The organism is Roseovarius sp. W115, assembly GCF_032842945.2.
GTDB lineage: Bacteria > Pseudomonadota > Alphaproteobacteria > Rhodobacterales > Rhodobacteraceae > Roseovarius > Roseovarius rhodophyticola.
In genome coordinates, this window is record NZ_CP146606.1 from 3,218,065 (window position 1) to 3,275,161 (window position 57,097).

The window sequence follows — 57,097 nt, forward strand, 5'->3', positions numbered from 1 at the left end:
CTTCGGCGACACGTTTACCACCACCATTGGCGGTGACTTCCAAGACAACGATGCCATTGCGGTGGGCATGCAGCTTGGCATTAAATTCTGATTGAAAAGAACAGCCGAATTCAAAACCCCGCCTCACCGGCGGGGTTTTTTGTTTGTCCCAAAGGCTTTGCATTTGACCCACGCGATTGCGCTGGCTACCACATCCGCCAAGGAGACGCGTGATGATCTACAACTCAGTACAAGATTGGCACAACGCCCCGCAGAAGCGGGTGTTGTTCTATGGCATGTCGGGATTGGGCAAAACGCATCTGTCGAACATGCTGCGGGCCAGCGGCGACTGGTTTCATTACTCCATCGATTACCGCATCGGCACCCGCTACATGGGCGAGTGGATTGCCGACAATGCCAAAACCCACGCCATGCAGGTGCCGTTTCTGCGTGACCTGCTGATGACCGACTCAATCTACATCGGTTCCAATATCACTTTTGATAATCTCTCTCCGGTCTCGACTTATCTGGGCAAACCGGGGGATCCGGCCAAGGGCGGGTTGCCGATTGATGAATACCGCGTGCGCCAGGATCAGTTCCGCCGCGCCGAAATTAATGCGCTGGAGGACACAAGTTACTTCATCGAACGCGCCGGGCGGCTTTATGGATACCCTAACTTTGTCTGCGATACCGGCGGGTCCATCTGTGAGTGGGTGGATGGGGACAACCCGGATGATCCTTTGTTAACAGAGCTTTCAAAGCACTGTCTGCTTGTGCGTATCCAGGGTGATGATCGCCACACGCAAGAACTCATCCGTCGCTTTGACCGTGCTCCCAAGCCAATGTGTTACCAGCCTGAATTTCTTGAGGCTTGCTGGAGAGAATATTTGAACGAAAACAACGTCTCAGAAGACGCTGTTGATCCCGATAGTTTCATCCGCTGGACATACGCGCGCGCCTTGGCGCACCGTGCGCCAAGGTATGAGGTCATGGCAAAATGGGGTGTGACCGTCACAGCCGACGAAGTTGCGGCTGTTACAGACGTTAACGCTTTCGAGAGCCTGATCGCGCAAGCCCTTGAGCGCGCTGGCTGATCGTCTATGTAAGCCAGACCGCGATAAAGGTCGATCCAATGCCGATTAAGCTTCCTGCCACTCTGCCCGCCTTCGACGTTCTCAGCAATGAGGGCGTGATGGTTATGGACGAAGATCAGGCGTCGCGGCAGGATATTCGCCCTTTGCGCATCGGGCTTTTGAACCTAATGCCCAAGAAAATCCAGACCGAGAACCAGTTTGCCCGGCTCATCGGCGCCACGCCTTTGCAAATTGACCTCTCGCTCATCCGCATGTCCGAGCACCGCACCAAAAACACAGCGGCGGAACATATGCAGAGCTTTTACCGCCCCTTCACCGAAGTGGAAGCCACGGGCGAAAAATTTGACGGGCTGATCATCACCGGCGCGCCGATTGAACATCTGGAGTTTGACGAGGTGACCTATTGGGATGAATTGCGTCGTCTGTTCGACTGGGCGCAAACCCATGTGCATTCCACCTTTGGTGTCTGCTGGGGCGGCATGGCGATGATCAACCATGTGCATGGTGTGAAAAAACATATGCTTGATGCCAAGGCTTTTGGCTGTTTCCGGCATCGCAATATGGCGCCGGCCTCACCCTATCTGCGCGGATTTTCGGACGACTGCGTCATCCCGGTCAGCCGCTGGACCGAAATGCGCCGGGATGAGATCATGGCCGTCGACGGGTTGAACATCCTGCTCGACAGTGATGAAGTCGGCCCCTGTCTGGTTGAAGACACCACCAATCAGTCGCTCTATATCTTTAACCATCTGGAATATGACAGCGGCACCCTGAAACAGGAATATGATCGCGACGTTGACAACGGCACGCCGATCAATGTGCCCTGCAATTACTACCCCGAGGATGACCCGGCCCGTGAGCCGCAGAACCGCTGGCGCAGCCACGCGCATCTGCTCTACGGCAATTGGATCAACGAGATTTACCAGTCCACGCCATTTGACAGCGCTCAGATTGGCCTAGCTTCTAAGTAAGCATGTAAGAGGCAGAGCAATGCGAAGTAAGGTTATTTGGGCAGCATTGGGCGCCGCCGCGCTATTGGCGGGCTGTGCGGGGCTGGCCAGCAAACGCGAGCAAACGGCAGAGCAATCCCATCCGCCCATCGGACAATTCGTTGATGTCGATGGCACACGCGTGCACGCCTGGGTGGCGGGTTCGGGCCCAGATCTTGTCTTGATCCACGGCGCAGGTGGCAATCTGCGCGACTTCACCTTTGATCTGGCGGAGAAACTGACCGACCGGTACCGCGTGATTGCTTTTGACCGTCCTGGTTTGGGCTACACCGAGCGCCTGCCGGGTTTTGGTGGCCTAAACACTGTCGAAGGTGAAAGCCCTCTGCAACAAGCCGCTCTTTTGCAAAAAGCCGCCGCGCAGCTCGGCGTCAAACGCCCCATCGTTCTGGGCCATAGTTTTGGCGGCGCAGTCGCGCTTGCCTGGGGCCTTAACGCACCTGACGACACAGCGGCACTGGTCCTGTTGGGAAGTGTCTCCAACCCCTGGCCCGGAGAACTGGGACGGTTCTATGACGTGACCGGCTCTGCCCTTGGCGGCGCCACCGCGGTGCCCCTTATCACGGTACTGGCGTCGCAATCCCGCATTGAACAAAGCGTGACCGATGTCTTCACGCCGCAAAAGCCCCCCAAAGGCTACGTGGATTATATCGGCGCGCCTCTCACCCTTCGCCGAGAAAGCCTGCGCGCCAATGGACAGCAGGTTGTCACGCTTCGCCCGCATATTGTCGAGATGTCTCAGCGGTATGCATCAGAACTCACCATGCCGGTGGAGATCATCCATGGCGATGCGGATACAACCGTGCCTCTCGACATTCACTCCAAGCCGCTTTCGGAACAGCTCAAGAACGGCAAACTGACGGTTCTTTCGGGCATCGGTCACATGCCGCATCATGCTGATCCAAAAACGACAATTGCCGCTATAGACCGCGCCGCAGCGCGCGCTGGATTGCGTTAAGCGGATTCACATTCCATAGTGGCGGCAAACCCGAAGGAGGGGCGCATGGAGCTTCCATTTGACGGCGCGATCAGTGCTTTTTTCAAGGACGACGCCCCGGATGATATTCGCAACGCGATAAAACGCGGCGAAAAGGGTGAAATCCTGTCTTCCAGCTATCCGCACTCCGATCGCATGCCGCGCAAGGCCTATGAGCAGGATCTGCTGAAGCTCCAGACCGAACTGGTGAAGCTACAGGCTTGGGTCAAAGAAAGCGGCGCGCGCGTTGTGTGCGTTTTTGAAGGGCGCGATGCCGCTGGAAAAGGCGGCACAATCAAACGCTTCCGTGAATACCTTAACCCTCGCGGCGCACGCGTTGTGGCCCTGTCCAAACCCACCGACAAGGAAGCCACCCAATGGTATTTCCAACGCTATATTGATCACCTGCCCGCCGCCGGTGAGATCATCTTTTTTGACCGATCCTGGTACAATCGCGGGGTGGTAGAAAAGGTCTTTGGGTTTTGCACGGATACGCAGCGGGAACATTTTTTTGCTCAGGTCAGCGACGTAGAGAAGATGCTGGTGGATGAGGGCATTCATCTCTTCAAGTTCTGGCTCAACGTGGGACGCGCCGAACAGTTGCGGCGCTTTCTGGGACGTGAAGGTGATCCGCTGAAGCAATGGAAGCTCAGCTGGATTGATGTTGAAGGGCTGAAGAAATGGGATGACTACTCAGCCGCCATTTCTGAGACCCTGAACCGCTCTGACAGCGCGCATGCGCCCTGGACGATCATTCGCTCGGATGACAAGCGCCGCGCCCGTTTAGAAGCCATCAGGCATGTTCTTCTCAACATCGACTACGACCGCAAGATCCCAAAATCAGTAGGCCGGCCCGACCAGTCCATTTGCGCCGGCCCAGAGATCTGGGATGCCTAAGCGCGGCTATCATCACGGCAATCTGCGCCAGGCTCTGGTTGAGGCTGCCCTGACGCTGATTGAGGCGAAGGGCCCCACGGGTTTCACCCTTTCGGAAGCGGCCAAGCAGGCGGGCGTTACCCCCGCGGCAGTCTACCGTCATTTCGCCGGTCGTGAGGACCTCATCGCCGAGGCCGCGCGTCAAGGCTATGTGATCTTTGCCGAAGCCATGGAACAGGCCTACGAAAGCGGACAACCCTCCGCGCTCACCTCGCTGGAGGCCGCCGGGCGCGCCTATCTCACTTTTGCAAATACGCACGCGGGATACTATATCGCCATGTTTGAGAGTGGCATATCGGTCAACCGCACCCCGGAACTGGCCGCCGTCTCCGGGCGTGCCCGCGCTGTTCTGGAACGCGCCGCTGATGCGCTGTCACGCCATATCCCAGCAGGCAAGCGCCCACCTCCCTCTATGGTATCCGCTCATATCTGGGCGCTCAGTCACGGCGTGGTGGAACTCTTCGCGCGCAACTCGCCAGGAACACAAAGCCCTTTTCCCGCAGAAGACCTTCTGGAATCCGGTATTGGCGTCTACCTGCGTGGATTGGGATTGTTGCCGAAAGACAGCTAGACGCCTCTGGCTTCTTTCTTGTCACAAATACCCAAAAGAAAAAGGCCACCCAAAGGCGGCCCTCTCCAAATTCTTGGTAAGACTGCTTAACGCTTGGAGAACTGGAAGCTCCGGCGCGCTTTGCGCTTACCGTATTTCTTCCGTTCCACCACACGGCTGTCACGTGTGAGGAAACCTGCCGCCTTGAGCGCGCCGCGCAAGGACGGATCATAAAGCTGCAGCGCCTTGGAAATGCCGTGCTTGACCGCACCGGCCTGACCAGAGAGGCCACCGCCCTTGACTGTGGCCATGACGTCAAACTGATCGGTGACCCCGGCCACTTCAAAAGGCTGACGCAGGATCATTTGCAGCACGGGACGTGCAAAATACTTGGTGTAGTCGATATAATTGCCCTTGGCATCGCGCACCATGACCTTGCCAGAGCCCGGTTTGATCCAGACACGGGCCACGGCGTCTTTCCGTTTGCCGGTGGCATAGGACCGCCCCAATTCATCACGCACTGGTTCGCGTGGGGTTTCTGCTTCGGCCACCGGGGCCTCTGCAGCGCCGTCGACAACGGCTTCGAGATCGTCGAGAGTTTTGATTTCGTCAGCCATCTCTTACACCCGCGTATTTTTCTTGTTCATGGATTTCACATCCAGCACTTCCGGGCTTTGCGCCTCATGCGGATGCTCTGTGCCTGCGTAGACACGCAGGTTGGTCATCTGACGACGCGCCAGCCGGTTCGAGGGCAGCATGCGCTTGACCGCTTGCATGACCACGCGCTCGGGATGTTCGCCTTCGAGGATCTGACCCGTGGTGCGGGATTTGATCCCACCCGGATAGCCGGTGTGCCAGTAGTTGGGCTTTTCGCGCTTGTTGCCTGTGACCTGCACCTTGTCGGCGTTGATCACGATGACATTGTCGCCCATGTCCTGGCTGGGCGTAAAACTTGGCTTGTGTTTGCCGCGCAGACGCATGGCAATGATCGAGGCAAGACGGCCCAGAACGACGCCTTCGGCATCGATCACGATCCATTTCTTGTCGATATCTGCTGGTGTGGCAGAGTACGTTTTCATGTCGGAAACCTTTGTCGTTCCTGATTGATCCTGTGCATTGTAAGGCGCGCGTGCGCCCGTGGATGCGATGGATGGGTTATATAGGTTGGAAATGTATGGTCAAGCAGCAGAATGTTAAAATAAACTTTGTAATACAATGCCTTGAAAATATGGTAATATAATACCTCATTATTTCGGCTCACAAATCCACATTCAGCGGTGGGGCTTCCAGCAGACAGGACATTCTCTTCAAAGCGCCTTCAAACTCTGTCGCATCGCTATTGGGATCAAGGCTGATGCGCACGGCATTGGGGGCCTGACCATCTGGCAGGGCGAATTCATCAGCGGGCTTGACCCGGATGCCTTCCGCCTCACAGGCACGGGCAAAGGTCGAGCCGCGCCAGCCTTGCGGCAGTTTCAGCCATAAAAACGGCAGTGTCTTGCGCCAGGCAATATCCCATTGCCCGAGCACATTCACCGCCACTCGGACCCGATCACAGATGATGTCTTCGACCTGAGACCGGAATGTCTCGGCCTGTCCGGAGCGGATGAGAACGGCGGCGATATCGAGAATGGGTTGAGATATGCCATAGAAAGATGACTGCGCCACCTGCCGCGCTTGCGCCGAGAGCCCACGTGGCGCGACAGCATAGCCAAACCGAAGCGAGGCTGACACGGATTTGCTCAGCGATGAGACAAACCAGGCCCGCTCCGGACAGAGCGCGCGGTAGGCCGGGGTTTCACTGCGGGTTACGCAATGACAATCATCCTCGATGATCTGAAGCTGATACTTCCGCGCCAGATTTGCGATCTGCTGTTTGCGCTCTAACGGGGTATGCGTCGTTGTCGGGCTATGGGCTTCGGGCGCAGTCAAAAGCACCTGCCCGCCATGACGGCGCAGCACCTCTTCCAGCCGGTCCGGGCGTAGCCCGTGTTCATCCATCTCAACCCCGATCAATTGTGCCCTGAGAAGTCGTGCTGCATGGCGGACGCCGGGATAGGCGAGCGACTCGGTCACAATGACCGGAGTGGCGCCATGCAAAATGGTTTGAAGCGCCATCATCACGGAATTCTGCGCGCCCAGACCCAGGACCACCTCATCCGCGCCAAAGCGCCCTGCCCGGTCCACGCCAATCCACTGCGCCACAGCGGCACGTGCGGCATAGTCGGTCTGTACCGTGGGATAGTCGAGATAGCGATGCGCCCCACCACGGCCCAGTTCCATCATGACTTGGCGAATGTATGTGTCCTGGCCGATGTCCGGGACACGCACGGCGCGGAAATCGAGGTAATCCGGCGTCGTCAAGTTGAGCAGGGGATCATCCGGCAGTTCGGTAACCAAGTTTCCAGTGACAAAGGTGCCCCGGCCCACAGTGGTTTCCACCAGCCCCTCTTCGGCCGCCATCTTGTAGGCGCGGGCCACCGTGCCGGGTGTGATGCCTAGTTTCCATGCCAGGTCCCGCACTGGTGGTAGTCGTGTGCCGGTTTCCAGCGTACCGGACCGTATGGCATCACGCATTGATTGTATCAATACAATATACTTTGATTCGCCTTTCGTTCCGAGATCTGGCATCCATATTGTATCAGTCACAATGTTTTCCTCGCAGATTACAGGCGAGATCTCTTACCTAATACACATCACAATCTGGGAATTGTATCAATACAATTCCCCCAAGCGAAAGGGCAAGGACCATGACAGCCCTCACTCGATCCGACCGCGCAGCGCTAGAGCACCTGCGTGCCCATAGTTCTCTGCCAGTGGTGTCGCGCATCGCGGTGCAGGTGGCGTGGTGCGTCCTGCTGTGGAGCCAGAGACGCAAGTCACGCCGTGATCTGTCGCAACTCGACGATCATATGCTCAATGATATCGGCCTCTCCCCCGTCAGGCCGAGCAAGAATACAGCAAGTGGTTCTGGAGGCCCTGATCGTCCCCGACAGGCCCCTCTTCCACCTGGGCCGGAGTTTCTCCGGCCCTTTTTTTTATTTTGGCGGGATGGAGTAAGTCAGGCTGGCGCGCGCCACGGGTTTATCACTGCCTTCTGAGAAAAGAAGAACATCACCAACCGCCAGGGCGCGCCCGAGTTTCAGCAGTTTGCATTTGGCAATCAGGTCAGCATTCGCCACCGGCTTGCGCATGAAATCGATTGAGCAATTTGTCGTCACGGTGAGTGCCTCTGGTCCGATCATGCCAAGCACAGCCACATACACAGCGACATCAGCCAGGCCGAACATGGAAGGCCCCGAAACGGTCCCGCCAGGGCGCAGATGGCGTTCAGACACGTTAAGGCGCATGGTCACCCCCATCTCTTCCAGCGCCTCGACGGTGAAATCTCCCTTAACCTGAGGAAAGACCTCATCAAGAAAGGTGGTCATCTCCTCGATGGTCATTTTGAGCGCCATGCTTTCCTCCCTGCCCGTCTCGCAGTAGAAGAATCACAGACGCAGCGGAGACACAAGATGACAATCCTCATTCGCGAAGATCAAAGCGCGGTAGCGCGACTGACGATGAACCGGCCCGAGGCGCTCAATGCGCTGTCTGACGCCATGTTGGCTGCGCTGCATGAAGAGTTGGAGCGCATCTCAGAAGACCGCAGCATTCGTGCGGTCATCATTGGGGGCGCGGGCAAGGCATTCTGCGCAGGTCATGACCTCAAGGAAATGACTCAGGGACGACAAGCCGAGGATGGCGGAAAAGCCTATTTTGCCGACCTTTTCAACCGCTGCGCCAACGTGATGCGCGCCATTCGTGACTTGCCTCAGCCCGTAATCGCCCAACCCCACGGTATTGCCACAGCCGCCGGGTGCCAGCTTGTCGCTGCCTGTGATCTGGCCATTGCCGCTGAAGGCACTCGCTTTGGCGTTAATGGCGTCAATATCGGCCTTTTCTGTTCCACCCCGATGGTGGCTTTATCCCGTAACATTCCCCGCAAACAGGCGTTTGAGATGCTGACCACAGGCCAATTCATCAACACCGAGCGTGCCACAGCGATGGGCCTGATCAATAAGGCTGTCCCCGAGCAAGATCTTAACGCCGCCACACAAGAGTTGGCAGAGACCATCGCCGCGAAACTCGGATCAGCCGTTAAGATTGGTAAAGAAGCGTTCTATCGCCAGCTCGAAATGGGTCTGGATGACGCCTATGACTACACCCGCGATGTGATGGTCGAAAACATGCTTTGGCGCGACACCGAGGAAGGCATCGCTGCCTTTATCGAAAAACGCCCGCCCGAATGGACCCAATAGACCTTTTCAAACCAAGGCGGACAGCCTAGGTCCAAACCCATGGACAAAACTCTACATATTGTTGGCGGCGGCATGGCCGGATCCGAGGCCGCCTGGCAAGCGGCCAATATGGGCGTGCAGGTGATCCTCCACGAGATGCGCCCAGAGGTCGAAACCTTTGCCCACCAGACCGGCGATCTGGCCGAAATGGTGTGCTCCAACTCATTCCGCTCTGATGATGACGAGCAAAACGCCGTGGGCCTTCTGCATTGGGAAATGCGCGCGGCAAACGGGCTCATTATGGACATGGCCGACCGCCATCGCCTGCCCGCCGGGGGTGCCCTTGCGGTCGACCGGGAGGCATTTGCCCAATCTGTCACCGCCCGCCTGCGCGCGCACCCCAAGATTCGCATCGAGAACAGCGAGATCACCACCCTGCCCGAGGACGGACATTGGATTTTCGCCACCGGGCCGCTCACATCTGAAAAACTTGGTGCCGCCATCGCCGCCGAAACAGGCACAGACCGCCTCGCCTTTTTCGACGCCATCGCGCCAATTGTCTATTTTGACAGCATCGACATGTCCCGCGCCTGGATGCAATCACGTTATGACAAGGGCGAGACCGAGGAAGAGCGCACCGCCTATCTCAACTGCCCGATGGATCGTGACCAGTACGAAGCCTTCATAGATGCGCTTCTGGCAGCAGACAAAACCGAGTTTCACGAGGGCGAAACCGCAACCTATTTCGACGGCTGTCTGCCCATTGAGGTGATGGCCGAGCGCGGGCGTGAAACCCTGCGGCATGGCCCGATGAAGCCTGTGGGCCTGACAAATCCGCACGCGCCCGATGAGAAACCGCATGCCGTCGTGCAGCTCAGGCGCGACAACGCGCTTGGCACGCTCTATAACATCGTGGGCTTTCAAACCAAGATGAAGTATGGCGCGCAAACTGATGTTTTCAAAATGATTCCGGGACTTGAGAATGCATCCTTCGCCCGCCTTGGTGGCATCCACCGCAATACATTCTTGAATGCTCCGACGCTTTTGGACAACCAGATGCGTCTGCGCTCCCGCCCCAATATCCGCTTTGCGGGACAAATAACGGGAGTCGAAGGCTATGTGGAGTCAGCTGCCATGGGCCTTTTGGCTGGGCGTTTGGCGGCGGTAGAAATGCGCGGGCATCCCTTGCCCGACATCCCGCAAGACAGCGCCATGGGCGCGCTCATTCACCACATTACCGGCGGCGCAGAGGCCAAGACCTTCCAGCCTATGAACGTCAATTTTGGCCTATTCCGCCCTGTGGACGGCCTCAAAGCCGGGCGTCGCGGTCGCCGTGATCGCTACAAGGCCTACACGGACCGCGCCAAGCAGGCCTGGACGGACTGGCTCACGAAATCGAAACTGGACGCACCTGCGCCGGTGTGATTTTCTACGCCCATGGCAAAGCAATTTCTCGACGAGGCATATCACCTCGACAGCCCCGAAGACACGCAAGCGCTCTATAAGGATTGGGCGGCGAGCTACGATGCCGAAGTTGGCGAAAACGGCTACGCCACGCCGGGCCGCCTTGCCGAGGCACTGGCCCAGCATGTTGACACCTCTGCCCCCATCCTTGATTTCGGATGTGGAACGGGCCTGTCGGGCCTCGCTCTGAAGCTTGCTGGGTTCAAGGTGATCGACGGGATGGATCCCAACCCCGAAATGCTGGTTCTGGCCAAACCCAAGGGTGTTTACCGCACACTCACAGAAATTGATGTCGCAGATCCCAATCCGATTTCGCAAGGCAGTTATGCCACGATCGCCGCGATTGGGGTGATCGGCACCGGTGCGGCCCCCCGGAAACCTTTGATCTATTGATGAACGCGCTCAATCCGGGTGGGATCATGAGCTTTAGCTTCAACGATCATGCCATGGCGGATGCGTCCTACACCGCGCGGCTGGAGGATTGGGTTGATGGCGGTAGGGCGCGTCTTGTGCATAGCGCTTATGGCCCGCATCTGCCTAAGCGCAACGTGAATTCCACCATATATATTATTGAAAAAGCGTGATATTTCGCACTCGCTTTGCGCCATCGCCAACTGGACCACTGCATCTGGGGCACGCGTATTCAGCGCTTTTGGCGCATGACATGGCGACGGCAGAGGGAGGCGCCTTTCATCTGCGCATCGATGACATTGACCAAAGCCGCGCGCGCACCGAATGGGAGGCATTGATTTTCGAAGACTTAAACTGGCTTGGCCTGTCCTGGCCAGAGCCGGCATGGCGACAGTCCAGCCGTGTGCCCCGGTATCGAGAAGCCCTGGAAACGCTCTGGGATCAGGGGCTTCTCTATCCTTGCACCTGCAGTCGCGCTGACATTCGCGCCGCCTCCTCCGCCCCACAGGAAGGCGCGCCTCTGCACGGGCCTGACGGCATCGTCTACCCCGGCACGTGCCGCCCGCACACGCCTCCAAACGGCCCCATGCCAGACACAGCCCTGCGTCTCGACATGTCGCAGGCACTGGCCAGACTAAGCGCGCCCTTAACTTTCGATGAAACTGGCGCGGGTCCAGGCGGTGAGTCAGGCAATATCACGCCAGAAGGTATGCCGCATCTTGTTGGCGATGTTGCCCTTGCCCGCCCCGGCATGGGCGCATCTTATCATTTGTCCATTGTCATCGACGACTCCGACCAGGACATCACCCATGTGATCCGAGGTCAGGATCTCTTTGCCGCCACGCAAATCCATGTCCTGCTGCAACGCCTGTTGGGCTTACCCACACCGATTTACCACCACCACCGCCTGATCCGGGACGACACAGGCAAACGCCTGGCCAAACGCGACGACGCCCGAAGCCTTGCCACCTATCGGGACGCAGGCAAAACACCGTCTGACATCAGAGCCATGGTTGGGCTCTGATCCGCTCGTTCACTTTTCGCCAAATACTCCCGCCGGAGGCGGCGCTACGCTTTCAAAGGCGCCATGATCTCCACTTCCACACCATCCTGCACAGATGTGTAGAAACAACTGCGCCTGTAGGTGTGGCACGCCGCCCCGGTTTGGTTGATCCGCAACAACACACAATCGCGGTCACAATCCACGCGGAACTCCACCAGCGCCTGTACGTGACCCGAGGTTTCGCCCTTGATCCAAAACGCCTGCCGTGAGCGACTCCAATAGGTGACCCGGCCTGTGGCGAGCGTTTTCGCGACAGCCTCGGCATTCATCCAGGCCATCATGAGCACATCGCCGGTTTCCGCATCCTGCGCGATGGCCGGGACCAGACCCTGATCATTGTAACGAAGTGTCGCGGGATCAAACTCCATGGCGAAAAACCTTTTGCAAGCCGGTGTGATGGCCTTATCTATGGGGTGAAACACAAAAGGGAAAGCCATGAGCGGCGAAACCGACCTGATCAAACTTTATTCAGCGCGCATTCTTGAGCTGGCGGCGGATATTCCGCATCACGGACGGCTTGATGCGCCAGATGCAACGGTCAAACGCCGGGCGCCGCTTTGCGGCTCCACCGTGACAGTTGATCTGACGACAGATGGCAACATGATCAAAGACTATGCCGCCGAGGTCAAAGCCTGCGCTTTGGGTCAGGCCGCAGCAAGTGTTGTGGGTGGCGCGATCGTTGGCTGCACGCTGGATCAGGTCATCGAGGCGCGTGATGCGCTCAAAACCATGCTGAAATCGGATGGTCCCACGCCACCGGCCCCCTTCGACGGGCTAGAGGTTCTGCGTCCTGCGCGGGACTACAAGAACCGCCATGCTTCGATCCTGTTGACTTTGGAAGCGACGGTTGAGGCCATGCAAGACGCACGCGCCTCCGCTTGCAGTTAAGCGCAAATTTTTTCAAAAAAATTTCCTCCGCATAAAAAAACCGCCGCGCGCTGTAATAGCGGCGGCGGAAGGAATGCGGGTGTCCGGTGCGGGCTCAGTGGAAGAGGCAAGCAACTCTGAGCAACGAGGCAGTATCACGCAGGCGTCGATAAGGGGACAGGAGACGCGGGCGTTTGACGGGCACGGGACGGTCGCAGGCAGATACGGTTTACAATAGACCAGGCAGATAGAGACCACCCACCAGTGTGACCATCAGCGCGGCAGCGCCGATGAAATCCCCCAACAGGGTTTCGCGAGACTCTTTGGCAGCGAGTTTGATCTGGTTCAGCATGGCGGTCACTCTCGATGTTTTGTTCTTTTTGTTGCTTATTTGTTCTCATTTTGAGGTGGTGTTGTAAAGAACTTTTTAAGAACATTTGTGAACTTAGCGAGAATAAATCTATTAACCAATTGTTAATGAATAGAACTTTTTGGAACATCGTTATGGACCGAGCTGGTCTTTAACCCACGCCAATCAACCGGATCGCCTCATCCTGCCCCATCAGCCACAGAAGCGTGCGCGCAGCCTTGCCTCGCGGGCTTTCCAATGCTTCATCATCGGCCAGCAACTTGCGCGCATCAGATTGCGCCACATCCATCAGAGCCGTTTGTGTTTCCATATCCGCCACGCGAAACCGTGGCAGCCCGGATTGTGCCGTGCCAATCAGTTCGCCGACACCGCGCATCTCAAGATCCACTTCAGAGATACGAAACCCGTCCTCGGTCTCGCGCATCGTCTCCAGCCGCTTCTGACCGCTTTCGCTCAGTGGTGGTTGGTACATCAACAGGCAGGTCGATTGCGCCGCGCCACGCCCCACCCTGCCCCGCAATTGGTGCAACTGCGCCAGACCAAAGCTCTCGGCGCGCTCAATCACCATGATGGACGCATTGGGCACATCTACGCCCACTTCGATCACCGTTGTGGACACCAGAACGCTTGTCGCGCCGTTTTGAAACGCGGCCATGGCGGCGTCCTTGTCGTCATTGGGCATTTGCCCATGCACCAATCCGACCTTTCTTTCACCCAAAGCCGCGCGCAGGGATTTGAACCGTTCCTCGGCACTCGACAGATCAAGCGTTTCGCTCTCCTCAACCAGCGGACACACCCAATAGGCCTGCCGGCCCTCGGCAATGGCTTTGCGCAAATGATCCACCACCTCGTCCATGCGCGCCATGCTGCTGAGCGCGGTGGTCACGGGTTTGCGCCCGGGCGGTTTTTCATCCAGCACACTGACATCCATGTCGCCATATTGCGCCAGCGCCAGACTGCGCGGGATCGGCGTAGCGGTCATCACCAGCACATCCGCCGCTGCGCCTTTGCGCCCAAGCTCCAGCCTTTGACGCACGCCAAAGCGGTGTTGTTCATCAACAATGGCCAGCCGCAGATCGGCAAATTCAACATCTTTCTGAAACACCGCATGGGTGCCCACGAGGATCTGGATGTCGCCACGCTTCAGCGCCTCCAGCTTGGCGCGCCGTTCCGCGCCCTTGTCGCGGCCTGTCAGGATCTCCAGCACCACGCCTGCCGCTTCGGCCAGGGGTTGCAACCCGGCCAGATGCTGACGTGCGAGGATCTCTGTCGGGGCCATCATCACCCCCTGCCCGCCACCTTCCACCGCCGTGAGAAGCGCCATCAGCGCCACAAGCGTTTTGCCCGCGCCCACATCGCCCTGCAACAGCCGGTTCATCCGCTGGGCTGCCGCCATGTCCGCCGCGATATCCGCAATGGCGCGGCTCTGTGCGCCTGTGGGCGTATAGGGCAACGCCGCCCGCACCTTGGCCTGCAACACGCCGGAGCCCTGGGTCACACGCCCTTTGCCACGCCGCATCTTGGCCCGTGCCAGGGCCAGGGTCAGCTGGTGTGCCATGAACTCATCATAGGCCAGGCGCACACGGGCCGGATGCGCAGGCGATAGGTCGGCACCCGTCGTGGGATGGTGTGCTGTCTCAATCGCGGTGTGCCAATCGGGCCAACCTTCACGCGCCTTTTGCGCCGCGTCGATCCATTCCGGCAGTTCCGGGGTGCGTGTCAAAGCCGACCGAGTGGCTTTTGTCATCGTCTTGAGCGTGATCCCTGCGGTCAGGTGGTACACCGGCTCATAGTCAGGTATTTCCCCTGCCTCTTCCAGCGGCAGAATATGATCCGGATGCACGATTTGTGCCATCCCATCAAACAGCTCGGCCCGCCCCGACACAACGCGACGCGCGCCGGTGGGGAGAATGCGGGTCAGGTAATCAGGGCGCGCATTGAAGAAGACCAGTTGGAACGCCACTTGCGCATCTTCCACATGCACGCGGTATGGCCCGCCCTTGCGGCTTGGGGCTTGATGACGACCGACGGTGACTTCGACAGTGACCACGCCAGGCAATTCTGCGCCCTGCACGCTATCGCGTTTGCGTCGGTTGAGCCCCGAATGCGGAAGGTTCAGCAAGAGATCGCGCGGCACATGCACATCCATCGCGTCCAGCGTCTTTGCAATTTTCGGTCCGACGCCGTCCAGCGTTTCGAGTTCCGCAAAAAGCGGGAACAGGATTTCGGGCCGTGTGCTCATGCCTCTCCGATCAGATCGAGCCAGCCATCTTCGTCGATCATTTCAATACCCAGACTTTCGGCCTTTTTGGCCTTGCTGCCTGCCCCCGGTCCTGCGACCACCAAATCCGTCTTGGCGCTAACAGAACCAGACACTTTGGCACCCAGAGCCTCGGCGCGCGCCTTGGCCTCGGCGCGGGTCATTTTTTCTAGCGTGCCAGTGAAAACAACCGTTTTCCCTGCCACAGGGCTATCCTCGGCGCTCGGAGCTGTCGCTTCCTCGACCCTGAGATGCGCGGTCAAACGATCGATGCTGGCACGTTCTTCACCTTGCGCAAAAGCGGTCACCAGACTGCGCGCCATAACCTCTCCGACGCCATCAATGCCCAAAAGACGCTCCCATTCCGGGCCGTCCTGACCCGCGGCGGCGTCCATCGCGGCGGTGAAATCTGCCCAATCGCCATAGGTGCGCGCAATCAGGTTGCTCGCCTGTTCCCCCACATGCCGGATGCCGAGCGCAAAAAGCAGACGACCGAAGGGAATGGTGCGTTTGTCTTCAATGGCCTCAAACAAGTTCTCGGTACTCTTAGCGCCCCAGCCTTCGCGATTGGCCAGGTTTGACAGGTTGGCCGTGTTGCGGTCTGCGAGTGTGAAGATATCGGCGGGCTCCCTTATGGCCAGCTGATCATCGCGATAGAACATCTCGACCTGCTTGGCGCCCAGCCCCTCAATGTCAAACGCCGCACGAGAGACGAAATGCTTGAGCTTTTCCACCGCTTGCGCGGGGCAAATGAGCCCGCCGGTACAGCGGCGCACCGCGTCGCCTTCTTCCCGGACCGCGTCAGAGCCGCATTCAGGGCAAAGCTTTGGAAACTCGTAGGGCGCGGCATCCTTGGGGCGTTTAGACAGGTCCACATCGGCCACTTTCGGGATCACGTCACCTGCGCGATAAACCTGTACCCAGTCGCCCACGCGGATGTCCTTACCGTCGCGAATGGTCTGCCCTTTGCTGTCGAGGCCAGCGATGTAATCCTCATTGTGAAGCGTCGCATTGCTGACCACGACGCCGCCCACCGTCACGGGCTGTAATCGCGCCACCGGGCTGAGTGCGCCGGTGCGGCCCACCTGAATGTCGATGGCCTCAAGCCGGGTCCAGGCCAGTTCGGCGGGAAATTTATGCGCCGTGGCCCAGCGGGGCGTGGTGGACCGAAAGCCAAGGCGGCGCTGTAGGTCAAGGTCGTTCACCTTGTAGACCACACCGTCAATATCATAGCCGAGGCTGGCGCGCTGTTGTTCGATGGTGGCGTAATGCGCGAGCATATCAGATGTGCCATCGCAGAGCTGCGTTAGCGGGTTGGTGGTAAAGCCGAGCTGACCCAACCGCTCAATCGCACGCATTTGCGTGTCGGCCAGCGGCGCGGAAATCTCGCCCCAGGCATAGGCAAAGAACCGTAGAGGCCGGGTTTTGGTGATGTTGGAATCCAACTGCCGCAGGGATCCAGCCGCAGCGTTGCGCGGATTGGCGAAGGTCTTGCTCCCCGCTTCTGCCTGCCGCGCATTGAGCGCCTCGAAATCGGCATGGCTCATGTAAACCTCGCCGCGTACCTCAAGAATATCAGGCGCGCCGGTGATCTCCTCGGGGATATCCGCGGTTGTGCGAGCATTGGCAGTAACGTTTTCGCCCACAGCACCATCCCCGCGCGTCGCCGCCTGTACCAGCCGCCCTTCCTCATAGCGCAGCGACAGGCTCAGCCCGTCGATTTTTGGCTCGGCGGTGTAGGCAAGTGGCGCGTCCGCGCCAAGCCCCAGATAGCGCCGGATACGATCATCGAAATCAGCGATATCTTCGGCATCAAAGGCGTTTGAGAGGCTGAGCATCCGCACCGCATGGGTGACCTTGGCAAATCCTTCGGCCGGGGCCGCGCCGACTTGTTCGCTCGGGCTGTCGGCGCGTTTGAGGTGAGGAAAGCGCTCTTCGATCTCAAGGTTGCGCGCTTTTAGCGCGTCATAGGCGGCATCGGTGATGTCCGGTGCATCGTTTTGGTGGTAAGCCGCGTTGGCTTTGGCGATTTCATCAGCGAGACGCGCCAGTTCTGCGCGGGCCTCCGCCTCGCTCAGTTGATCCATCGCACCATCTTGCGTCATGCGCCCCTCCGAATGACAAAAGGCCGGAGGCCCGGCCCATTGCTCAGAGTGTTATGACGCGATGCGCCGGACGTCCAGTCCGCCGCGCCCTGCGCCGTGCTTCAGGCGCCGATGGCGACCCGCGGCTGACCGGCCTCTTTCGGCTCAGGATCGCGTAGGACATAGCCGCGCCCCCAGACCGTTTCGATGTAGTTTTCACCATCCGTGGCCTCGGCCAGCTTTTTGCGAAGCTTGCAGATGAACACGTCGATGATCTTCAACTCCGGCTCATCCATGCCGCCGTAAAGATGATTGAGGAACATTTCCTTGGTCAGCGTCGTGCCCTTGCGCAGGCTCAGAAGCTCAAGCATCTGATACTCCTTGCCCGTCAGATGCACAGTCTTGCCATCAGCCTCAACTGTTTTGGCATCAAGATTCACGCTGACCTTGCCGGTTTTGATGATAGATTGTGAGTGGCCCTTTGAGCGGCGAATGATGGCGTGAATGCGCGCAACAAGTTCTTCGCGGTGAAACGGCTTGGTCAGATAATCATCGGCCCCGAACCCAAAGCCCTTAATCTTGTTCTCGGTGTCATCTGCCCCCGAAAGAATCAGGATCGGTGTGTCGACACGCGCCAGCCGTAGCTGACGCAGCACATCATGCCCGTTCATATCCGGCAATCCGAGATCAAGAAGAATCAAATCGTAATCATATAACTTGGCCAGATCGATGCCTTCTTCACCAAGATCGGTTGTGTACACATTGAGATTGGCGTGTGTCAGCATCAGCTCGATGCTCTTGGAGGTATTCGGATCGTCTTCAACCAGAAGAACGCGCATGTTTCAGTCTCCATTATAGAATTTGCTGGTGGCAGCTTGGCTAAAATTGGTTAACTGGCGGTTACCCGAATAGAACAAATACTGTACACTACCTTAGGTTGTTTTTGCTCTTTTGTCTAGTGACTTTCAAGTTTTCGAAATCATCATCACAAATTGCCTTTTTCCATTCATTAAGCTCTTCTTCACTCAACGCATACCTGGTCAGCGCCTCGGCCTCTGCAATTAGGCCGTGTGCAACAGCATGCACAACTTTAAGTTTCCGAGATGCAACCCACCTCACCGTATCCGCAGGCGGCAAATCGGCATGTGTTAAAACATCGCCGCTTGGCAGGGTCACAGTTCGCGGCCCTTCTGTTTTCTTTAAATACATGATTTTCACCCCATGAAGTTCCGGGGCACATCATGCTGAATGCAGCTTAACGCCGACTGAAAGTCGCACGAAAGAGTGCTTCAGATTTTCGTAAATCGCGAAGCGTCTTCGCCACGAACCACAGGGTTAACTTCACCACAAAATCTCTTATATAAGCCGTTCAGGTTTCCGGAGATGCTTCATGCCGCTTGATCCAGCGCTCAATTCGCTTGGCTTTGCCAAGCCGCCCAGCCAGACACGTGTTGTCGTGGCCATGTCCGGCGGCGTGGACAGCTCGGTTGTGGCGGCACAACTGGCTGAGGAAGGCTATGACGTCGTAGGTGTGACGCTGCAGCTTTATGATCATGGCGCGGCATTGGCCAAGAAAGGGGCCTGTTGTGCGGGCATCGACATTCACGACGCGCGCCGCGTGTCCGAAGAAATGGACTTTCCGCATTACGTGCTGGACTATGAGAATATCTTCAAGGACGCAGTGATCGACGAGTTTGCCGACAGCTATCTTGCCGGAGCGACGCCCGTGCCCTGTATCCGCTGCAACGAGCGGGTGAAGTTCAAGGACTTGCTTGAAACCGCCAAGGATCTTGAAGCCGATTGCATGGCCACTGGTCACTATATTCAGCGTAAGCTGGGAGAACACGGACCAGAGCTTCACTGCGCGGCAGATGCCGCACGGGACCAGTCGTATTTCCTGTTCTCCACAACACCGCAACAGCTTGAGTTTCTGCGCTTCCCCTTGGGCCACCTGCCCAGCAAGGCCGAAACCCGCGCCCTGGCCGTCAAATACGGCCTGCCAGTTGCGGATAAGCCTGACAGTCAGGACATCTGCTTTGTGCCAAATGGTGATTATGCGTCGGTGATTGAGAAACTGCGCCCTGGCGCGGCCGATCCCGGAGAGATTGTGCATGCCGATGGACGGGTTTTAGGCACGCATGAAGGTGTCATCCACTATACAATCGGCCAACGCCGTGGCCTTGGTATCGGCGGGCTGAGTGAGCCGCTTTATGTGGTGAAGCTCGATGTGGACGCCAAACAGGTGATTGTCGGGCCAAAAGAGATGCTCGCCACGCGGCAAGTGCCCGTGCGCGAGATCAACTGGCTGGGCGATACTGCGTTCGATGCCCAGCCCGAGTGGCATGTTTCGGTCAAAGTCCGCTCGACCCGCCCGCCGCGCGAAGCCGTGATCCGGCCTTTGTCCGCCACCACGGCCCAGATCGAGTTGCTGAACCCCGAAGAAGGTGTTTCTCCGGGGCAAGCTTGCGTGTTCTACGAGACCGGTGGCACACGTATTCTGGGTGGCGGGTGGATCTGGAAGGGCTAGGCTTGTTTTCCCATCGGCGGGCTGGTTAGCTGCCTCACATGACCACACCTGCCGACACACCACCCGTTTACATCGACTATCTCAACCGCTTCGATATCGAGAAACTTGGTTTCACCGATGACGACGTCCTGCGCGCTGTCGAAGACGCGCTGCGCATGCAGGGGCTGGGTGAGACCGAAATAGAGCCACGCACACATATCCGGCCCCGCGCCGGTGTTGAGGGGCATTTCAATGTGCTGCGCGGCTGGATCGGTGGCGAGATTGACAGTGCGGGCACAAAGGTCGTCGGCGATTTCGTTGACAACTACCGCGACGGACGGCCCTCGGAATATGGGCTGCTGACACTGTTTGATCCGCGCATGGGCGCGCCCAAGGCGCTGATTGATGCCACCGGGATCACCGAGATGCGCACTGGGGCGATGACAGCCCTTGGTGCCAAATATCTCGGTCCTGAGAAGCCCAAGGTTCTGGGGCATATTGGTGCACGAGGCACAGCCTACTGGAATGTGCGGCTGTTGTGCCACTTCTTCGATTTTGAAGAGGTGCGCATTCATTCCCGCCGCCCTGAAAGCCGCGAGAGCTTTGCCGAGACCCTGCGCCGCGATCTGGGGCGTGAGATCATCGTGACCGAGGACTGGCAAAGCTGTCTTGAGGGCGCGGACATCATGGTCGAAGCATCAAGGCTGACCGAGCCTACGCCGCTCTTTAAGACCAACTGGATTAAACCGGGCTCTTTGGTTGTCCCTTACGGCACCATGTCGACGGTTGAACTAAACCTGACGGACATCATGGACAAGGTCGTGATGGATGACTGGGGACAAGCGCATGGGGTCTTTGGCGCGCTGCGGGACCATGTGGATCAGGGCAAACTGACGGCTGAGACGCTGCATGCGGAGCTGGGTCAGATTGTTGCGGGCGTGAAACCGGGGCGGGAAAGCGCAGACGAGACAATCCTTTTCTGGCACCGGGGTCTGTCGCTGTCCGACATTGCTTTGGGGCACGCGATGTTAACGCGGGCCAAGGAGCGCGGTTTGGGACAGAGGTTGCGGTTTTACTGAGGCGTCGTTGGTTTTGAGTTCACGAGGAAGATCAAGGTTACTTGGTAAGATGGATTTTACGACCGCGGAAGGCGGCTCTGAGCCCACAATGACTCCCCTCGCGCGGAATCAAGGCGCGCAGCGCCGCCGCGCGATCGCCAGACCGCCCCCGGGCTGGCGATTGGTCAACGTAAGCTCGTCAGTCAAAGGATTTGCGGATTAGGTTGACATAAACCGCATGGAAAACCTGTAGGTCGCCATCCCGCGGTCTGGCGATCGCGCGGCTCATCGCGGAGATTCCGGAACGGCAGCTTCGTCCACAGAGCAGACACCCTGAGCGCCTATCCCGGCCACATATATTGCAGACGTCACTCCATCCGCGCCAGAACCGCCTTGGCTGCTCTCAGCCCTGGGGCCTCGCCCCCTCCCCAAGCCGTTCCATCGTCACGACCATAGCGTCCAGTTGCGCGTCCGGGGCATCCATCATCTCCAATACACCTTTGGCAATCAGGTCCGGTTTGCAGAACTCGCCGTTAAACTCCGGCACGGCACGGGTCTCCGAGACCAGGTTCACCAGTGTCAGTGTGTCAATCTTCAGCATACGCTTGATGATCTCACGGCTGACGCGGTTGACGTCATAAGCGATGACCATAGGCGTGCGCGCTGCCGCCAATTCCAAAGAGACCGTGCCAGAAGCCGCCAATGCAAAATCTGCTGCTGCAAAGGCTGCGCGTTTGCGCTGTGCGTCCGACTCTACATCTCCCTCCGGCGCGACAACAACAGGCCTGCCCGGCCAGTCCGCGACAAGGCGCATCACCTGTGCCTCACGCGCCGCTGTCGTGGGCACCACAAGCCGCAGATCGGGTTTCTTCCTGACGATCTGCTGTAGCGCGGCACCGAAAATCGGCCCCAGCCGGTTGACCTCGCCCCCCGCGATCCGGGCAGAACCAGCAGCACCGGCATGTCGATCAATCCATGCTCTGTGCGAAAGGCGGCAATCTCGGCGTCACTGGCGCGTGGCTCATTCACCACAGGGTGCCCGACAAAGTCACAGGCCATGCCCGTCGCCTCCATGTAAGGCGGCTCAAAGGGCAAGAGCGCGAGCACGTGGTCAATGACTTTGGCCATCTTTTCTGCCCGTCCCGGACGCCAGGCCCAGACCGAGGGGGCCACGTAATGCACGGTGCGAATGCCGCTGTTTTCCTTAACGATTTTGGCCACGCGCAGGCAGAAATCTGGGCTGTCAATCGAGATGATGACATCGGGTTCTGCCGTCAACGCCGCTTCGGCGGTTTCGCGTATTCGGCGTTTGAGGTGAAAATACTTTGGCAGGACCTCAACCAGCCCCATCACGCTCAGCTCTTCCATCGGGAAAAGCGAGGTCATGCCCTCGGCCTGCATCATGGGGCCGCCCACGCCTGAAAACTCGACCTCAGTGAGCGTCTTTAACCCCGCCATAAGCGCCGCGCCCAGCTTGTCACCAGACGCCTCACCCGCGATGAAAAAAACCTTCACGGCATGGCTCCGGCTGGGCGCACCCAGAGGAACATGCCGTGCCCCTCAAGCACCTGCCTGACGCCATCGGGGTTCAGAAGCATCACGCCACCGGCCTCAATCACGATACCGCGCAGGCCCAATTCTGCTGCTCCCATTGCGGTTTTCAACCCGATAAGCGGCATGTCCACGCGCAACTCCTGCCCCGGCTTCGGCGCTTTGAAGAGCAGTCCGCCTTCGGCATTTGGGCTAACGCGCGGTTTCTCGGCCTCCGGCCCGCTCAGCCAATCGGCCACGCTGTCCAGAACATCCGCGGCAAGGTCAAAGGGATCCTCCGCCAACCATGGGGGATCATAGTCTGGAGCAAGATCATTCAACATCGCGTCCGTGCCGCGCTGATCTTCGCGCGCGATCACGTGGCCTGCCTTGACCACAACGGCCTGTCCCTCATCCGCAGCACCCATTTCTGCCAGAGCGGCTTCCGCCGCGGCCAGGTCAGGCACGAGGTCACGTGGCAAGCTGCCAACCAAAACACCGGGTTTCGGCAGCACCTCGGGCGCGATCTCAGCTGCACCGATGACGTCAAACCCGGCCTCTTCAAAAAGGTCTATAAAGACCCGCAAGGTGCCGTCATCCCCTTTGGTCAGTGCCGCCTGAACACGGGGGACCAGCGGCATGGTGGCCGCGTCGATCAGTGACGGATCAATCGGTGGACGTTGCATCGCGCCGGCCATGCAGATCTTCGTCACACCGGTTTCTTTCAGGATCTGAAGGAACGTGCCCAGCGTCTCAAGCCGGAATCCGATGCGCGGAAGCTCTCCTTTTACTTCGGAGGGAAACTGCTCTACTTCGCAAATCACCGGAACCTCGCCTCGCTCCAGCATCGCCTTGGTCAAAAAGGGCGGCAACCCGCCCTGCCCGGCTATGAGCGCAAGGGTCACGGCGGCTTAGCTCGCGCCAGGGGTCAGGAAGGACCGGTCGCTTGCCGCTGTCACGAAGTCAACAATCTGACGGACATAGTCGCTCTCGGTTTCTTCGCCCAAACGCCGCGCGCGGTCCTGAAAGGTACCTTCCCCTTGGGCCAGCATCTGAATGGCCGCCCGAAGGGCGGTGATGTCCGAGCGCGCCACGCCGCGCCGCTTGAGGCCCACAAGGTTCAAGCCATCGAGATGACCGCGCGGGGCTTGGACAAGGCCGTAGGGGATCACATCATTGGTCACCATTGTGACAGCGCCAATGATAGCGCCTTGCCCGATGCGCACCCATTGGTGCACGCCCGACAGCCCTCCGATGATCACGTCGTCCTCGATCACACAATGTCCCGCCAAAGCGGCGTTGTTCACAATGATTACCCGGTCCCCGACCTGCGCATCATGCGCCACGTGGCAGCCCGCCATGAAGAGGCCATCATCGCCAACGCGCGTTACACCCCCACCGCCTTGGGTGCCGGTGTTCATCGTGACATGTTCGCGGATGCGGTTGCGCGCACCGATTTCAAGCTCGGTTTCTTCGCCCTTGAATTTCAAATCCTGCGGGATTTCCCCGATGCAAGCGAAAGGGAAAACCACTGTCTCTTCGCCAACGCGTGTCTTGCCCGACACCACAACATGGCTTTTCAATTGAACGCCGTCAGCCAGACTTGCGTTTGCACCAATATGGCAAAACGGCCCGATCTCGACGCCCTGGCCAATCTGCGCGCCCTCTTCAATCACCGCACTGGGATGAATTTTTGTCTCCGAAGCTCGGCTCATTGCGCTCACTCCTTCGGCAAGTCCATCATCGCCGCAAATTCTGCCTCGGCCGCCATCTCATCGCCCACCTGCGCCACACCGCGAAACTTCCAAACCTTGCCGCCGGGCTTGCCACGCACGGTTTCAAGCTTCATCTCAAGCACATCACCGGGCACCACCATGCGACGGAATTTACAGGCCTCAATCGACATGAAGTAGACCAGCAGATTGCGATCTTCCATGCCAAGTGCAGCGCCGACCATCACCGCGGCTGTCTGCGCCATAGCCTCGACGATCGTGACGCCTGGCATGATTGGTCTGGCCGGAAAATGCCCCTGAAAATGTGGCTCGTTCATGGTCACATTCTTGATGCCGCGGGCGGTTTGATAGCCGTCTATATCCACGACCTTATCCACCAGAAGAAACGGATAGCGATGCGGGATGAGCCGCTTGATCCGTTCGATATCTGCCGTTTGCAGCGTGTCTGTCATGGTGGGTCCTTTCCCGCGCGTGCCGTCCTTCTGTCGCCGACTATCATCGGGTCACGTCGACTTATCAACTCGCCCACGCCGGAGCAAGCACGGGGCGTCAATCTGTGTCGCCTGAGGAGGGCTCGTCCTGTTCCTTTGGTCCTGGCTCGATTGCGTCCGGAGCCAGGAGCGCATCAATACGGACAATCGCAACATCGGTGATGTCGATCACTTCGGCACGCAAGAGCACATTGCGCGCATCAACAACCACCACGCCACCGGCGGCGCGCATTATATCAACCAGAACAGGTTCGACCTGACGCATAAACTCTACCGGAGCTCTTTCGCGATTTCGTTCAAGATCGCGCACACGCCGTTCGCTGTCGCGGCGTATCTCCTGCACACGCGCGTCAAAATCATCCGCCATTTCGCGAAATTCTTCCGGCGTGGAGTCTTCGCGTTTTTCGGTTAGCGATTTTTCCTCGGCCTCGAGCTGTGTTTCAATTTGACGGTTACGTGCAATAAGCGCATCGCGCTCTTCTTGAATTTCTGTGAGATAGCTCTGGCCCAGCCGCGTCTGATTGAAAAGTCGCTCTGGATCAACAACCAGAACTTGGCTTTGCACAACACCTACATCCTGCGCCGAAACTGCAACAGCTCCAAAAACCAAACTGCCCCCCGCGATCACGGCGGCGGACAGGATGGTCTTGATCTTTTGCATGTCAGAAGTTCGTGCGAACCGTGATATCAAATTCACGCTCAACATCGTCAGGCTCGCTTTCGAGGGCACGGGAGAAGTTCAACCGTAGCGGTCCGAATGGAGATTCCCAGAAAAGGGAAAACCCGACAACATGACGCAAGTTGAAGTCTTCTGAGGCCACGCCCGGACCGGTCGTATCCAGACCCCAGATAGAGCCGACATCATAGAACAGTCCGCCCGTGATCCCAAACTCATCGGGCAGCCCCAGAGGAAACTCGGCATCAAACTGCGCGGAGGCAAAATATGTTCCGCCAAGATGTTCACCGTTTTGAACCGGGCCTAACCCATTGGCGTCAAAACCCCGAATAACCTGTTGCGTGAACCGATCCACGGAGCGCGAGTCGCCACTCAGAAATTCAAGTGCGCCGGCTCGAAGCGTTGCACGAAGCGTGACTTCTTCGTTGAAAACACGAGTCTGTCCGATGAGGCGGGCGGTCGGGCGAATAAAGTCCTGATCGCCGCCGAGCCCCGCGTATTCCAGGCCAAACTCCAATAGCACGCCTGCATTTGGGTTAAGTCCTGTCCGGCGTGTGTCATACGAATATGTGAATCCCACGGAGCTGCCGATTCGACCGCTCTCAGCTGATTCAGCCGCCAAAAGTGGCGATAGACCCGTAACTGGGTAATCCGTCATGTCGGAGTATGAAAGTTCGTAGAAAACATTCAAACGGCTGCTTTCGCCCAAAGGAAACCCGAGGCTGGGCCGAATATCAGCTGTGGTTGTGTCAAATAGGCTGTTGGCTTGCGAGGTTTCCAGCAGGGATGTTCTGAAGCCAAAGGACACATCGCGACCTAGAAAGGCAGGTTCGGAAAAGGTCAGGCTGTAGTTCGCCCGTTCACTGCTTGCGATGATATTGGCGGACAATCCCTGACCTCTGCCGAGGAAGTTTCGTTCGGTAAAACCAACTGAAAACCCAAGCCCTGCGTCAGACGAAAAGTTCGCACCGAACGACAGAGAACCTGTTGTCGTTTCTTCTACATCTACGTCAACCACAACCTGGTCAGGCCGCGATCCTTCACGTGCATTAACGTTTGTCGAGGAGAAAAAGCGTAGGGCGCGGATACGCTGAGCCGCTTGCCGGATCTCGCGAGGATTGAACGGATCGCCCTCTACAGTATCAAACTGTCTGCGAATGACTCGGTCCAGGGTCGTTGTATTGCCTTCGATGTCTATGCGCTCGACAAAGACCCTTGGGCCTCGGGACAGGACAAACTCGACGTCCAGCGTCAACGTGCGATCATTGCGCGTGATACGTGGTTCAACTCGCAGAAAGTCTATACCATCCCGAATGGCTTGCCGCTCCATACGGGCGATTGAGTTTTCCACCAATGTTGGCGAATAGACAACGCCAGGCTTGATTTTCAGAACGTTTTGATACGTTTCGGCCTCGACACCCGGCATCTCACTGACTGTTGTGATGTCGCCAAAGCGAAATTGTTGACCTTCTTGAATGTTGAAAGTGATAAAAAAACCATCGCGTTCGCGGGCAAGCTCAGCGTTGGTGCCTGTCACGCGGAAATCAACATAACCACGCGATTGGTAGAAATCCGTCAGAACTTGTCTGTCAAATTCCAGCCGATCAGCTACAAACGTGTCTCTGTTCACGATTGCCCGCAGAAGGCCTGCTTGTTTGCTGCCAATGACACGTCGCAGACGGCGATCTGAATAGGCTTTGTTGCCTACAAATCCTATGCGGCGCACTTCAATGGGCCGCCCTTCGAACACTTCGAACACGACATCAACACGGTTCTCACTGCGACGGATAACCTTTGGGGTGATGCGCGCAGAAACCCGGCCGTTTTGCTCATATGCTTCACTGAGGGTGGCCACGTCGCGTTCGATTCGCGTGGGGCTAAAGACTTGACTTGGTTCGGTTTCGATAAACCCAAGCAGGTTTTCATCGCTCAGCCGCTTGTTGCCTTCTATGGCGACGGCGTTGATCGTCGGAAACTCGACCACGCGAATAACAAGAGTGTTGCCGCGCGGCTCTACCTCAACCGTTTCAAAAAGCCCACTGGCGCGAATGCGCTGTGCAGCAGCGTTCAGCTCACCCGCTGAAATGGTCTGACCGGCTTCGATTCCGGCTTGGGATGCAATCGTGGCGGCCTCGATCCTCTGGTTGCCTTCAACACTTACAGAGGAAAACCGAAAGCTTTGCGCATGGGCCGGATCGACGGCGAATACGGTGATGAAAAACAGTAGAAAAGCGATCAACGAGCGAACAGTATTTAATGCAACGCCGTCTTGAAAAAGACGCCCTGCCCCCGCTCTGAGAAATTTAGCCATCGGCAAACCCAATCAGACATCCCAGTATGTCTTGTCAGTAACCATTCTGAAGGGGCTTGTCAAAACGCCAGACAAGGAAAATTCGCCGCATCCAATGCGACGATCAATTTAATTTTTTGGATTGGCCGGATCACACCCCAAACAGCAGGGGTGAGATCACCAGAATGTCCCGAGAAGCGCGCCTGCATACAGAGCCACAACCAGAGTAGCCAGATACAAAATCCGGTCCCAGTTGAGGTTCAGCAACAAGGCCATACCACGGTATCCCTTGAGAATGTGCTGCATGGTTCTGCCAGTTTAACCTGTGTTAAAGACGCAATTTCAGCGCGTCGACGAACAGAGGCTACTCGTTCTTTCTGGCGAGATTGTGGCGTGGATTGGCCGGTTTAGCCACAAATCCGTTCTCAAGGGCAGAAAATATCGTTGAACAAAGCGAAAAGCATCAAGCCGAGGACCAAAGTCAGCCCGACCGTCATAAGAATTCTGAGTGCCTTGTCGCTTGGCTTGCGTCCTGTCGCGGCTTCGTACGCATAAAACACAAGATGCCCGCCATCCAAGACCGGGATTGGAAAAAGATTTAACAATCCTACCGCCGTGGACAAAACAGCAATGAACCAGATGAAGCTGTCCACGCCCTGGCTTGCCATAGCGCCGGATACTTCGGCGATCCCGATCGGTCCGGACATGTTACAGCTGCTGATGGCTCCGGTGATCATGTGGTACAGGCCGGACAATGACCCTTCGATCACGTTCCAGGTTTGTGCAGCGCCGTTCGCCAGTGCCGCGCCAGGGCTTTCGCGCTCGGTCGCAAGTTCAAAGGCCAGACCGCCCGCAATGCCAATGCGCCAGTTCGTTTCGAACCCACCCTCTTCGCGTGGCTCATCCACGCGTCGCGGCGTCAGGTCGTAATCCAGCACAGCCCCGTCTCGCCATACCCTGAGCGGTAAGATACGCCCGTTTGAAGCTTCGACAACGTCTTTCAGTTCGTTAAATGTTGCGACGGACGTTCCGTCCACGCCGACAATGACATCGCCTTGCTTGAGCCCTGTCTCAAATGCTGCGGAGCGCGGCGCAAGTTGTACCACCAGTGGGGGCATGGGATGTGGGCCCGTGACCGTCTGCACCTGGCCATCGCGGCGGACTTCATAATTGAGGACAGCCGTCTGAGGCAGTTGATCTACAAAATCGCCGAAGCCTTCATCTTCGGCGTCCAACGAAGGAATAGGCACACCTTCTATTGTCAGAAGCTCATCGCCCGCCGCCAGAGTAAGCCCTTCTGCGGGAAGCGGCGTCAGCTCACCTACTGCCAATGGTTCAGCAACACGTCCCTGGCTCAGGATAATCGCACCGAAAACCGCAATAGAGAGAATGAAATTGAACACCGGTCCGGCGGCAACTGTCGCTGTTCGTGCCCAAAGCGGTGCGCCAATCATGGTTTGGCGTTGAACCGCGGCTGGCATCTCCTCCACGCTGCCATCACTGGTTCCGCTGGCCGCGTTGGCGTCCCCCAGAAACTTCACATAACCGCCAAAAGGCAGCGCTGCCAGCTGCCACTTCGTGCCATGTTTGTCGACACGCGAGGCCAATACCGGACCAAAGCCTAGCGAAAACACTTCTGCTTTGATTCCGCACCAACGGCCCACGATGTAATGACCATATTCGTGGATCGCCACGATCACCGAGAGTGCTGCGATAAAGGCGAGGATTGTAAAAAAGAGCCCATCGAATTGCGGTATTAATGATTCCAAAGTCCTGCCTACCCTATCAGTTCGTGCACCACGGCATCTGCCCCATCCCGTGCCAAATGGTCTGCTTTGCGCGCGGTATCAAGGGTGATCACGTCATCATTTAGACCGCATTGGTGCAAAATCCGGGTCAAAACCTCTTCCACGACCTCGCTCATCTGTAAAAATCCGATCCGGCCAGCGATGAAATGGTCGAGTGCGCGCTCCTTTGCGCCGTTGAATACAGCACCACTATGGCCACGTTTTTCCATCACGTGACGCGCCAGACGAAGCGGCGGGAACCGATCAAGGTCAGGTGTTTCGAAATCGAGTGTTCCAGCCTTGGCCAAATCCAGCATATCTACAGGAAGCGGTCGACGCTCGGGCCAGTTCAGTGCAAATCCAATGGCATGTCGCATGTCATGCGGGCCCACATGGGCCATCAAACCGCCGTCGCAGAACCCGACCAGCGCGTGGACCAGGGATTGTGGATGCACCAGCACCTCAATTTGGTCAGGCGTAAAGTCAAAAAACTCCCTTGCCTCAATCATTTCCAGCGCTTTGTTGAACATTGATGCACTGTCGATTGTGATGCGTTGACCCATATCCCAGTTGGGGTGAGTCGCAGCTTCGGCTGCAGTGGCTGTGGTAAGTTTCTCAATCGGCCAATCGCGGAACGCGCCGCCGCTTGCGGTAATGATCACGCGTGAGACCGCCTTGGGCTCTTCACCGATCAGGGCCTGAAAGATCGCTGAATGCTCACTGTCCACTGGCAAAACTTTTGCGTTATGCTGTTGGGCGGTGTCCAAAAGCAAGGCCCCTGCGGCGACCAGTGATTCCTTGTTGGCCAGCGCCAGTGTAGCCCCCTGTTCCAGCGCTGCCAGGCCCGGTGCCAGCCCGGCAAACCCGACAATGGCCGACATGACCCAATCGGCGGGATGTGCTCCCGCCTCAATGATCGCCTGCTCGCCTGCGGCAACTTTGGTTCCGGTTCCGGCAAGTGCATCTCGCAGCGCATCAAGCTGGGTTTCGTCACCTATGACAGCCAAGTCTGCTTGAAATTCGCGGGCGTCACGAGCCAGTTGGTCAACATTGCGTCCAGCCGTCAGCGCCACCACCTCAAATGCATCGCGGTCGCGTCGAATAAGGTCGAGCGTGTTTTGACCGATCGAACCGGTCGCGCCTAGAACGCTGACCCGTTTCATGAACCGGCACCCGGCAACAACCCCAAGGCCCAGAGCAAAATCGTCAACACACCTGCCCCCAGCATAGCATCGAAGCGGTCAAAAACGCCGCCATGACCTGGGATCAGGTCGGAACTGTCCTTGATCCCCTGACGCCGTTTAACCGCACTTTGCGCGATATCACCCATTTGCCCAGCGAACCCCACAAAGATTGAGATGAAAACCAGCGCACCGTTTGCCCCGAGCGGTCCAATGAATGCCACACCGACCAAAGCCGCACCCAGCCATCCAGCCACAGTGCCCGACCAGGTTTTCTTGGGGCTGATCTTGGGCCAGAATTTCGGTCCGCCTAGGCTTCTGCCTGCGAAGTATCCTGCGACGTCCGAGGCTACCACGATGAAGACCAGCCACAGGATCCAGCCTGTGCCAGCCGCTGTGCGCAAATGCATCAATGCAAATGAACCAAAAAGGACCCATGCGATAACTACGAACAAAACGGGTTTGTCTTTTTCAGTCTGTCCTGCTGCAACCAGCGCCATTGCGATCAAGAGCGGAGCGACAAACACGCCGGGCAAGAAATGGATGACGTTCAAAACAACCGCCGCTGCCACACCCAAGCCAATGGCTTGTCTGGCTTGAAACATGCGCGCGGTTTCCCAGACCATGAGGCCGCAAATCACGCTGACAAGTTCAACATAGAGCAACCCGCCCTGCCAAACGGCAAAGGCCCCGACGAGGGCCATTAGGAACGCTGAGATCACCCGTGCACGAAGATCAGACCATTGCGCAGATGCGCTCATGCGGTCACGGCCCCAAAACGCCGGTCGCGCGCATCAAAACCTTTGAGCAGATCGCCAAAGATCTCTTTGGTGAAGTCTGGCCAAAGGGTGTCGATGAATTCATATTCAGCATAGGCCGATTGCCACAAAAGGAAGTTTGAAATCCGCGCCTCACCACTGGTGCGGATCACCAAGTCTGGATCAGGTAAAACATAAGTATCCAAGTACTTTGGCAGCGTTTCTTCATTCACATCTTCGGGGCCAATATGCCCTTCTGCCACATCTCGTGCCAGACGTTTGGCTGCGCGTGTCACCTCGTCCCGACCGCCATAGTTCAACGCCACAGTCAGGTTTGTGCCGGTGCATTCGCGCGTAACATCTTCGGCCTGATCCATCAGGCCCCGCAGTTTGTCATCCAGCCGAAACCGATCTCCAATGAAGCGAACGCGCACATTATTGCGCAACAGTTCCTGCATTTCTTTCATGATATAGCGCCGAAAGAGGTTCATCAGACCTGCAACCTCGGTCTGTGTCCGCTTCCAGTTCTCTGTCGAAAAGGCAAAGATTGTCAGGTATTCGACTCCAAACTCCGGACAGGAACTGACAATCTCACGCACCCGGCGGGCGCCTGCGTGGTGACCATAGAGCCGTGGACGACCGCGCGCCTGCGCCCAGCGGCCATTACCATCCATAATAATGGCCACATGACGTGGGCCCGTATCGGGTCCTTGTGGGTTGATCTCCGGCAATACTGTCATGAATTACTCTGTTAAACCTGCATAATTTCTGATTGTTTGGTTTCGAGCGCATCGTCGACCGACTTAATAAATCGGTCGGTCATATCCTGCACTTCATTTTCCCAGAACTTCTGATCATCCTCTGACAAACCGTCAGACTTGGCCTTTTTAACCTGATCCATGCCGTCCCGCCGAATATTCCGCACGGCCACGCGCGCGCTTTCGGCATATTGTGCCGCAACGCGCGTCAGCTCTTTGCGGCGCTCTTCGTTGAGTTCTGGGATCGGCAACATAATGATCGTGCCGTTGAGCTGTGGATTGATGCCCAAACCGCTTTCGCGAATGGCCTTTTCCACGGCACCAACCATCGACTTGTCCCAGACATTGATCGTCACCATACGCGGTTCGGGCACATTGACCGTACCAACCTGATTGATCGGAGTTTTCTGACCGTAGGCTTCAACCATGACCGGTTCGAGCATGCTGGCCGAGGCGCGCCCGGTGCGCAAAGAGGCGAATTCCGTGCGCAGGGCACTCATCGCGCCATCCATCCGACGCTCAAGATCGTCGGTATCCAACATAAAATCATCAGACATAGGTTGTTCTTCCTCTTCCAGCCCGGCACTGATCCCTCTTTAGACCTAGCTGTGCACCTTTGTATAGGTGCCGGTACCATCCAGAATGGCCCGGAACCCGCCAGGTTCGTCCAGCGAGAAGACGATAATGGGCAGGTTGTTGTCCCGTGCGAGGGCGATTGCACTGGCGTCCATGACGCCCAGATGTTTGGCCAAAACCTCATCATAGGTGACGGTTTCGAAACGCTTGGCATCATCGTGCTTGACCGGGTCCTTGTCATAGACGCCGTCTACCTTGGTTCCCTTAAAAATCGCTTCACAGGCCATTTCATTGGCGCGCAGGGTCGCCGCCGTATCGGTGGTGAAATACGGATTGCCCGTCCCGGCGGCAAAGATGCAGACGCGCTTTTTCTCAAGGTGGCGCACGGCGCGGCGGCGGATATAGGGCTCTGCCACCTCATCCATGCGAATGGCAGTTATCACGCGGCAATAGACACCGATCTTTTCCAGCGCGCTTTGTACCGCCAGCGCGTTCATCACCGTGGCCAGCATGCCCATGTAATCGGCGGTGGTGCGTTCCATGCCCTGTGCGCTGCCTTGTAGTCCGCGAAAGATGTTTCCGCCACCGATGACCATGCAAATCTCAACCCCAAGATCGTGTACCGATTTCACTTCCTTGGCGATGCGTTCCACAGTAGGCGGGTGAAGCCCGTATCCCTGATCGCCCATCAGCGCTTCGCCTGATATTTTCAAGAGTACCCGTTTGAAGGCTGTTTCCGTGGGGGCGGTGTCGGGCATAGTGGGCTCCGGAAGTCTTGGGGGCAATTGCGGCGCAAAATGTCTTAATTCGGGTGTGGGTTCAATCGCCAAACATGCACTTGCGCGCAATCTGGCCAGAAAATGCGCGAAATCTGCTCGTGCTACGCGAAAAACTAGCATATCACCCGCCCCCGTGACAGGTTTGATCGATATTGACCCCACCCGCCCGGTTTTGATTGCCGGGCCAACGGCTTGTGGCAAATCCGCTTTGGCCTTGCGTCTCGCTGAGAGCGATGGCGGGCAGATCATCAATGCAGATGCGCTTCAGGTCTTTGCCAACTGGAGGGTGTTGACCGCGCGCCCGTCGCCCGAGGAAGAAAGCCGTGCGCCGCATAGGCTCTATGGTCACGTTGGACCTGAGGTCGCGTATTCCGTGGGGCATTGGCTGCGCGATGTAGCACCGCTTTTGCAAAATGGTCCGCGTCCCATCATCGTTGGCGGGACCGGGCTCTACTTCACCGCGCTTACCGAAGGTCTGGCGGACATCCCCGAAACACCTGCGTCCCTTCGCGAAGACGCAAATGCAATACGCGCCGCTCAAGGTCATGAAGCGTTCCTGCCGGACCTTGACCAGGACACGCTGGAGCGTCTCGATACCGCCAACCCCATGCGTGTCCAACGCGCCTGGGAGGTGCAGCGCGCCACGGGGCGCAGCCTGGCCGCATGGCAGGACGAAACACCGCCGCCGCTTTTACCCCTCTCGGAATGTGCAGCGATTGCACTGGAGGCCCCCAAAGAGTGGCTCAATCCGCGTATTGAGATGCGCTTTGATCAGATGCTGGCCGAGGGCGCATTGGATGAGGTGCGCGCCAATCTGGACGGTTGGATGCCCGAGCGGCCCTCGTCACGGGCAATCGGCGCGCCGGAGCTTGTGGCGTATTTGCGAGGTGAACTGACCTTGGACGGCGCACGGGACGCCGCCGTCATTGCAACCCGCCAATACGCCAAACGCCAGCGCACCTGGTTCCGCGCCCGGATGCGCGATTGGCATTGGCACGCCGCCGCTGAGATTTAGGCGCACCTATCTTTTGGCGCGTCAAACTGCTATTCACGATACCCGGGAAATTGCAGCGGTTCCAAGATCATGATGGACCCAACCAACACACGGCACGCGCAACTCAAGACTTTGGCGCAATGGGTCGGAGGCGCCCCCTGGCGCGCAACCCTTCCCCATTCGCGTGATACCCACGCGCTGATCTGGATCACACGCGGTCAGGGGCGATGCCTTTTGGGCGGTCGGCGGCGCGGGCTCAGTGTACATTCCGCTGTGATCATTCCCGCGCACACACTTTTTGCGCTGGAACCGGGCGCGCAAAGCTTTGGGCTTGTCTGTGATATCCCCACCAAAAGTTCGATCCTGATGCCAGATGAACCGATGGTGCTGCGCATCCGTGACCCTCGCGCACAGGCAGAACTGACCACGCTCATGGAAACCATGCAGCGCGACCAGAATGAGGCGCGCCCCTTTTGGGATGAAGCGCTCAATGCCCATGCCAGCCTCATCACCGTCTGGCTGCGCCGCGCGATTATCGCCCAAGACGAGGCCGCCCTTCCCCGCGAAACCGCCTCAGACCGGTTGTTGAGCGCATATGCCGCACTAATTGAACGCGACTATGCAACCGGTCGCTCGATGCAGGATTATGCACGCCGTTTGGGTGTCACACCGACACATCTCACGCGTACATGCAAAAGCGCCGTTGGCATGACCGCTTCTGATCTTTTGACCCGGCGCATTCTTTATGGCGCACGTGATCTGCTTGAAACCACTGACCTTCCAGCCAATCAGATCGCCGCGCGTATGGGGTTTCGCAGCGCGGCTTATTTTACGCGCTTCATCCAACGTCATACGGGCAAGTCACCGACAGAGCTGCGCTCTAAATTGGCGAAAGTCTGACACGACACACGAACGGTCCGCGACCTGACGCAATAAAATCGCGCAAATGTGCAGTGCGCGCATGGCGCCGCGCCTTGATTTCGGCGCTGCAGCATGCAATTCACGTCCATCCTCACCACTCCCGCAGGTTTTCTTATGTCCTTTTCGCGCACCAAGCCCTCTTTATTGCATCACGCAATTCCGGGGCTTGCCCGTGACTTGGCCACGCAACGTATCGGGCGGCGGGAATTCCTGACGCGCGCTTGTGCGTTTGGGGTCACTGCACCTATCGCCTTGGAGCTAACTGGCGGGTATCGCCCTGCCTATGCAGAGGCAAAGCCCATTCAGGGCGGCACCCTTCGCATCCAGCAAAACATCAAGGCTCTCACAGACCCGCGCAGCTATGCGTGGAGCGAAATGGGAAACCTGACGCGCGGTTTTTTGGAGTACCTGGTGCAATACAACAGCGACGGCTCGCTACAGGGCATGTTGCTTCAGACCTGGGATGTGAATGACACCGCAACGGTTTACCGCCTCGCCCTGCGTCCCGATGTGACCTGGAACAACGGCGATGCCTTCACGGCGCGCGATGTGGCGCGGAATTTTGAACGCTGGTGTGACACCACCGCACCGGGCAATTCGATGGCCTCTCGGCTTGAGGCATTGATCGACCCCGGCACCGGGCAAATAATCGATGGGGCCATTAAGCTCTTGGATGATCTGACCATCGAACTGACCCTGCGCCACCCGGATATCACTTTGATGGTGAACCTCGCCGACTACCCCGCTGCCATTGTGCACCCTAGTTTCGAGGGGGGAAATCCGTTTGAGCATGGCATTGGCACGGGGCCTTTCCGACCAGTCGAGATGCAGGTTGGAGAGCGCTGTGTATTGGAGCGGAATCTGGATCATACATGGTGGGGCACAGCCATATTCGGAGGTCCCTATCTCGACCGAGTAGAGTTTCTCGACTTTGGCACGGATCCTTCAAGCTGGGTTGCCGCAGCTGACGCCGGTGAAGTTGACCTGCTTTACGAATCCGTGGGCGATTTCATTGACGTGCTTGACGCCCTTGGCTGGACGCAGACCAAAACAGACACGACCGCCACAATGATCATTCGCGCCAATGCGCTGGCCGAAGTTGAAGGGGCGAAACCCTATGCCGATGCCGCCGTGCGACGCGCCTTGGCGATGTCCGTCGACAATGAGATCTGTCTGGAGCTGGGCTATGCCGGACGTGGACAGGTCGCCGAGAATGACCATGTCAGCCCGCTGCACCCGGCCCATGCCGAACTCGGTCCAGCAATTTACGATCCTGCAAAGGCGCGTGAAGATATGGCCGCGGCGGGTCAGACTGAATTCGAACATGAGCTGGTGACGCTGGATGATGAATGGCAGCGCAACACTGGCGACGCCGTGGCGGCTCAGCTGCGCGACAATGGCTTCAAGGTGCGTCGCAGCATCCAGCCCGGCGACACCTACTGGTCCAACTGGCAAACCTACCCCTTTTCCGCCACGCAATGGAATCACCGTCCCTTGGGCGTGCAGGCGTTGTCGCTGGCCTATCGCTCTAACGCTGCGTGGAACGAAACCGGGTTTGCCTCGGACGCATTCGATGGTCTGCTGGAGGAAGCCACGTCTGTGGTTGATGTGGAGGAGCGTCGCAAAACCATGGGCAAACTGCAAACCATCCTGCGCAACGAAGGTGTGATGATCCAGCCCTATTGGCGGTCACTTTACAATCACCACAACGGGCGTGTGGTTGGGGCTGAAAAGCACCCATCCAATGAGATACATCTGCACAAGATCGGATTTTCCGGCTGACGCTTAGGCTTAGCTGCCCCAGATCACTTTGACGTAGTTGCGTGTTTCCTTGAAGGGTGGCACGCCGTTGTATTTCTCGACTGCCGCAGGCCCGGCATTATATGCGGCCAGTGCCAAACGCCACGACCGGAACTTGCGGTACTGCTCGGCCAAGTAGCGCGCACCACCCTCCAGATTTTCATATGGATCATGGGGATTGACGCCGAGGTAAGACGCCGTTCCCGGCATCAGCTGTGCAAGGCCGATAGCACCCTTGTGCGATTTGGCCCGTGGATTCCATCCAGATTCCTGTTGCACCAGCCGCAGAAACAAATCCTGCGGCACACCGTGCTTTGCCGCCGCTTGCTTGGCCGCGCTCAGGTATGGACCGCGATACGCGCCGCGAAAAGTTTGCGTAGGCTCGTCGTCCCATTTGGTGGGTGTATGCACTTTCTGCGGCTGCAACCGCACAGACGAGTTGTACTGCGCCCTTGCCCGGTTATCGAGAACCTTGGTCTGCGATTTGAAGACGCGGTTCTTGCCTTGGGTTGAGAATATATCTGCAGAGGCGGCCATGGGCCAAGCCAAGGAAACACAAGTGATGGCTGCCGCCAAAACACGCATATCGTTCCACGCCCCCTACCACATCACAGGTTCCAACCCGGCGCACTATACTGGTTTTAGGACAAATTGCCAGAGATCGCGATTGCGTGCGTCGAACGGTCCATTCGGATCATTTTCACTTTGTTGCGTTAGGTATTTGTTCATTTCTTTGCGGTGGTGTAACGAAGGCGTGTCAGAGGCACGAAAAGAGCGAGGAGGACGCATGGCCGGCTCAGTCAACAAGGTCATCATCATTGGCAATCTGGGGCGTGATCCCGAGGTGCGCACCTTTCAGAATGGCGGCAAAGTGTGCAACCTGCGCATCGCCACCTCCGAGACCTGGAAAGATCGCAACACCGGTGAGCGGCGCGAACGCACCGAATGGCACTCGGTGGCGATCTTCAACGAAAACCTCGCACGTCTGGCCGAGCAGTATCTGCGCAAGGGGTCTAAAGTGTATATCGAGGGTAAGCTGGAAACCCGCAAATGGCAGGATCAGTCCGGTCAGGATCGGTACTCCACCGAAGTGGTTCTGCGCCCTTATGCCGGTGAACTGACTTTCCTTGATTCTCGTGACGGAGGGTCCGGCGGCGGTGGCGGCGGCAGTTACGGTGGTGGCTACGACCAAGGCTATGATAGCGGCCCGTCTTCGGAGGGTGGCCAGTCCGGCAATGCGCCATCGCGCGACTACGACGACGAAATTCCGTTCTAGACTCAAAAAGAAGCGTGTAGCGACAGCTGCATAGTGCGGATTCCGCATCTACCTTGATCTGTGTCAACTCTTTCAACTTCCACTGCTGTAAACTTAAGTTTACACAGGGAGATTGATATGCGCATTCTATTTGTTCACCCGAACTACCGATCCGGTGGTGCGGAAATTGCGGGTACCTGGCCACCGGCTTGGGTGGCGTACCTGACGGGCCACCTTCGCACCGCGGGATTTGATGATGTTCATTTCATCGATGCGATGACAAATGACATCTCGGATGAGGACCTGGCCCATCAAATCGAAGCCCTGCACCCCGACGTGGTCGGTGTCACGGCCATCACCCCATCTATATATCGCGCCGAAGAGGTGCTCCGGATCGCCAGCGAGGTCGCCCCGCATGCCGTGCGCGTGATGGGCGGTGTCCATGCGACATTCATGTTCAAGCAGGTCTTGTCAGAGGCCCCCTGGATTGACGTCATCGTCCGCGGCGAAGGCGAAGAGATTTGCACCGAACTGATGCTGGCCATAGAAGACGGCCGCTGGCCCAAGGAGCGCCACAAGATCAAGGGGCTTGCCTTTCGCGACGGTGATGAGATTGTCGCCACCGCTGCTGCCTCAACGGTCAAGGACCTGTCGGCGATCAAACCTGACTGGACCGTGCTGGAGTGGGAGAAATACATCTACATCCCGCTTGGCACGCGCGTGGCCATCCCCAACCTCGCACGCGGCTGTCCGTTCACCTGTTCTTTCTGCAGTCAGTGGAAATTCTGGCGCGACTATCGGGTGCGTGACCCCAAAGATGTGGTCGATGAGATTGAAGACCTCGTGGACAACCATGGCGTCGGCTTTTTCATCCTTGCCGACGAAGAGCCCACCATCAACAAGAAGAAATTCGTGGCCTTCTGTCAGGAGCTGATCGACCGCGGCCTGCCCAAGCGCGTCAAATGGGGCATCAACACCCGTGTGACAGACATCTATCGCGACAAAGACCTGCTCAAGTTCTATCGCAAGGCAGGTCTGGTGCATGTATCGCTTGGCACCGAAGCGGCCGCGCAAATGAAGCTCGATATCTTCAACAAGGAAACCAAGGTCGACGAAAACAAGACCGCTATCCGCCTGCTGCGTGAGGCCGATATTCTGGTTGAGGCGCAATTCATCGTCGGGCTGGACAATGAAACGCCCGAGACGCTGGAAGAAACCTACCAGATGGCCTGGGACTGGCAGCCCGATCTGGCGAACTGGTCGATGTACACCCCCTGGCCCTTCACGCCGCTTTTTCAGGAATTGAAAGATCAGGTCGAGATTTACGACTTCTCCAAATATAACTTTGTTACGCCGATCATGAAGCCCGCTGCGATGGAGCGGGGCGAACTGCTGGACGGTGTGATGAACAATTACCGCCGGTTTTACAGCAAGAAGGCGCTGTTTCACTATCCATGGCGCGGCACCGGGTTCCGGCGGCGCTATCTTCTGGGCTGTCTTTATGCCTTCCTCAAAGCCGGATTCCAGCGGACATTCTATGATCTGGGCAAGGCCGGCTATTGGGGGCCGCAGACCAAGAATTCGGTTGATTTCCACTTTGATGAAACCCGGCAATTGGCCGAAGCCCAGCTTGAAGATTGGGAAGCCTCCGCTGACAAGGCGGCGCGTGCGGCTGAACGCCGGGCCGCAGTGAAAGCACAGATGAAAGATCGCTCAGCGCAACGCACACAGGACTTCAAAATGCCCAACGGCGCCGAAGTGCGCGCCTGTGGCGGAAGTGATCAGCAGATGGAAGATGTCTAGGCCAAAGAATGCCACGTCCAATGTGATTGGCCCCAACGCGGTTCTACAGTTGCTGCCGTTGATTGAACGGCTTGGTGGCACGTCGCGTGTGACCAAGATGCTGAAGGCGGCGGGGATGGATGAGGCCCCGGATGGGACCGAGATGATCCCCGAAGTACATGCCGCCCGCCTGCATCAGCTTTTGCGCCAAGAAGAACCGCAATCTGCCCCACTTCTGGCCGCAGAGGCCGGGCGTGCCACAGCAACCTATATTCTGGCGCACCGCATTCCTCAAAAAGCGCAGACGCTCCTTCGATTGCTGCCGGCCCGCTTTGCCGCAATGTTGCTCTCCAAGGCCATCACCAAACATGCCTGGACTTTCGCGGGGTCGGGTCAATTTGAACGTGTGTCCCCCTGGACCTACCGGATCAAGGACAACCCGGTCGTGCGCGGCGAGGTCAGTCAAACGCCGCTCTGCACTTGGCATGCCGCGGTGTTTGAACATTTGTATCAGGTGCTTGTGCATCCCCGGTGCCGATGCGTTGAGACACATTGCTGCGCACAACACGGATCCGAGGCGTGTGTCTTTGCGATTGATATCGCGCCCTGACAGCATCAAGGCGCGCTATAGCCCCCAAATGGAACGCACGGCAGCCAGCCCCGTTAGAAACACAGTCGATAAAAACAGCGCCAGAATGAGTGCTGCTAACAGTGTTGGGCGTGGCGGAGGTGCGTGCACGTCACTCATATGTCGGATGGATCGTTTCATGTGCCGGACTTAACCACGATTTAGGTTTTGATCCGGTTAATGGCGGCATGGAACTATATTTTGATCGGACCGGCGCCATGCCTCCAGGGCTTTGCCCGATGCAGCAGCATCCTTACTACGGCGATGCCCTGCGTTCGTTGGGGGCCAATGTGACCTGTCTGAGCGCGCGCAAACACGGGGTACGTGTTGCACATCTTCAATTGGTCAAGCGCCGGTTTGGTCCGGTGCAGGTGCGATGGGTGCCGCGTGGTCCAGTCTGGGCGCCAGGGGCTTCCGGGCGTGATCGACACCATGTTGTTGATCTGCTTCACAAAGAAGCAGGTGTGGCCACAGGATCCATCGTCGCCTTGGAAACACCGGCCGAACTTCCTCTCTTTGCCGCTGCGGGTTACCGCGCCCTCTGGACATGCCAATACGTGGCTGAGCTGTGGTTGCGCGACGCGCCCGAGGCACGTCTTTCCGCGCAGTCGGTCAAATGGCGCAACCGTCTGCGTCATGCCGAACGCAATGACATCGAAGTGGCCCACCGTCGGTTTCATCCGGGCCGAGATGCGTGGCTCTTGCAGGCTGAAACGGCGCAACGTCGCGCGCGCAGGTATCGCACCCTGCCCGCAGCCTTCACCACAGCCTGGGCCCGGCTTCATCCCAACGCCACGCGGCTTTTCGTGGCGCATCGTCAGGGGCGGATCATCGCCGCGATGCTGTTCCTGCGCCATCCACCCACGGCCAGCTATCACATTGGCTGGAGTGACACGGAAGGGCGCAAGTATTCGGCACATAACCTGCTCTTGTGGCGCGCTGCGAACTGGCTGGCGGTACAGGGGTGCCAACGTCTCGATCTCGGCACGGTCGATAGCGAAAACGCTCCGGGCCTTGCCCGCTTCAAGCTTGGGAGCGGGGCCGCGTTGCGACCTTTAGGTCCTACCATGCTGCGCCTTCCGGGCCTCGCGCGCCGCCGCATTGCAGCATAAGAACGATTTGCCTCTGGCCATTCGGTGCGACCCCGTATAGGGCGCATCTCACATCAGAGGAAAGAGCACGCATATGGACCTGCGCAACATTGCTATCATTGCCCACGTAGACCACGGGAAAACCACCCTCGTGGATGAGTTGCTTAAGCAATCCGGCGTATTTCGCGAAGGTCAGGCCGTGGCCGAACGCGCCATGGACAGCAACGATCTTGAGCGTGAACGCGGTATCACCATCTTTGCCAAGCCCACCTCTGTGGAATGGAAATCCACGCGGATCAACATTGTTGACACCCCTGGCCACGCTGATTTCGGCGGCGAGGTCGAGCGGATTCTTTCGATGGTCGACGGTGTCGTTCTGTTGGTCGATGCCGCCGAAGGCCCGATGCCGCAGACCAAGTTCGTGACCTCCAAGGCGCTGGCGCTTGGCCTGCGCCCGATCGTGGTGCTCAACAAGGTGGACAAACCCGATGCCGAGCCGGACCGCGCGTTGGATGAATGCTTTGATCTCTTCGCCTCGCTGGATGCCAATGAGGACCAACTGGATTTCCCGCATATGTATGCCTCTGGCCGCTCCGGCTGGGCCGATCATGAACTGGACGGACCGCGCGCCGACCTCTCCGCACTTTTTGATCTCATCGTCAATCACGTCCCTGCCCCACGCCAGGTGAGCCGCACGGATGAGGACTTCCGAATGCTGGCCACCACGCTGGGAGCTGATCCGTTTGTGGGTCGCATTCTGACAGGCCGAGTCGAATCCGGACACCTTAAGGTCGGAGCCACCGTCCAGGCACTGAGCCGCATTGGCCAAAAGATCGAACAGTTCCGCGTCACCAAAATTCAGGCGTTTCGCGGACTGACCACACAAGACATCGATGAGGCGACAGCCGGTGATATTGTCAGCATCGCTGGCATGTCCAAAGCGACAGTGGCCGATACAATCTGTGCTTTGGCCGTCGAAGAACCGCTTGAAGCACAACCCATCGATCCGCCCACCATCTCGGTCACCTTTGGCATCAATGACAGCCCGCTGGCCGGTCGAGATGGCAAAAAGGTGCAGTCGCGCGTGATCCGCGAACGGCTCATGAAAGAAGCCGAGACCAATGTTGCGATCAAGGTCACCGACACGCCGGGCGGTGAGGCCTTTGATGTCGCGGGCCGTGGTGAGCTTCAAATGGGTGTGTTGATTGAAAACATGCGCCGCGAAGGGTTTGAGCTTTCGATTTCGCGCCCTCGGGTACTGATGCGGGAAGATGAGACGGGACAAAAGCTAGAGCCCATCGAGGAAGTTACGATTGATGTGGATGACGACTATTCCGGTGCGGTGATTGAGAAAATCACAGGGCCACGTCGCGGCGAAATGACCGAGATGAAACCGGCTGGTACGGGAAAAACGCGCATTGTGGCGCATGTGCCCTCGCGTGGGTTGATCGGGTATCATGGTGAGTTCCTGACGGATACACGCGGCACCGGTGTGCTCAACCGCGTCTTTCACAGCTGGGCGCCACACAAGGGTCCGATCCCTGGCCGTCGTGCCGGGGTTCTGATTTCCATGGAAAACGGTGAATCTGTGGCTTACGCGCTGTGGAACCTTGAGGATCGGGGCAAGATGTTTATCGGGGCGCAGGCCAAGATCTACACGGGCATGATTATTGGAGAGCACAGCCGCGAAAATGATCTGGAAGTGAACCCGCTCAAGGGTAAGAAACTCACCAATGTACGCGCCTCTGGCACCGATGAGGCTGTGCGCTTGACCACGCCAATCACGCTCTCACTGGAAGAGGCGATTGCCTATATCAACGATGACGAGTTGGTTGAGGTCACACCGAACGCCATCCGTTTACGCAAACGCCATCTCGATCCGCATGAAAGAAAGCGAGCATCCAAATCCGGGGCCTAGACCGGGGTGGTCGTATACAAGGCTAAACCCGCTCTACCATATCCCCAATAGACACCAGCCCAGGTGACACCACCTGAGCGCACCATCCGCCGTGACCGCGCATCGCGTTGTACCCGCCGGGGCCCAAAGCCGCCTCCATCCGGGAACAGGGCGCGCAGGGGGTGGTGATCTCAAGTTCCGCCTCACCCATCCGAAGTCGGTGGTTGCGCAGGGCCGTCAGGTTAATCCCTGACACCACGATATTGCGGCGCAAAAGCTCTGGCGTGACCTTACCGCGATGGGCTAGTGCTGCAATCACCGGCAGGTGCTCGGCTTGAATGAGTGTCACCGCACGTTTGCCCGACCGCCCATGATCCTCTTCCAATCCGTCTTTGACGACCCTCGCGGATGAGACAGGCACAACCTCGGCCAATCGCTCGGGGCGCACACCGATCCAGTCCACGCGCCCTGCCCCGGCATGGGTTTTGATCAGTTCGGCAAGTTTGCCCTGCACTACTCGGTCGTCTCGACAATCACCAAATCGCGCTCTGACGCGCCGCGTGCATGATCGAGCGCCGCTTGATACTCTGCGCTGTGATAACAGGTTTCTGCCGCCTCAAGCGACGGGAATTTCGCCACCACATTACGTGGATGGTCGCGCCCCTCAAGCTGCACATAGCGCGCAGCCCGCGCAATGAAGTGCCCGCCATGTTTTTCCAACGCAGGCCCGGCCAGCTTGGCATAACGGCCATAAGCCTCTTCGTCAGTCACGGTCACATGAGCGATCCATAGTGCAGGCATGTCAATTCTCCTTTGAAGCGTTTCGCCTTCACCTGAACTATCAGCGAAAGGTGAAACGCGTGCAACGAATGAGTGTCACGCTACGTTTCGCGATCATCTGTGAACCGGGTCTATCGCGAAACGCTCTAAATGCCGTCAACGATAACGATATCGCGTTCGCTGGAGGACACGGCAATCGGCAAAATGCGTTGATACTCAGGCGAGTTATACCAATCCAACGCCGCTTGATGGTCCGGAAACTCGATGATCACATGCCGGTCGGGGCTGTTGCCCTCAACTTGCGTCTGTGTGCCGCCTTTCACCAGAAACCGCCCGCCGGCTTTTTCGGCCAGCGCCACAGTCTGGCTGGCATAGGTCTGGTAGTCTTCCGGTTCTGTCACATTGATCCGGGCAATCACATACGCTGTCATACTCTCCCCCTCCCAAGGGTGGCGGGAAAGAGAGGTTAAGCTTGCAACACCTGCTCTGCCGCCTTGATCGCCGCATCAGCGCGCGTCACATCCGTGCCACCGCCCTGCGCCATGTCCGGACGGCCGCCACCGCCCTTGCCGCCAAGTTCACCTACCGCGGCCCGGACAAGATCAACAGCAGAGACGCGTTCGGTCAAGTCTTTCGTCACACCAGCCGCCACAGCGGCCTTGCCGCCTGCATCCGCAATCAAGAGAATCGCGCCTGAGCCAAGCTTGTCTTTCATCTCGTCCATCAGCGGCGGAAGGTCCTTGCCCGAGACGCCGGACAGTACCTGTGCGAGAAACTTGACCCCGCCGATGTCCTTGGCTTCGGGTCCTGCAGTCGCACCGCCACCCATGGCCACATCACGGCGCAGTTGGGCAACTTCATTGCTCAGCGCCTTGCGCTCTTCCATCAACGCACGCACGCGATCCAGAACATCGCCAGGCTGCGCTTTGAGTTCCAGCGCCACTTCGGCCAGCCGGTGATCCTGTTCGCTGAGATATTTGAAGGCCTCGGCCCCTGTGAGCGCCTCAATCCGACGCACGCCAGCGCTTGAGGCGCTTTCGCCCAACGTCACGAACATGCCGATATCCCCGGTCTGACGCACATGCGTGCCGCCGCAAAGCTCAATCGAATAGGTCTGCCCGTCCAGCCCCTTGCCGGACCCGGCTTCGGTGCCCATTGAGACCACGCGGACCTCGTCGCCATACTTTTCGCCAAAGAGCGCCTGCGCGCCCAGTTCCCGTGCATCATCGGGTGGCATAATCCGTGTCTCAACCGGCGTGTTTTGCCGGATATAGGCGTTCACCTCTTCCTCCACGCGTTTGATTTCCTCAAGGCTCATCGCCTTGGCATGGCTGAAGTCAAACCGCAGCCGATCGGCGGCATTGAGCGACCCGCGCTGCGCTACATGATCGCCAAGCGCGGCGCGCAGGGCTTCGTGCAGCAGGTGTGTGGCCGAATGGTTGGCGCGGATAGACGTGCGGCGCGTGTGGTCGACAACCAACTGCGCCGCAGCTCCACTGACGATCTCGCCTTCGGTGACATTGGCAATGTGAATGAATACACCCGCAACTTTCTTAGTGTCCGTCACGCGCGCCAAACCATTTTCAACGCGGATCACGCCGGTATCGCCCACCTGTCCACCGCTTTCGGCATAGAATGGCGTCTGGTTGAGCACAATTTGGACGTCGGCACCTTTCGTCGCCGCCTCGACAGGCGCACCATCCTGCACCAGCGCCACGATCTGTCCTTCGGCGATTTCAGTGTCATAGCCCAGGAAATCCGTGGTTCCGTGCTCTTCGGCAACATCAAACCAAACGCTGGCATCTGCCGCCTCACCTGTGCCGGCCCAGGCCGCACGCGCCTTGGCTTTTTGTTCGTCCATGGCCGCATCGAACCCAGCCACATCCACCTCACGGCCCTTTTCACGCAAGGCATCTTGGGTGAGGTCCAACGGAAACCCGTATGTGTCATAGAGCTTGAACGCCGCCTCTCCTGGCAAAGCCGCGCCATCGGAAAGCTTCTCAAGTTCATCATCCAAAAGCCGCAAGCCACGGTCGAGCGTTTGCTTGAAACGTTTCTCTTCCAGCTCCAGCGTTTCCTCAATCAGCGCCTGCGCCTGCCCCAACTCGGGAAAGGCCTGACCCATCTGCGCCACCAGATTGGACACAAGCCGGTGCATCACCGGGTCCTGGGCCCCAAGCAAATGCGCATGTCGCATCGCCCGGCGCATGATCCGGCGCAGGACGTAACCGCGCCCTTCATTTGATGGCATTACACCATCGGCGATCAGAAAACTGGTCGAGCGCAGGTGATCGGCAATCACCCGGTGATGGACATTGCCATCACCATCAGGGTCCACATTTGTGGCGTTCGCACTGGCCTCAATGAGACTGCGCATCAGGTCGGTGTCGTAATTGTCATGCTTGCCCTGCAAGAGCGCACCGATCCGTTCCAGCCCCATGCCGGTGTCAATCGACTGCATGTCCAGATCGACCATGCTGCCATCTTCGAAACGCTCGTTCTGCATGAAGACGAGGTTCCAGATCTCAATAAATCGGTCGCCATCTTCCTCGGGGCTTCCCGGAGGGCCACCCCAGATGGCCGGTCCGTGGTCATAGAAAATCTCGGTACAAGGCCCGCATGGCCCCGTTGGGCCCATGGACCAGAAATTGTCATCCGTGGCGATACGGATGATGCGCTCATCGGGAAGGCCCGCGTGTTTCTTCCAGATCTCGGCGGCTTCATCATCGGTATGATAAATCGTGACAAGAAGCTTGGATTTGTCGATCTCAAAGTCCTTGGTCAGCAGATCCCAGGCAAAGGGGATTGCGTCGGATTTGAAGTAATCGCCGAAACTGAAATTGCCGAGCATCTCGAAAAACGTGTGGTGCCGAGCGGTATAGCCAACATTGTCGAGATCGTTGTGCTTGCCGCCTGCCCGCACGCATTTCTGGCTCGTCGTCGCGCGGGAATAATCGCGTTTCTCGACCCCGGTGAAGAGGTTCTTGAACTGCACCATGCCCGAGTTTGTGAACATCAGCGTCGGATCATTGCGCGGCACCAGCGGAGAGCTTGCCACGACCTCGTGATCGTTGCGGTCAAAGAAATTCAGAAAGGTCGAGCGGATCTCGTTCAGCGTAGGCATATCGGGTCTCGCGGCATTGCAGCATTATTGGAGTCCGAGGTTTAGCCGCCGTGCTGATCCATGTCCACAACTAGAAACGGCCCGGGCGTTTTGCACCGGACCGTTTCCTGTCACTTGCTGGAAAACTCAGGCTTCGAGGATATCATCATCCCCGCCTGTGTCATCCGATCCCATGCCTTCTGGCATATCAAAATCAAGGCCATGGGCGGCCCGGATTTTGTCTTCAATCTCATAGGCAACACGGGCGTTTTCCCGCAGGAATTCCTTGGCATTCTCACGCCCTTGCCCAATGCGTTCATCGCCGTAGCTGAACCAGCTGCCGGATTTCTCGACCACGCCCGCCTTGACGCCCAGGTCAAGAAGTTCACCCATCTTGGAAATACCTTCACCATACATGATGTCAAATTCAACCTGCTTGAAGGGCGGTGCCATCTTGTTCTTGACGACTTTCACACGGGTCTGGTTGCCCACGACCTCGTCACGATCCTTGATTGCGCCAATCCGGCGAATGTCGAGCCGCACCGAGCTGTAGAATTTCAAAGCGTTGCCGCCGGTCGTTGTCTCGGGGCTTCCGAACATGACGCCGATTTTCATGCGGATCTGGTTGATGAAGATCACGGTGCATTTTGATTTATTGATCGAACCAGTGAGCTTGCGCATCGCCTGGCTCATCAGCCGGGCATGCACGCCGACGCTGCTGTCGCCCATGTCACCTTCGAGTTCAGACTTGGGCGTGAGAGCCGCAACGGAGTCCACTACGATCATGCTGACTGCACCAGAGCGCACCAGAGTGTCAACGATCTCAAGGCTTTGCTCACCTGTGTCAGGCTGAGAAATCAAAAGCTCATCCAGATCAACTCCCAGTTTACGGGCATAAATCGGATCGAGTGCATGCTCGGCATCAACAAAGGCGCAAACACCGCCTTTTTTCTGTTCTTCGGCGACGCAATGCAGCGTCAACGTTGTCTTACCAGAGCTTTCTGGCCCGTAAATCTCAACAATGCGCCCCTTGGGCACGCCACCGATGCCAAGCGCAATATCAAGACCCAAAGAACCGGTCGATGTGGCCTCAACCTCTTGCACTGGGTTGTCAGCACCCAGTTTCATGATCGAACCTTTGCCAAATTGGCGCTCAATCTGTGCCAATGCGCTGTCGAGCGCTTTTTGACGGTCTGTGTTTTTCTTGGGATCCATGTCCAAAAGTTCTGCTGTTGCCATACCTGTCGCCTTCCTTATTTCATAGGCCGCTTGGCGCGTCCATGACTGCTTTCGTTCACCTCTTGTTCTCAAAGCTTATGAAGACAAAAGGAGAACATTTCAAGAAAATTGTTCGTATTTGATTTTTGCGTGGATGCGTTAAAGAGTGGTGAATAGCAGTCAAAACGAGGACACTCCCGCAGATGCTTGCGTTTTCTAAAGAAAAACTCGTTTTTTTGTCTGTGCCCAAAACTGGCACCACGGCTTATCAGGATGCCTTGGCTGCTCGTGCTTCATTGGTCGTGCGTGACCCACCGGAACTCAAACATGCGCCGGTCTTTCGATACAATCGTTTCTTTCGCCCCTCGTTAGAGAAGTTTTGCGGCGAGGGATTCGACGTACTCGCGGTGATGCGCGAGCCCATCGATTGGCTCGGTAGCTGGTATCGCTATCGCCGCCGTCCCGGCCACGAAGGTACGCGAACCTCAACGCATGAGCTGAGCTTCGATGAGTTTGTGCTGGCCTATCTGAAAGGCAATCGTCCGCCCTGTGCCAATGTCGGCTCTCAGGCCAAGTTTCTGGAGCCGCAGAAAAATGGCACAGCGGTCACGCATCTCTTTCGGTATGAAGATCAGCAGGGGCTGACAGATTTCCTGAAAAATCGTTTGAAAACAGATGTCTTTACAAGACGGCTGAACCAGTCCCCAAAACTGGAGCTCCTGCTTAGCGCAGAAGTGGAGACCGAGCTTCGACGTAAATGTGCGGTCGAATTTGCATTGTATGACGGAATTGACGCCAACGGGCTCTACACACCGCTGTCTCATGGAGAGGCCCCGGCGCACCGATAGGGATCATTGCCCAGGAATGGATTTCGCGCGCATCATCTGACGTTGGACAATATCGGTCAAATCCGTCAGCGAAAATGGCTTTGGCAGGAACAGTGAGTTCGGAATGCGGGCCTGAATTTCCCCAAAGGTTTCGGCGGCGTAACCAGACATGAAAACAACCTGAGTTTCGGGTCGTGATTGCAATGCGCGAATAACCCAGCTTGGTCCGTCTATTCCGGGCATCACCACATCTGAGACAAACACATCAACACTCAGAGTCGTGTCCTTCAATAGTTCAAGTGCTGATTCTGCCGAATCTGCTTCAAGAACTGTGAGGCCACGCATTTGCAAGGCACGACTGGCAAATGCCCGCACCGGAGCCTCATCTTCCACCAGCAAAACCACGCCCTCAACCGGTCGGTCATGCGCAACCTCTTCGGCAGGCGTTTTCTCAGGCGCTTGAATGGCGTCGTGAGCCGGAAACAAAAGTTGAAACACAGTGCCCTCGCCCGGCGTGCTGTCTGCAAAAATAAATCCTCCGGTCTGTTTCACGATGCCGTAGGCCGTCGAAAGCCCCAAGCCCGTGCCCTCACCTGTGCGTTTGGTTGTGTAAAACGGTTCAAACACTTTCTGGATTTTGTCGGCGGGAATCCCCATACCACTGTCTTCAACACTGACGCGCACATAGCGCCCGGGCGCTACGATTGCACGATCCCGCCACAGCGGATCATCAAGGGTGATGTTTTCAGTACGCACTCTGATATCGCCCCCTTCGGGCATGGCATCGCGCGCATTGACGACCAGGTTCATCAAAACCTGTTCCAGCTGACGCTTGTCTGCGCGGATCGACGACAGGGTCGGATCATGGCTGAGCGAGAGGGTAACTTTCTCACCCACGAGACGATTGAGCAGGTGCGTGAGGTCCGACAGCATATCCCGCAGATCCATGATTTCCGGGCGCAGCGTTTGCTTGCGTGAATAGGCCAAAAGCTGACTGACCAATGCTGCCGCGCGATTTGCGTTCTGATTGATCTGTACCAGGTCGGCAAAATCTGGATCCCCCTGATCATGGCGCAGCAAAAGAAGGTCGCAATGGCCAGTGATCGCCGTCAAAAGGTTGTTGAAATCATGCGCCACACCACCAGCCAACTGGCCAATCGCTTGCATTTTCTGGCTTTGTACAAACTGCGCCTCCAGCGACTTGAGTTTGGTTGCGTCGCTCAGCACCGCGATCAAAACGGTTTCACCTGCTTCGGTGGCGCGGTTCAGCGTCACCTGAAGAAACACCTCACGATCCTCACGTTTGACGCGCAGGAATTCCGAATGCACACCGCCACGCCCGGCCGCTGCATCTTCGAGCCAATCAGGGATTGAGCGCCCAAGGCCTTCCATAAGGTCGCTCACGATTTTGCCCGAGCAGCCCTCAACACCCAACAGATCACGCGCCGGACGGTTTGACAGATGTATTTCGCCCGTACGCGCCAGTTTGAGCAACGGGACAGGCAATTCATCAAAAAATGCCCATCCATCCGGTTGACGTTCCGTCGGCGCAATGCCCGGGAGCAGGAACACTTCTCGTCGCCCTGCTGCGCCTTCAAGCTCAACCACCAGACAAGACACCGCGCCTTCGCTGCTGTTGATCTTGTTGATCTGACCCGACCGCAGGGGCAATTTGGGAAATACGCGATCGAGTGTGCGCGCACGTTCCCCGATCAGATCACGCGCCGCCGTGTTCATGTATAGAACCGCTCCATTGCGCCCAACGGTCATCATCGGCAAGGGCATCGGATCCGCTTCACTGGCAGGGCGCTCCGCCGATTTTTCAATCCGCCAGATAAAATGATCATCTCGTGTGCGATGCACCGAGAGGCGGAAATGTCCGTCCCGCGTTACCACATCCTCATGCGCGGCTCCGCGTGCAACCGCACGGGATTCCAGGCGAAATAAGACCGGACCGGGGTTGGCGATACTGTTTTGCAAAACACCGGCCAGGGTATGAAGCACCTGCCCTTCAAAAAGCTGCATGGCGGCACGATTGGCGTATTGGATGTCACCCTTTGCACTGGTCATAAAACTGGGGCTGGCGTCGTCATCAAAAAAGTGTTCCGCCGTTTTCAGCGTGTGCAAATCAGACCTTTGGCTGAGTGTGTTCAGGGCGAGGATCAGACCGGTTGTCAGCAAAAGCAGAATCGAGATCAGCAAAAGCACCAAAGATGGAAAGTCAGGCACAACATTGGAGGTCAGAAAACATGCCGTTGCGATGACGAAGACCGCGCGGGTTCGCGGTCTAAGACGTGTTCTTGTTGCGCGTGCCGCAGAGAAATGCCCTGTGGTATCAGCCAAAACTGCATCCCCGTTACTGAAACTCACCCTCGTCTTTGGGGTGCAAGTTTTAAGGTCAGATTAATCTTGGCCGTCGATACACGTCAAGGTTGTATATCGTGATCGTTTCTTCTTTTAAAGCGCCAGGCCTTTCACCTGGGACGTCAGATAAAGGCAGATCGCACGCAAAACTCGTATCATGCGCTGCGTTCGACCCAAAGCTGTGAGTCAGGTTTTTTGGCCCGAACGCTTTAAACTGGCGAGAAAGAACCCATCGCCCCATTCAGAAATGGACCATGACTTTTGGAGTGTGATCTCCCAGTCAGGATGTTGATCTATGAAGCGTGTCACCTGATGGTCATTTTCCTCAGGTAAAAGCGAGCAGGTTGCGTATGCCAGCTGCCCGTCGGGTGCGACCAGCGACGCAGCATCCTGAAGAATATCGCGCTGAAGTACACACAGCTCTTCGAGCCGTTCCGATGTCAGCCGCCACTTTGCCTCGGGCGCGCGCCGCCAGGTACCGCTGCCCGAACACGGAACATCACACAGAACAAGATCAAAGGGGGCTGCATCCGCAATAGCGTTGGTCTCCAGGCAGGTCACAGTGATGCCTGAACGGTCTGCACGCCGCGGCAGGTCGCTCATTCTGCTCTCATTGGCATCATGTGCGAACCAGTCGGCAGTCACGCGTGCGGCCAGCGCCAGGGTCTTGCCGCCGCCGCCGGCACAATAATCGAGGACACGAGATCCCGGCGCAACGCTCAAAGCAGCCATGGCCGCCTGACTGCTTGCGTCTTGAAGCTCGACGTATCCCTCGCAGTAGGCGCGCGATCCTGCGACGCGCCGCGCGCCCTCTATCACAATAAGCGCGGTATCAATCAGATCGCAGGATGTAACCGTAATCTGGTCTTCTTTCAAAATTTCAATGGCTTGTGGGGCGGTGCTCAATCTGGAATTGACACGCAATGTGACAGGCGCGCGTTGTTGCAATATCTGTGCGCTAAGCCGCGCGTTGCCCGTACCAAGGGCGGTTTCAAACCGTTTCCAAAGCCAATCTGGTAAATTGCCCTGTTCTGCACCAGCCGCAGGATCGCGTCCTTTGGTTAGCTCTTCCGTGTCCAAAACAGCAGGTGAATGGCCGTCTCCGGTGAAAACAGTGTCCAGCGCAACACCGGCGTCGATCAAGGCGCCACGCATGAGCGCCCGGCCGTTTGTGCCACCGCCCAAAGCCGCATAGCTGCGACGGCAACGCAGGGCCTGAAACACGTGATCCCGTACAGCGGCGCGATCGCCTGACCCGGCATAGCGCGCGCGCCGCGCCCATGTGGTCAGCGCTTTTTCCGCGGCTGTGCCCTGATTGATGTGATCGAGGATCTCAATCGCGGCTTGCACACGTGCCGCTGGCGTCATGACAGCATCTCAAGATGGGATGATAAGCCACTGATATAAGGTGATTTATCCAATTCGGTAATTCGGCGACTCGCGCGTGATTTGCACATCATGCACATGGCTTTCCTTCAACCCAGCCCCCGTGATCCGAACGAATTTGCATTCTGTGCGCATCGCATCGACCGTGGCACATCCGGTATATCCCATGGCCGCCCGAAGACCGCCAACAAGCTGATGGATGACCGTACCAGCGGCCCCTTTATAGGGCACCTGCCCCTCAATCCCCTCCGGCACCAGCTTGTCGCTGGCTGCATCTTTTTGAAAGTACCGATCCGCAGAACCGCGTGCCATTGCCCCGAGACTGCCCATACCGCGATAGGCTTTGAAGCTGCGCCCTTGGTAGAGGATCACTTCGCCGGGGCTTTCATCCGTTCCGGCCAGCATCGAACCCACCATGGCACAGGACGCACCCGCCGCAATCGCCTTGGCAAAATCGCCGGAGAACTTGATGCCGCCATCCGCTATCACAGGCGTGTCTCCCGCCGCTTCGGCACAATCCATGATCGCTGTCAGCTGTGGCACACCCACACCGGCCACCATACGTGTGGTGCAAATGCTGCCAGGGCCAATGCCGACCTTGACGGCATCCGCGCCTGCCCCGATCAGGGCCTTGGTGGCTTCGCCGGTCGCGACATTGCCGGCTACGATCTGAACCTCGTTTGATAGCTTCTTGGCCCGCTCGACCGCAATCGCCACACCTTCGGAGTGACCATGCGCGGTGTCGATGACAATCATGTCCACACCTGCATCGACCAGCGCTTCTGAGCGTTCATACCCGGCGTCCCCAACGGTCGAAGCCGCAGCCACGCGCAACCGGCCCAGCTTGTCCTTGCAGGCCGACGGGTTCAGCACAGCCTGTTCGGTATCCTTCAATGTCAAAAGACCGGTTAGTTTGCCTGTTCCATCCGTCACCAGCAGTTTTTCGATGCGCCGCGCCTTCATCATGCTTTTGGCTTCTTCAAGGTCCGCAGGTTCGGTCAGGATCGCCAGATCATCACTGGTCATCATCACATGCACCGGCGTGTCATCAGAGGTGGCAAAGCGCATGTCACGGTTGGTGACAATGCCCACCACGCGACCGCCTTCATCCACGACAGGGAAACCGGTGAAATTGTACCTCTCAATCAAGGCCTTGGCATCGGCCAATGTTTGATTTGGGGTCAGTGTGACAGGGTTGTACACGATCCCGCTTTCAAACCGCTTGACGCGCCGCACCTCACGAGATTGCTCTTCAATATCCAGATTTCGGTGGATGACCCCCATCCCCCCCGACTGCGCCATGGAAATGGCCATGCGCCCTTCGGTGACGGTGTCCATCGCCGAGCTGAGAAGCGGAATATTCAGATCAATCGACCGCGTCACCCGCGTGCGCGTATCGGCGGTGTTGGGCAATACGCTCGACTTGGCAGGCACCAGCAGAACATCATCAAAAGTGAGGGCCTCACGAATCTCCATGGCGTATCTCCTTGGCACGGCTCGTTTGGCGGTTCCCTATTGCATGGGTTGACGGGAATGGAAAGGGGCGTTCTATCGTGGCTGAAGAATTTGGCGGTAAACCCGGTGGGCGAACCCAAAGCGTTTCGATTTCAAATTGACTCAAAACGCTTCAAATCACGCCTTCATCGGCAAAGGTGCCTTGCGCCTGGCGGCTTTTCGGATCCTGGTCGGAGCTGGGTTCAAATAAAACCTTCTCCGTCGCCACCATCAGCCAATTTGGCAATGCCCCCCACTGCGGCTGCGACGACACCTTTTTTGGCAGCGGCACCCGTGGACCCGCCATCCCGTTCACGGCGCATCCACTTTTTGCGGATAATTGCGGCGATCATCGAGAACCAGATCAGCAATACGCCAATGAGACCGGCAACAAAATAGAGTTCCGGACGCGCTTCAACAATTGTCTCACGTCCCGCGAAATGGGGCTCAATGTAGAAAAAGTTTTCTGACACTGTCACACCTAAGTCGGCGGCGGCCCAGTCAATCTCTTCCATTGTGACGGGTGGGGAAAGCGCACGAACACCTGTGAGTTCGAAAATGGGCCCAAGCGCGCCATCTTCCACATATGCTTGTTCGAGATATGCTCCAACTTCCGCATCTTCGAGACTGGTGTATGAAAAAGCCCCCAACACTTCTTGCACCGGGCCTTCATGATCGGGGTCGACAAGGAAAATAACCGGAAATTCAGTGCTTTCGTTTTCGTACCAGTAGACATAGGACAGGTCTTCGCTGGCTTGAGCGCGTATCGTCGTTTCTTCAAACCAGGGAAACCCGCGAACAGGTTGCATCTGGGAAACGGCCACGGCGCCGGGTGCACCCGTTTCACGTGCAATGCGTTTGCCATTCTCATAGTTGAAAAGAGCACCTGTCAGAGCGAGGCAAGCCAGACCAAGTAAAAACAAAATGACTGGAAACGGAATAAGTCTGAATATCCAGGACATATCAAAAGACCTCAAAACAATCTTTCACAATGCCTAGCAGGCTAAAGTTGCGTGAAGTGGGACATGTTTTGGGTAATTCAATGGCTGCCGCGCGCGCCAATCAGGCAAGGCCGCGTGCTATTGAAGGGCCTTGGTCTGCCATCGAAAATCGTCTTGTCCAAAGTAGAAAAGCTTCGCGGAGCAACTCATCTGCACTGCTGCACATGCAAGCGCCAAACCTTTTCGAAACGTGACTTGCAAAAGCATTTGACTGCACCGAGAATGCCCCGCGACGCTGCAGCCATTGTGGTGTTGCGGCGCGGCAGATCTGACAGGAAAAGAAAGAAAATGGGCCCCTACATCCTTCTGATTTTCATCATGTGTGCGATTTACGTTCAAACGCGGGGCGAAGTCCGGCACGAGTTGATCAAGCGGCGATTCACTGACCACTCCAACCTGTTGGGGCCGATCAATGTTCTGTTTTACATGTTCTCCAAGGTGCCAACGACGCCATATATCAGCAAGGATCATTTTCCTGAACTTGAGGTGTTGCATGACAACTGGGAGGTGATCCGTGACGAAGCCATACAGATCGACCAACAAGGCGCGATCAAGGCATCTGACGACATGGATGATATTGGGTTCAACTCTTTCTTCAAAACAGGTTGGACGCGATTTTACCTAAAGTGGTATGGATCAAAACTGGCCTCCGCGTCCAAGCTTTGCCCGAAGACCACACAAATGATTGAAAGCCTGCCATCGATAAAGGGGGCGATGTTCGCGATGCTGCCGCCCGGCGCACGGCTGGTAAAGCACCGCGATCCATTTGCCGGATCATTGCGGTATCACATGGGCCTCAGCACACCAAACGATGACGCTTGTTTTATTGATGTGGACGGACAAAAGTATTCGTGGCGCGATGGCGAGGTCGTGATGTTCGACGAAACCTACATCCATTACGCGGAAAACCAGACTGACCAGAACAGGATCATTTTGTTTCTCGACATCAAGCGCCCTGTCACATTTGCTCCGATTGACTGGCTGAACACGGGGTTTTCGAACCTGGTGATGTCGGCAAGTGCAACGAAAAACGTTGAAGGTGACAAGGTGGGTGGCCTGAACAAGGTATTCGGCCACATTCAGAAAGTCCGC

Annotated in this window: 56 protein-coding genes and 2 pseudogenes (2 of these 58 running past the window's edge); 25 read left to right on the top strand and 33 right to left on the bottom strand. The window is 57.4% G+C overall.

Translation table 11 applies throughout. From position 1 onward, the window contains the following. From RZS32_RS16330 to RZS32_RS16355, 6 genes are all read left to right on the top strand, one after another. A protein-coding gene (locus RZS32_RS16330; RefSeq protein WP_317054621.1) for an OmpP1/FadL family transporter crosses the window boundary here: on the top strand, positions 1–91 show its 3' end. Its footprint begins 980 nt before the window's first position; the window shows 91 of its 1,071 coding nt (coding positions 981–1,071); its start codon lies beyond the left edge, outside the window; it ends in the stop codon at positions 89–91. A 121-nt stretch (positions 92–212) separates the two neighbouring features. Beyond that, the gene (locus RZS32_RS16335; RefSeq protein ID WP_317054622.1) at positions 213–1,073 is read left to right on the top strand and encodes an ATPase; all 861 of its coding nucleotides are present in this window, start codon (positions 213–215) and stop codon (positions 1,071–1,073) included. Positions 1,074–1,111: 38 nt separating this feature from the next. Beyond that, the gene (metA, locus tag RZS32_RS16340; protein WP_317054623.1) at positions 1,112–2,044 is read left to right on the top strand and encodes a homoserine O-acetyltransferase MetA; all 933 of its coding nucleotides are present in this window, start codon (positions 1,112–1,114) and stop codon (positions 2,042–2,044) included. A gap of 19 nt (positions 2,045–2,063) precedes the next feature. Then, on the top strand, positions 2,064–3,038 hold the full coding sequence (locus RZS32_RS16345; RefSeq protein ID WP_317054624.1) for an alpha/beta fold hydrolase: 975 nt from the start codon (positions 2,064–2,066) through the stop codon (positions 3,036–3,038). A gap of 45 nt (positions 3,039–3,083) precedes the next feature. Beyond that, entirely contained in the window at positions 3,084–3,953 is an 870-nt protein-coding gene (gene ppk2, locus RZS32_RS16350; RefSeq protein WP_317054625.1) for a polyphosphate kinase 2, read from the top strand. Further along, the gene (locus RZS32_RS16355; protein ID WP_317054626.1) at positions 3,946–4,563 is read left to right on the top strand and encodes a TetR/AcrR family transcriptional regulator; all 618 of its coding nucleotides are present in this window, start codon (positions 3,946–3,948) and stop codon (positions 4,561–4,563) included. Before ppk2 ends, RZS32_RS16355 begins: the two co-directional genes overlap by 8 nt. An 86-nt stretch (positions 4,564–4,649) precedes the next feature. Here RZS32_RS16355 and rpsI read toward each other — a convergent pair whose 3' ends face one another. The 3 genes from rpsI to RZS32_RS16370 form a co-directional block, all read right to left on the bottom strand. After that, positions 4,650–5,159: a 30S ribosomal protein S9 gene (gene rpsI, locus RZS32_RS16360; protein ID WP_317054627.1), complete on the bottom strand. Its 510-nt coding sequence runs from the start codon at positions 5,157–5,159 to the stop codon at positions 4,650–4,652. A gap of 3 nt (positions 5,160–5,162) precedes the next feature. Next, the gene (gene rplM / locus RZS32_RS16365; protein WP_317054628.1) at positions 5,163–5,621 is read right to left on the bottom strand and encodes a 50S ribosomal protein L13; all 459 of its coding nucleotides are present in this window, start codon (positions 5,619–5,621) and stop codon (positions 5,163–5,165) included. Between the two features lie 178 nt (positions 5,622–5,799). After that, complete coding sequence (locus RZS32_RS16370) at positions 5,800–7,119, bottom strand: PLP-dependent aminotransferase family protein (RefSeq protein WP_317054629.1); 1,320 nt, start codon at positions 7,117–7,119, stop codon at positions 5,800–5,802. A 173-nt stretch (positions 7,120–7,292) separates the two neighbouring features. Here RZS32_RS16370 and RZS32_RS16375 point away from each other — a divergent pair, with 173 nt between their 5' ends. Beyond that, positions 7,293–7,643: a DUF1127 domain-containing protein gene (locus tag RZS32_RS16375; RefSeq protein WP_339106716.1), complete on the top strand. Its 351-nt coding sequence runs from the start codon at positions 7,293–7,295 to the stop codon at positions 7,641–7,643. Here RZS32_RS16375 and RZS32_RS16380 read toward each other — a convergent pair. After that, on the bottom strand, positions 7,581–8,000 hold the full coding sequence (locus RZS32_RS16380; RefSeq protein WP_317054631.1) for a PaaI family thioesterase: 420 nt from the start codon (positions 7,998–8,000) through the stop codon (positions 7,581–7,583). The genes RZS32_RS16375 and RZS32_RS16380 overlap by 63 nt on opposite strands. Between RZS32_RS16380 and RZS32_RS16385 the strand changes: the two genes are divergently transcribed. The 5 genes and pseudogenes from RZS32_RS16385 (at position 7,956) to gluQRS (ending at position 11,721) form a co-directional block, all read left to right on the top strand. Next, entirely contained in the window at positions 7,956–8,843 is an 888-nt protein-coding gene (locus RZS32_RS16385) for an enoyl-CoA hydratase (RefSeq protein ID WP_317057812.1), read from the top strand. The two genes, RZS32_RS16380 and RZS32_RS16385, sit on opposite strands and share 45 nt — an antisense overlap. Positions 8,844–8,873: 30 nt before the next feature. Further along, positions 8,874–10,247, top strand: a pseudogene (gene trmFO, locus RZS32_RS16390) (methylenetetrahydrofolate--tRNA-(uracil(54)-C(5))-methyltransferase (FADH(2)-oxidizing) TrmFO); the annotation flags it as partial. Positions 10,248–10,259: 12 nt separating this feature from the next. Next, entirely contained in the window at positions 10,260–10,679 is a 420-nt protein-coding gene (locus RZS32_RS16395; RefSeq protein ID WP_317054633.1) for a class I SAM-dependent DNA methyltransferase, read from the top strand. Then, the gene (locus tag RZS32_RS16400) at positions 10,679–10,870 is read left to right on the top strand and encodes a hypothetical protein (protein WP_317054634.1); all 192 of its coding nucleotides are present in this window, start codon (positions 10,679–10,681) and stop codon (positions 10,868–10,870) included. Before RZS32_RS16395 ends, RZS32_RS16400 begins: the two co-directional genes overlap by 1 nt. Next, entirely contained in the window at positions 10,870–11,721 is an 852-nt protein-coding gene (gene gluQRS / locus RZS32_RS16405) for a tRNA glutamyl-Q(34) synthetase GluQRS (RefSeq protein ID WP_422395971.1), read from the top strand. The genes RZS32_RS16400 and gluQRS overlap by 1 nt, the downstream gene beginning before the upstream one ends. Positions 11,722–11,765: 44 nt before the next feature. Here gluQRS and hisI read toward each other — a convergent pair whose 3' ends face one another. Next, the gene (gene hisI / locus RZS32_RS16410) at positions 11,766–12,128 is read right to left on the bottom strand and encodes a phosphoribosyl-AMP cyclohydrolase (RefSeq protein ID WP_317054636.1); all 363 of its coding nucleotides are present in this window, start codon (positions 12,126–12,128) and stop codon (positions 11,766–11,768) included. A 67-nt stretch (positions 12,129–12,195) separates the two neighbouring features. Here hisI and RZS32_RS16415 point away from each other — a divergent pair, with 67 nt between their 5' ends. Beyond that, complete coding sequence (locus RZS32_RS16415; RefSeq protein WP_317054637.1) at positions 12,196–12,648, top strand: iron-sulfur cluster assembly scaffold protein; 453 nt, start codon at positions 12,196–12,198, stop codon at positions 12,646–12,648. Positions 12,649–12,856: 208 nt separating this feature from the next. Here the strand turns inward: RZS32_RS16415 and RZS32_RS16420 are convergent, their stop codons facing one another. The 5 genes from RZS32_RS16420 to RZS32_RS16440 all read right to left on the bottom strand — a co-directional run bounded on the left by RZS32_RS16420 (position 12,857) and on the right by RZS32_RS16440 (position 18,550). After that, positions 12,857–12,979, bottom strand: coding sequence for a hypothetical protein (locus RZS32_RS16420; protein ID WP_317054638.1), 123 nt, complete (start codon positions 12,977–12,979; stop codon positions 12,857–12,859). Between the two features lie 169 nt (positions 12,980–13,148). Continuing rightward, the gene (recG, locus tag RZS32_RS16425) at positions 13,149–15,239 is read right to left on the bottom strand and encodes an ATP-dependent DNA helicase RecG (protein ID WP_317054639.1); all 2,091 of its coding nucleotides are present in this window, start codon (positions 15,237–15,239) and stop codon (positions 13,149–13,151) included. After that, a complete protein-coding gene (gene ligA / locus RZS32_RS16430; RefSeq protein WP_317054640.1) occupies positions 15,236–17,362 on the bottom strand; it encodes an NAD-dependent DNA ligase LigA in 2,127 nt (708 codons plus the stop codon). Before ligA ends, recG begins: the two co-directional genes overlap by 4 nt. Positions 17,363–17,463: 101 nt before the next feature. Next, positions 17,464–18,180: a response regulator transcription factor CtrA gene (ctrA, locus tag RZS32_RS16435; protein ID WP_317054641.1), complete on the bottom strand. Its 717-nt coding sequence runs from the start codon at positions 18,178–18,180 to the stop codon at positions 17,464–17,466. An 88-nt stretch (positions 18,181–18,268) separates the two neighbouring features. Next, entirely contained in the window at positions 18,269–18,550 is a 282-nt protein-coding gene (locus tag RZS32_RS16440) for a DUF1153 domain-containing protein (RefSeq protein WP_317054642.1), read from the bottom strand. 181 nt (positions 18,551–18,731) lie between these two features. On the opposite strand from RZS32_RS16440, the gene mnmA reads away from it, so the two are divergent. Further along, entirely contained in the window at positions 18,732–19,868 is a 1,137-nt protein-coding gene (gene mnmA, locus RZS32_RS16445; protein WP_317054643.1) for a tRNA 2-thiouridine(34) synthase MnmA, read from the top strand. A gap of 38 nt (positions 19,869–19,906) precedes the next feature. After that, complete coding sequence (locus RZS32_RS16450) at positions 19,907–20,926, top strand: ornithine cyclodeaminase family protein (RefSeq protein WP_317054644.1); 1,020 nt, start codon at positions 19,907–19,909, stop codon at positions 20,924–20,926. A gap of 347 nt (positions 20,927–21,273) precedes the next feature. Here RZS32_RS16450 and lpxB read toward each other — a convergent pair. The 13 genes and pseudogenes from lpxB to pyrH form a co-directional block, all read right to left on the bottom strand. Beyond that, positions 21,274–22,420: pseudogene (lpxB, locus tag RZS32_RS16455) on the bottom strand (lipid-A-disaccharide synthase). Then, positions 22,417–23,340 (bottom strand): LpxI family protein, encoded by a 924-nt coding sequence (locus RZS32_RS16460; protein ID WP_317054645.1) that lies wholly within the window; start codon positions 23,338–23,340, stop codon positions 22,417–22,419. The pseudogene lpxB and the gene RZS32_RS16460 overlap by 4 nt, the downstream one beginning before the upstream one ends. A 6-nt stretch (positions 23,341–23,346) precedes the next feature. Then, entirely contained in the window at positions 23,347–24,150 is an 804-nt protein-coding gene (gene lpxA / locus RZS32_RS16465; protein WP_317054646.1) for an acyl-ACP--UDP-N-acetylglucosamine O-acyltransferase, read from the bottom strand. 5 nt (positions 24,151–24,155) lie between these two features. Beyond that, complete coding sequence (gene fabZ, locus RZS32_RS16470; RefSeq protein WP_317054647.1) at positions 24,156–24,620, bottom strand: 3-hydroxyacyl-ACP dehydratase FabZ; 465 nt, start codon at positions 24,618–24,620, stop codon at positions 24,156–24,158. 97 nt (positions 24,621–24,717) lie between these two features. Beyond that, positions 24,718–25,320, bottom strand: coding sequence for an OmpH family outer membrane protein (locus RZS32_RS16475; protein WP_317054648.1), 603 nt, complete (start codon positions 25,318–25,320; stop codon positions 24,718–24,720). Position 25,321: 1 nt separating this feature from the next. Further along, positions 25,322–27,646, bottom strand: coding sequence for an outer membrane protein assembly factor BamA (gene bamA / locus RZS32_RS16480; protein WP_339106717.1), 2,325 nt, complete (start codon positions 27,644–27,646; stop codon positions 25,322–25,324). Between the two features lie 156 nt (positions 27,647–27,802). After that, a complete protein-coding gene (locus RZS32_RS16485; RefSeq protein ID WP_317054651.1) occupies positions 27,803–27,931 on the bottom strand; it encodes a hypothetical protein in 129 nt (42 codons plus the stop codon). Positions 27,932–28,050: 119 nt separating this feature from the next. Next, a complete protein-coding gene (rseP, locus tag RZS32_RS16490) occupies positions 28,051–29,394 on the bottom strand; it encodes an RIP metalloprotease RseP (RefSeq protein WP_317054652.1) in 1,344 nt (447 codons plus the stop codon). An 8-nt stretch (positions 29,395–29,402) separates the two neighbouring features. Further along, positions 29,403–30,575 (bottom strand): 1-deoxy-D-xylulose-5-phosphate reductoisomerase, encoded by a 1,173-nt coding sequence (dxr, locus tag RZS32_RS16495; protein WP_317054653.1) that lies wholly within the window; start codon positions 30,573–30,575, stop codon positions 29,403–29,405. Then, on the bottom strand, positions 30,572–31,354 hold the full coding sequence (locus RZS32_RS16500) for a phosphatidate cytidylyltransferase (protein WP_317054654.1): 783 nt from the start codon (positions 31,352–31,354) through the stop codon (positions 30,572–30,574). The genes dxr and RZS32_RS16500 overlap by 4 nt, the downstream gene beginning before the upstream one ends. Further along, positions 31,351–32,091 (bottom strand): isoprenyl transferase, encoded by a 741-nt coding sequence (locus RZS32_RS16505; RefSeq protein ID WP_317054655.1) that lies wholly within the window; start codon positions 32,089–32,091, stop codon positions 31,351–31,353. Before RZS32_RS16505 ends, RZS32_RS16500 begins: the two co-directional genes overlap by 4 nt. A gap of 11 nt (positions 32,092–32,102) precedes the next feature. After that, entirely contained in the window at positions 32,103–32,666 is a 564-nt protein-coding gene (frr, locus tag RZS32_RS16510) for a ribosome recycling factor (protein WP_317054656.1), read from the bottom strand. Positions 32,667–32,711: 45 nt separating this feature from the next. After that, a complete protein-coding gene (gene pyrH / locus RZS32_RS16515; RefSeq protein ID WP_317054657.1) occupies positions 32,712–33,443 on the bottom strand; it encodes a UMP kinase in 732 nt (243 codons plus the stop codon). A 154-nt stretch (positions 33,444–33,597) separates the two neighbouring features. On the opposite strand from pyrH, the gene miaA reads away from it, so the two are divergent. From miaA to RZS32_RS16530, 3 genes are all read left to right on the top strand, one after another. Next, positions 33,598–34,479, top strand: coding sequence for a tRNA (adenosine(37)-N6)-dimethylallyltransferase MiaA (gene miaA / locus RZS32_RS16520; protein WP_317054658.1), 882 nt, complete (start codon positions 33,598–33,600; stop codon positions 34,477–34,479). A gap of 69 nt (positions 34,480–34,548) precedes the next feature. Further along, positions 34,549–35,358, top strand: coding sequence for a helix-turn-helix domain-containing protein (locus tag RZS32_RS16525; protein WP_317054659.1), 810 nt, complete (start codon positions 34,549–34,551; stop codon positions 35,356–35,358). A 135-nt stretch (positions 35,359–35,493) separates the two neighbouring features. Further along, the gene (locus RZS32_RS16530; RefSeq protein ID WP_422395972.1) at positions 35,494–37,161 is read left to right on the top strand and encodes an ABC transporter substrate-binding protein; all 1,668 of its coding nucleotides are present in this window, start codon (positions 35,494–35,496) and stop codon (positions 37,159–37,161) included. Positions 37,162–37,170: 9 nt separating this feature from the next. Here RZS32_RS16530 and RZS32_RS16535 read toward each other — a convergent pair whose 3' ends face one another. Beyond that, a complete protein-coding gene (locus tag RZS32_RS16535; protein ID WP_317054661.1) occupies positions 37,171–37,716 on the bottom strand; it encodes a lytic transglycosylase domain-containing protein in 546 nt (181 codons plus the stop codon). A 250-nt stretch (positions 37,717–37,966) separates the two neighbouring features. Here RZS32_RS16535 and ssb point away from each other — a divergent pair, with 250 nt between their 5' ends. From ssb to typA, 5 genes are all read left to right on the top strand, one after another. Beyond that, complete coding sequence (gene ssb, locus RZS32_RS16540; RefSeq protein WP_317054662.1) at positions 37,967–38,455, top strand: single-stranded DNA-binding protein; 489 nt, start codon at positions 37,967–37,969, stop codon at positions 38,453–38,455. A gap of 117 nt (positions 38,456–38,572) precedes the next feature. Next, positions 38,573–40,237, top strand: a complete 1,665-nt coding sequence (gene bchE / locus RZS32_RS16545; protein WP_317054663.1) for a magnesium-protoporphyrin IX monomethyl ester anaerobic oxidative cyclase — start codon at positions 38,573–38,575, stop codon at positions 40,235–40,237. Beyond that, the gene (gene bchJ / locus RZS32_RS16550; protein ID WP_317054664.1) at positions 40,230–40,826 is read left to right on the top strand and encodes a bacteriochlorophyll 4-vinyl reductase; all 597 of its coding nucleotides are present in this window, start codon (positions 40,230–40,232) and stop codon (positions 40,824–40,826) included. Before bchE ends, bchJ begins: the two co-directional genes overlap by 8 nt. Positions 40,827–40,915: 89 nt before the next feature. After that, positions 40,916–41,956, top strand: coding sequence for a GNAT family N-acetyltransferase (locus RZS32_RS16555; protein ID WP_317054665.1), 1,041 nt, complete (start codon positions 40,916–40,918; stop codon positions 41,954–41,956). A gap of 73 nt (positions 41,957–42,029) precedes the next feature. Next, positions 42,030–43,853 carry a translational GTPase TypA gene (gene typA / locus RZS32_RS16560; RefSeq protein WP_317054666.1) on the top strand — a complete coding sequence of 608 codons (1,824 nt, stop codon included), beginning with the start codon at positions 42,030–42,032 and terminating at the stop codon, positions 43,851–43,853. 22 nt (positions 43,854–43,875) lie between these two features. Here the strand turns inward: typA and RZS32_RS16565 are convergent, their stop codons facing one another. The 5 genes from RZS32_RS16565 to recA all read right to left on the bottom strand — a co-directional run bounded on the left by RZS32_RS16565 (position 43,876) and on the right by recA (position 48,954). Next, positions 43,876–44,346, bottom strand: coding sequence for an MOSC domain-containing protein (locus tag RZS32_RS16565; protein ID WP_317054667.1), 471 nt, complete (start codon positions 44,344–44,346; stop codon positions 43,876–43,878). Continuing rightward, a complete protein-coding gene (locus RZS32_RS16570; protein WP_317054668.1) occupies positions 44,346–44,633 on the bottom strand; it encodes a DUF1330 domain-containing protein in 288 nt (95 codons plus the stop codon). The genes RZS32_RS16565 and RZS32_RS16570 overlap by 1 nt, the downstream gene beginning before the upstream one ends. Before the next feature lie 125 nt (positions 44,634–44,758). Next, the gene (locus RZS32_RS16575; RefSeq protein WP_317054669.1) at positions 44,759–45,043 is read right to left on the bottom strand and encodes a DUF1330 domain-containing protein; all 285 of its coding nucleotides are present in this window, start codon (positions 45,041–45,043) and stop codon (positions 44,759–44,761) included. A gap of 35 nt (positions 45,044–45,078) precedes the next feature. Next, complete coding sequence (alaS, locus tag RZS32_RS16580; RefSeq protein WP_317054670.1) at positions 45,079–47,736, bottom strand: alanine--tRNA ligase; 2,658 nt, start codon at positions 47,734–47,736, stop codon at positions 45,079–45,081. A 126-nt stretch (positions 47,737–47,862) separates the two neighbouring features. Beyond that, a complete protein-coding gene (gene recA / locus RZS32_RS16585; protein WP_317054671.1) occupies positions 47,863–48,954 on the bottom strand; it encodes a recombinase RecA in 1,092 nt (363 codons plus the stop codon). A gap of 182 nt (positions 48,955–49,136) precedes the next feature. Here recA and RZS32_RS16590 point away from each other — a divergent pair, with 182 nt between their 5' ends. Beyond that, positions 49,137–49,781: a gamma-glutamyl kinase gene (locus tag RZS32_RS16590; RefSeq protein WP_317054672.1), complete on the top strand. Its 645-nt coding sequence runs from the start codon at positions 49,137–49,139 to the stop codon at positions 49,779–49,781. Between the two features lie 3 nt (positions 49,782–49,784). Here the strand turns inward: RZS32_RS16590 and RZS32_RS16595 are convergent, their stop codons facing one another. The 4 genes from RZS32_RS16595 to RZS32_RS16610 all read right to left on the bottom strand — a co-directional run bounded on the left by RZS32_RS16595 (position 49,785) and on the right by RZS32_RS16610 (position 55,966). Further along, a complete protein-coding gene (locus RZS32_RS16595; protein ID WP_317054673.1) occupies positions 49,785–52,103 on the bottom strand; it encodes a hybrid sensor histidine kinase/response regulator in 2,319 nt (772 codons plus the stop codon). A 207-nt stretch (positions 52,104–52,310) separates the two neighbouring features. Continuing rightward, positions 52,311–53,492 carry an RsmB/NOP family class I SAM-dependent RNA methyltransferase gene (locus tag RZS32_RS16600; protein ID WP_339106718.1) on the bottom strand — a complete coding sequence of 394 codons (1,182 nt, stop codon included), beginning with the start codon at positions 53,490–53,492 and terminating at the stop codon, positions 52,311–52,313. A 45-nt stretch (positions 53,493–53,537) separates the two neighbouring features. Continuing rightward, the gene (gene guaB, locus RZS32_RS16605; protein WP_317054675.1) at positions 53,538–54,986 is read right to left on the bottom strand and encodes an IMP dehydrogenase; all 1,449 of its coding nucleotides are present in this window, start codon (positions 54,984–54,986) and stop codon (positions 53,538–53,540) included. Between the two features lie 221 nt (positions 54,987–55,207). Continuing rightward, the gene (locus RZS32_RS16610; protein ID WP_317054676.1) at positions 55,208–55,966 is read right to left on the bottom strand and encodes a hypothetical protein; all 759 of its coding nucleotides are present in this window, start codon (positions 55,964–55,966) and stop codon (positions 55,208–55,210) included. 327 nt (positions 55,967–56,293) lie between these two features. Between RZS32_RS16610 and RZS32_RS16615 the strand changes: the two genes are divergently transcribed. After that, on the top strand, positions 56,294–57,097 hold the 5' portion of the coding sequence (locus tag RZS32_RS16615) for an aspartyl/asparaginyl beta-hydroxylase domain-containing protein (RefSeq protein ID WP_339106719.1). Its footprint extends 96 nt past the window's final position; 804 of the gene's 900 nt are visible here — the first part of the coding sequence; the start codon lies at positions 56,294–56,296; its stop codon lies beyond the right edge, outside the window.

Coding starts and splice junctions, on each gene's coding strand:
- pyrH (WP_317054657.1), bottom strand. CDS start 33,443: ATGCCCGACACCGCCCCCACGGAAACAGCCTTCAAACGGGTACTCTTG.
- RZS32_RS16485 (WP_317054651.1), bottom strand. CDS start 27,931: ATGCAGCACATTCTCAAGGGATACCGTGGTATGGCCTTGTTGCTGAAC.
- guaB (WP_317054675.1), bottom strand. CDS start 54,986: ATGGAGATTCGTGAGGCCCTCACTTTTGATGATGTTCTGCTGGTGCCT.
- RZS32_RS16420 (WP_317054638.1), bottom strand. CDS start 12,979: ATGCTGAACCAGATCAAACTCGCTGCCAAAGAGTCTCGCGAAACCCTG.
- RZS32_RS16505 (WP_317054655.1), bottom strand. CDS start 32,091: ATGACAGTATTGCCGGAGATCAACCCACAAGGACCCGATACGGGCCCA.
- RZS32_RS16335 (WP_317054622.1), top strand. CDS start 213: ATGATCTACAACTCAGTACAAGATTGGCACAACGCCCCGCAGAAGCGG.
- fabZ (WP_317054647.1), bottom strand. CDS start 24,620: ATGACAGACACGCTGCAAACGGCAGATATCGAACGGATCAAGCGGCTC.
- RZS32_RS16525 (WP_317054659.1), top strand. CDS start 34,549: ATGATGGACCCAACCAACACACGGCACGCGCAACTCAAGACTTTGGCG.
- RZS32_RS16500 (WP_317054654.1), bottom strand. CDS start 31,354: ATGAGCGCATCTGCGCAATGGTCTGATCTTCGTGCACGGGTGATCTCA.
- RZS32_RS16590 (WP_317054672.1), top strand. CDS start 49,137: ATGCTTGCGTTTTCTAAAGAAAAACTCGTTTTTTTGTCTGTGCCCAAA.
- bamA (WP_339106717.1), bottom strand. CDS start 27,646: ATGGCTAAATTTCTCAGAGCGGGGGCAGGGCGTCTTTTTCAAGACGGC.
- lpxA (WP_317054646.1), bottom strand. CDS start 24,150: ATGAGCCGAGCTTCGGAGACAAAAATTCATCCCAGTGCGGTGATTGAA.
- RZS32_RS16475 (WP_317054648.1), bottom strand. CDS start 25,320: ATGCAAAAGATCAAGACCATCCTGTCCGCCGCCGTGATCGCGGGGGGC.
- RZS32_RS16570 (WP_317054668.1), bottom strand. CDS start 44,633: ATGCCTGCACTATGGATCGCTCATGTGACCGTGACTGACGAAGAGGCT.
- RZS32_RS16375 (WP_339106716.1), top strand. CDS start 7,293: ATGACAGCCCTCACTCGATCCGACCGCGCAGCGCTAGAGCACCTGCGT.
- metA (WP_317054623.1), top strand. CDS start 1,112: ATGCCGATTAAGCTTCCTGCCACTCTGCCCGCCTTCGACGTTCTCAGC.
- RZS32_RS16380 (WP_317054631.1), bottom strand. CDS start 8,000: ATGGCGCTCAAAATGACCATCGAGGAGATGACCACCTTTCTTGATGAG.
- rplM (WP_317054628.1), bottom strand. CDS start 5,621: ATGAAAACGTACTCTGCCACACCAGCAGATATCGACAAGAAATGGATC.
- RZS32_RS16370 (WP_317054629.1), bottom strand. CDS start 7,119: ATGCGTGATGCCATACGGTCCGGTACGCTGGAAACCGGCACACGACTA.
- RZS32_RS16610 (WP_317054676.1), bottom strand. CDS start 55,966: ATGTCCTGGATATTCAGACTTATTCCGTTTCCAGTCATTTTGTTTTTA.
- RZS32_RS16440 (WP_317054642.1), bottom strand. CDS start 18,550: ATGTATTTAAAGAAAACAGAAGGGCCGCGAACTGTGACCCTGCCAAGC.
- dxr (WP_317054653.1), bottom strand. CDS start 30,575: ATGAAACGGGTCAGCGTTCTAGGCGCGACCGGTTCGATCGGTCAAAAC.
- recG (WP_317054639.1), bottom strand. CDS start 15,239: ATGAGCACACGGCCCGAAATCCTGTTCCCGCTTTTTGCGGAACTCGAA.
- ctrA (WP_317054641.1), bottom strand. CDS start 18,180: ATGCGCGTTCTTCTGGTTGAAGACGATCCGAATACCTCCAAGAGCATC.
- RZS32_RS16415 (WP_317054637.1), top strand. CDS start 12,196: ATGAGCGGCGAAACCGACCTGATCAAACTTTATTCAGCGCGCATTCTT.
- recA (WP_317054671.1), bottom strand. CDS start 48,954: ATGGCAACAGCAGAACTTTTGGACATGGATCCCAAGAAAAACACAGAC.
- RZS32_RS16395 (WP_317054633.1), top strand. CDS start 10,260: ATGGCAAAGCAATTTCTCGACGAGGCATATCACCTCGACAGCCCCGAA.
- ssb (WP_317054662.1), top strand. CDS start 37,967: ATGGCCGGCTCAGTCAACAAGGTCATCATCATTGGCAATCTGGGGCGT.
- frr (WP_317054656.1), bottom strand. CDS start 32,666: ATGTCTGATGATTTTATGTTGGATACCGACGATCTTGAGCGTCGGATG.
- typA (WP_317054666.1), top strand. CDS start 42,030: ATGGACCTGCGCAACATTGCTATCATTGCCCACGTAGACCACGGGAAA.
- RZS32_RS16400 (WP_317054634.1), top strand. CDS start 10,679: ATGAACGCGCTCAATCCGGGTGGGATCATGAGCTTTAGCTTCAACGAT.
- ligA (WP_317054640.1), bottom strand. CDS start 17,362: ATGACGCAAGATGGTGCGATGGATCAACTGAGCGAGGCGGAGGCCCGC.
- RZS32_RS16345 (WP_317054624.1), top strand. CDS start 2,064: ATGCGAAGTAAGGTTATTTGGGCAGCATTGGGCGCCGCCGCGCTATTG.
- RZS32_RS16530 (WP_422395972.1), top strand. CDS start 35,494: ATGTCCTTTTCGCGCACCAAGCCCTCTTTATTGCATCACGCAATTCCG.
- RZS32_RS16535 (WP_317054661.1), bottom strand. CDS start 37,716: ATGGCCGCCTCTGCAGATATATTCTCAACCCAAGGCAAGAACCGCGTC.
- mnmA (WP_317054643.1), top strand. CDS start 18,732: ATGCCGCTTGATCCAGCGCTCAATTCGCTTGGCTTTGCCAAGCCGCCC.
- ppk2 (WP_317054625.1), top strand. CDS start 3,084: ATGGAGCTTCCATTTGACGGCGCGATCAGTGCTTTTTTCAAGGACGAC.
- RZS32_RS16450 (WP_317054644.1), top strand. CDS start 19,907: ATGACCACACCTGCCGACACACCACCCGTTTACATCGACTATCTCAAC.
- rpsI (WP_317054627.1), bottom strand. CDS start 5,159: ATGGCTGACGAAATCAAAACTCTCGACGATCTCGAAGCCGTTGTCGAC.
- alaS (WP_317054670.1), bottom strand. CDS start 47,736: ATGCCTACGCTGAACGAGATCCGCTCGACCTTTCTGAATTTCTTTGAC.
- RZS32_RS16575 (WP_317054669.1), bottom strand. CDS start 45,043: ATGACAGCGTATGTGATTGCCCGGATCAATGTGACAGAACCGGAAGAC.
- bchJ (WP_317054664.1), top strand. CDS start 40,230: ATGTCTAGGCCAAAGAATGCCACGTCCAATGTGATTGGCCCCAACGCG.
- RZS32_RS16355 (WP_317054626.1), top strand. CDS start 3,946: ATGCCTAAGCGCGGCTATCATCACGGCAATCTGCGCCAGGCTCTGGTT.
- bchE (WP_317054663.1), top strand. CDS start 38,573: ATGCGCATTCTATTTGTTCACCCGAACTACCGATCCGGTGGTGCGGAA.
- RZS32_RS16600 (WP_339106718.1), bottom strand. CDS start 53,492: ATGACGCCAGCGGCACGTGTGCAAGCCGCGATTGAGATCCTCGATCAC.
- hisI (WP_317054636.1), bottom strand. CDS start 12,128: ATGGAGTTTGATCCCGCGACACTTCGTTACAATGATCAGGGTCTGGTC.